Source organism: Nostoc sp. LPT (genome assembly GCF_017115165.1).
GTDB lineage: Bacteria > Cyanobacteriota > Cyanobacteriia > Cyanobacteriales > Nostocaceae > Nostoc.
Map to the genome: position 1 here is coordinate 1 of NZ_JABXKF010000071.1, position 57,671 is coordinate 57,671.

Here is a 57,671-nt window from a genome sequence, read left to right on the forward strand (position 1 = left end):
AAACTTTAAACTCTTGAGAGGTTGTTCAAATCCCTCAATAGTTTAGAGTGAAAGAGAGTTAAGCAGTGAGGAGTGGGGAGCAGGGGGAGCAGGGGGAGATGAGAGGGAATTCTTAAATAAATCTCTCCCTTATCTCCCCCCTCTTCCTTGTTTACCTTGTCTCTTCTCAATGCCCAATGCCCCATGCCCATTATCTTGATTTTTCTTTCAGTTCCTCAAGCAATTGAATTACATTATGCTCAAATGCTTTGTTTCGCTCTTGAACTGATTCAATTAACGGTTTCTCAAAAAGATTAACGACATACTTAGCTAGCTGAATACCTAGAGGTCTTAAATGTCCACCTGCTACAGTTTTACAAAAATCTTGAGGTGGCTTTTGCAGAATATTAGTAAACCATTCACAGGTTGATTTAGCAATATTGTCTGATTTGAAACAGACTAAACCCATGATATTAAATAGCCCACTATCCTTGATTAAATGCTGGGTTTCTTCAACAGTTGGTTTCACACCCCAACCAAGATTATCAATGATATCCGCTAAAAATTGAGGACGAATTGCGCTCCCTGTGTCAGCAATAGCAGGTGCTAAGAGGATAGAAACCTGTCCTTTAATGAAGACATTGTTAATTTTGATATTCTTATGCACATAAGTATAAATTAATTTTTTAACTTCATCCCTTTTTCGCATTAGTTCATCAAAGAGAATGTTAATGTCTGCAATAACACTTTCTATTTGGGACTCATCCGAAGTTTTAGATAGTAAATTCCGAAGAAACTGCTCTCTATCTTGAGGCTCTGGAGGTAGAGCAGTAAATCCTTCTAACAGCGAGATATATTTACAGCCAAGGCTATGTCCAATCCAAGAAAAATTATTATCATCTAGATAGGCTTCATAATCATATCCTGCAACACTTGCCATTTTCACAAGCTCTGGCAGAATTTCATACTGTTCTCTCATGAGAAAACCAGCTTCTACATAATGGTTAAAAGTAAAATTAAACGGCAAAAGAATAATTGTATATCCCTGCTCAAATAGAGATTGAAGCAGATAACGATAAAAAAGCATCGGGCCAAATGTACCAAAGAAAGCCCCGGCAATAAATTGAATTACTCCTTTAGGCTTTGGATGTAGAGCAACCCAACTGTGAGAAACTGGTTTAAATCTCAGTTTTAGATTCATATTTACCATGACTTATTTGTAGGTATATGCTGAATCTCCAAACTGAAGTTGCTATTTTTCGGATTATTCAAAAGATATTTTTGCCAAACTGTGATGCTTCGGTGAACAAGCTGCGATCGCCTCGTTAGCAAATAGCCGGAACTCTCTTAATGCCGTTAATTCCACTAGTTAGGGATGGTTAAAACTATTTCACCTTAGTGCGGAAGCGGACAAAACCATAAGAATTAGCTGGTGTGCCAGATCCAGTGGCTGCGGGTAGATTGGGAAAACTTGGGACTGTAATATTGACCACTACTGCTCCATTGGTGTTAGTACCGCAGTATGATGGTGTGGCTAAGTCGTTAGCTGTATAAAAACGCCCGCGATCGCTATCTCCTACATTAGTGAGATAAAGCGTAGGTGTAGTAGAACCAATAGCTAGGGCAATTCCTCGATCTGCTCCTGGTAAGCCACCATCATTAGGAGTCATACCATTAAAAGCAGTAGGAATAAAATTAACATTAGTCGGAACTAAGTCGCAGAATTTCACATTAGTTGCATTACCAAGACCATTGGAAAGAAAATATATCGTGTATTCCAATTCATCTCCTGGTTTGACAGTGCCAGCATTAATTAATCCTCGCAAGTAGCCAACAGGCCATTTAGGATCGCTATCATCAGTAGCATAAGGTTCTGGTACATAGTTGCTGGCATTAGTAGCAACGTCACTGCGACCATCCACAATATCAGTTAAATCTTGGTTATTAAGGCGGGTAATGCGTTTAATTAACAGTAATTTAGGGTTAGAACTAATAATATTTACTACTGTAAATAAAGTGGGGTCATCATCTGCTGTACTGGCAGGATTATTACCGATATTTACACCATTATCAGTAATTTGCAAGAACGAATTACCAAGAGTAGGTGGGTTATTGGTAGCACCAGCAGAGTCTGCATCTGTGAACACTGTACCAACAGTTACTGTAGGATTATCGGGTGTGTTAAAAGTAGCATTTGCTTGGTTACTAATTGGATTACCGCCATTGGCATTATTAATTGTGGCAGTAATTTTAATGGTAATCGTATCACCTACACGGAGAATTCCAGAATTTGTCACAGCAACAACACCAGCACCGTTGTAACTGGGATTGATTGTGATATTATTCCCTGAAGTTGCAGCAGTAATTGCTGCACTCACAAAGTTTAACTGTGAGGGTAATGAGTCGTTAATGACAAAGTTAATTGCATTGCTATTACCTGGATTTAGGTTGGAGTAAGTGATAGTATATTCGATGCGATCGCCTACAGTCACTGTTCCACTATTATCATTGTCTGCGAGGAAGCGAACAGATTTGGTTCCTGTGACATTTGCTTGAGTATTAGTAGTAATTACCAAGGGAGTATTGATTGCTTGACTTGGGAAATATGTCCAAGTATCTATACCCTTATAGTCACCATAATTACTACTAAATTCATGTTCTCCTGACACACTATTAATCCCTCTAGCAGCATTACGTGGGCTAGTAGCTCCCGTACCATTTAAGTTAATCGCCGTGCCGTTAGCGGTAGTATAATTGTTGTCGTTGTAATAAACGGTCGTCGAGCCAATCTGCTGTCCATTTTGATCTACAAGGTTAGGAAAAGCAGCAGGAGGGTTTTCCATTGTGATTTTAAACCCCTGTGGATTATTTTCGGCATCCAACATGGGAAAGTGATATTCACCCGATCGTGTTGTGATTATGGCATTGTATGGTAAGTTTCCTGGTCGAGGTAGGAGATTTGTCCCACTTGCATCCTTTCCATTCCAAAGCACCACATTTGAACCGAGAGATAGCACATTTTGTAGTACTCTATCGCTACTAGGATCATAAATGCCATCAGTATTGGTATCAATAATTATTTGATAGCTACCACTTGAACTGGCATTGAAGCTAAAATTGCCTCCCACACCCACAGAAGTTTGGTTCCCACTACCTCCATTACCCCCGGTAAATTTGAACGAAGTCGGTACTATCGGAATATTAGCTGCAATAGGAATACTCAAAGCATTGAGGGTTGCAGTGTCGGGTCGATTAAAGAAAACTAGGTGGGTAATGTCTGTTATGGTATCAGTGACATTCGGACTTTGAACTTTTACATTGCCATAAAAGTTGAGTGTGCTGTTTGGGTCTGCTGGAGAATTGATAGAGTGATAAAGTGTAGAACCGTTACTGTCAATATATCCCCGGCTATTAGCAAAAAAGATGAAGCCAAAAGGATCGACTCCATTCATGTCAGTTTCATACCGATACCCATCTTTGGTTTGAATATAAAGCTTAGAGTTGAGTCCTAAACCAGCAGGAGCGCCATTTTGCCCAGCATTTCCTCCCATATTCATAGCAATATAGTTAGTAAATACTCGTCCTTTTTTGGTAGCGCCGTTACTATCTCGAACTGTGATATCCCAAGCCGCCACCCCTGAAAGTTGAGTACCATTTGTAGGAAATACCGCTGTTGTGGTTCTTGGGGGCGGATTGCCTGTAGTACCACTTTTATCAGAAGAATGAAATTCAACTTCGTAAATACCTGTTTCTGTAGCGACGAAACTACAAGGGGTATAGCCACCGGGATTAGGTAAAGGGCCGGCTGTCTCTTTGGCAACAGTGTCAATAAAACCAAAACCAGGATTAGAATTCAGAACATCACAAGAGCCATTTTGACTACCAAAGGGACTGCGGTAAACGATATCTTGTGGGTTTGAGAAACTAGTATTCACACTAGAGCCAAGATTAACAGTTTCTCCCGCCTCTACATAAACTTTGAGTGTGGTTTTCCGAATAATACCTGCTGCTGTTAAATCTGACCATTCCAGGTAAGGTCTATATCCGCCATCAGAAATTAACTCTTTGCTGCCTTCAGCCAAGCTAGGTTGGATACTAGTTCCGAAAATACATAAAAAAAAGCCCAAGCTACTCAGCCATAGTTTTTGGCGGCTAATTGTTAATGGCTTTTCCACAGTTTTTTTGACTGGGTTGCCCGCAATCACAAAAAATTTATCATTTTTATCAATATTTACTGTGGCGATCACTCTTAATTTCTTAAATAAAGATTTCATCATTTAGTTCCAATAAAAATACATAATATGTAAGTAATAATATTGAGTTCATAAATATACACATACCGGAATTAAAATTGAAAAGTTTTTGCACTAGATTTAAAGCGGATAAAAAATCGTTACGACAATAGTATTCCCACGGGGAAAGGTTAAATTCGTACATAGAGGTTGCAATGAACGTCTCTACATCAAATAACCGTTTTATATTTCACGCCTTTGCATCCCCCTCATTGCAGCCTTGAGTTTACCCACCAAAGTTTTCATCGCCGATTCCTGTGGCTGACGCGCTACAGGCTTTTGCTGTCCAAAGCCGTCAAACAATTCGTTGAGCTTAACTGTAAAGCCTAAATACGCGCCTCCCGCAGAACGTGTTCCTGAGAAATCCCGGTCATCAACTTTACCAAAGACATAACCAGCCGAAACGCGCAGATTAGGCGTGAGGTAGTAGCCTGTTTCCACAACAAAGCCTGTCTCACTGTAGCTAGACTGACTAATTACACGAGCCTCACCCACCAAATCCCAGCTATATCCCAAACGATAGGTAGCGCGTAATTGGGCCAGATTGACTGTGCTAGTACCAGCTAAATCACTAGCTATGTAAGAGGTACTGTTACGCAACGCATACTTCCCGTAGAATTCCCATTGCCAGTTAGGAGCGTAAATTGCTTCTAAAGCAAAGGTATGGTCTTGGGAACCCGTACCACTTCCTAACAGGATGGTGTCAGGGATGGTTGATGGATTTTGGCGATATTCATAACGCAACAAAGCATTAAATTTATCGTTATTGGGATCGCGGTAGGCTAAACCCAGCTTTAGGTTAGCAGTATCTCCCAATCCTGAAAGCTTTTGATTGGAAGAACCGGCTTGTTGATAACGTACCAAAGCGGTGAGAGCCGGAGAAATTTTACCCGCAGCACCTGCGGTAATTACTGTATTAGCACCACCAGAAGAGGAACGATGTTCGTAACGGATGCTAGCTTGAAACTGCGGATTATCACTGTATTCCAGACCCACACTGTAGCTATCGCCACCATCAAATCCGATCGCAGATGCAGCTTGACCAAAGGCGTAGGGTTGGGCATATTGTTGACCCGCCAAAGTGCGTCCGAAGAAGTTGCCAAATACGTGTTCATAAGCAACGTTCAGCCGCAATCCAGAAGCAATAGTCCAGCGATTATTTAGACCAATTGCTCCTTGGGTAGTCATTTCGTTAGCACCACCCAAAATTGAGTAACGACCAGTTAAGGTAGTATCCGATCCGAGTTTGTGTTCGCCGTTGACACTCAAGCTAGTAATGGAATTACCCGAATATTGACTGCTACTGTAATACTGTTGGGCTAAACTGACGTTGACACCAGGAATTACTGCCCAATTCAACCCAAAAATGGTACGGTCTGGGTAAATAGCATTTTTTTGGGAAGATAAGCTGAGTTCATTTTGGGCTTGGAATGTCAGGTTTTTAGCTAGAGGAACTGAAAAACGCGATCGCAGTTGATCGGAATTACTACTCAAGCTACTGTCAGGGATGCGGTCTTCCAATTGACGATGAATCAAATCCAGATCGATAGTGGCGCTACCCAGGCGTTGTTGAATTCCAGCAGAAATCGTCGTCAGCGAATTATCAACCTTGCTACCAGGTATCGCCTCATAACGTGGTGCAAACAGTTCTTCAAAGGTGTCTAGGGGTTGGGGAGCAATCCCAAAATTGTCTTCGTGGTCGTATTGCGCTCTGACGTTGGTAGTTGAAGTGAGTTTAGCTGTAACCTGCGCTCCATAACGGGTTTGTCCTGGGACAAAGCTGATAGTGGCATTATTGGCAAAACCCGTATCAGCAAAGCGATAATAGGCACGACCTTGAATCCTATTAGTAATCTTTCCTTCAGCTTCTAAACGGTAAGCATCACCTCTGACCTTTCCCACAACATCAGAATCATTCGTGGAATGGGCATATTCTGCGATTAACTTACCGTAGTCACCGAAAGCAATCAGCGCATCTGCACCATAGAGTTGAAAGTCGCGCACCCCATGATTTTCTTGAACGTAAGTTGCTCCTATCCAACTTTCGGAGTTAAGTTTGCGGGAAAGATTATATTGCAAACGACCAGCATAAATACTCCCGTCAGAGTCTTCGCTGTCATATTGATAGCTAACAACAATCCGACGTACCAATACTTGTCCTGTTTGATCGATATCGGTGCGTAGAATAGGTTCGCGGAATAGTAAAGTACCGCGATCGTAGTCGATTTCGTAGTCTGGGCCTCGGTTAAGTTGTTTTCGTTTTAATACAGTCCCAGGACGATTGAGTTCTTCTAACTCGATAAAGACATTTTCACTACCTGCTTGTAATAGTCTGCGAGAGAGGAAGTAATAACCACTAGTGCCATCAGGAGCAATGGTATCTCGTTGAAACCCTTCTAAGTGGTCGCCATAGAAACCTGTAATTTGTAGGTTTCCTAAGTTGTAGTTAGCTTTAAAACCGTGGAGTTGACGGGTGATAGAAGTAAATTGCTGCGATCGCCGCGCAAATTCTTCTGTGTTATAGTCACCCCACATAGCATAATCAGGATCGGAGCCAGGGGTACGAGCTGAACGCTCAAAACGCAAAAATACACTATCAATGGAAGGAGCGACTACATCAACTTTCGAGCTATCGCCGTAGACAGGATAGTCTTGCTCGCTGAATTGGTAAGTTCTAAACAGGCGATTATCGCAGTTGCAATCTTCATTGAGGCTACGAGAACTGTTATATGCGCCTGTAAACAACCATTCTCCGATCACACCAGTGGCAAATATCGCTGAATGGAAATCTAATTGGGTTCCGTTGTTTTTGTCAGGAGGGAGGAAATCACGGAAACTACCGTAATAATTTGTACCTCTAGCGCCCAAACGTAAATCTATTACTCCAGTAACTAAACTTGGACGCAGTGCGGTTTCAAATTGTAGTTGGGTGAAGGCTTCTAAATCATTCGCGATCGCCCGAATTGTCACAGTTTCGGCCTTCAGTTGCGATCGCAACGTCGCTGTAAATTGTCCCCCTTTCGCCTCCACTTGAAATCCGGCTTCATCAGGTTTGAAGTCTTTCCCAACCAACTCCCCAGCAGTGGGTATAAGGGTGACAACAGCATCACGATTCGAGCGATTACCGTTTGCATCGATGAGTTGACCCCAGATTGTAGCCGTAGAACGTCCATCCGCCGGGATACGAGACTCAACTGTTTCTAAAGTTAATTGCTGCGGCGCTCCCCGGACTGCGACTTGTACTGTTACAGGGGGTTCTGTTCCTCCAACAACTTGTGCAGAGATGGTGTTTGCACCTTCTTTTAACGAGACACCATACCATGTCTGCGTTACCAAATTGGTGGTAGTATCAGTTTCCGTCCGTCCTACTAAAGAAGGGTCTACCAACGCCCCATTTACCCGCAATTCCACTTGACTACCAGCGGGAAACTGCACAATCACCGTACTAGCTTGTACATCTACAACACTGTCAGCCGTCGGAGTCAGGATTTTGATTGCTGTAGATATAGGGAGAGTAGGGGACACAGGAAGATTTTCATTCACCTCTTGTCCCTTTGTCTTTGCCTCCTCTACTCCTGCAATCTTGCCTAATCCTCTAGGCAAGCCTACAGAAGTTGTTGGTTGAAATGGTTGTATTTCCGTTGGAGAAGCATGAAACAGTGTCTCAGTATCTTTACCTCCGTCGTTCTTGATTCCTACTATTTTGCGTGAGCCACTGAGCAAATCAACAGAAGTTGCTGGTTGAAATGGGTCTATTTCCGTTTCACTTGGCTGGATATCTGGAATTTCAGGAGCCGATGCTTTATAAGTTGAGGCAAATTCAAGAGGTAGAAAATGCTGCTCGGAACTTCTCAAGAGATGAGAAGAATTTGAATCCATACTTTTTTCAGCAACTTTATTCCGATCGGCTTGATCTTCGACCTGACTTTTCACGTCATGTGCAAAAACCAAAGCGAAACCTAACCCCTTTCTGCTTAGAAGGGAACGGGAAGTATTCAAAGCCTTTCCCCTTTTAGGGGAGAGGTTTGGAGAGAGGTTTTCCAAATCCCGTGATAAGTCAGAATCTTTAACACCCTTATCTGCTTGCAAATGGGAATCAGGGAAAAGGAGTTTTTCACTAGTGATTTCTGCTTTGACAATTGTAGGGTACAAAACAAGGCAGAGAGCTACTGGCATCGCCCCGATCAATTTCAGGTTAAATGTAGTTATACAGTGCAGTCTGGGTTTCATTTCTTGACTGGCTCCTGAAATGTGGGGGTGACAGCGAAGTTCATGCGTACTAAGCCACCAGGCTCTAAATGCACCAAGCGAGATTGGCTGTTTCGTTCGCGGAATTTTTCATTATGAGCTAGGGTGTAACCGGCTACACTGCTAAGGTCTAGTACACCTGTGTGGTATCCAGGTAAGGCATTAACTAAGGAGAACAAACCATTAGGATCTGTTGTGATGCGGTTTCCGTCCTCCAGAAAAATCACTACATTGGGTACTCCAGGCTCACCACGCTGTTGTTCACCGTCAAAGTTTTTATCAACAAACACCCGACCGATAATCGTGCCACAGTCAGAAACGATTCCTGGACGAATTTTCAATTGGTGGGTTGCTGGGCCATCCTTAGTACTAAAACGGTTATCAGCTCGTTGGGCATTAACGAACGCAGTGTTGCGACCAGTACCACGCAGTGCATCGGCTGTTAATTGAGTAGCGTAGGCAATATTCAAGACTTTCTCTGGGGGAATTGTGACGTCTGTGCGGAATGTCACTGTGTTACCATTGCGTTCTGAGGCGATCGTGACTAGTTGACCATCTAGCTCTCCCCGCACAGATTTCGGCAAAAACTGAAATCCTAAAGGTAGGTTGTCGGTGACAAATATATTGCTCAAACCAGCATCAGCGAGATTTTTTACCGACAGGCGGTAGATTACCGTATCTCCAGGTTCAGCAGTAGCGCGATCGCCTGTTTTGATAATCTGTAACTGATTGGCTTGACACAAATTTGTGGTGAATTCAAAGGCTAATAAATCCAGTCCTACCGTTTCTGCGTTGGGAACTAAAACAACTGTTTGCTCTAACCTGGTTTCACCTGTAAGACTAATTGGTTGACCATCCAGAGAACTAGCAACATATCGCACGACACCATTACCTTGTGTGCCACTGCTAGCAAGGATTTCAATCTTGATCCGCCGCTGTTTATAGATAGAATTTGGTGGTGGATTAACTACAAATATGTAGGTTCTACCTGGATCGGTTTGACCCTTATTCGGATCGAGTAAGAAATTGTAAACACCCGCAGGGTTATTCGTAACGAAGTAGGGGTTACTATTTTCGGTATTTGGAGATTTACCACCAGGGACATTGTTATTAGAAATATCTGGCAACTCTGTTCTAGTCAGAGAAACTAAGCTGCCCAATTCTGTCCCCGTTGGGTCGCTAGAGTTCGGTTCGTATACCCCAACTGAAAAACCTGTATAGTCAGGTAGAATTGTCCCAGCGCAACCTAATATCCGTCCTAATGGATCGAGTAATGGGCTAGGACTAACATTGATTTGACTAGAATTTCCTTGATATTGATAATTGCTAGCAGAATCCGTATAAGTATAAGTAGCTTGATTTATTAATGGCACAGACGCAACCAGATTGTTAGTCTGTTGCGCGATCGCTGGCATATATATAGTAGTATGCAAAAAACTTCCCAGAAGAACAGTAGCTGTTAACCGTCGCCACCAGCTACCGCTAGAAGTAATTTGCTTTTGGTTTTGAGGACGGCTCACCGAACACATCTCCTCTGAAATGTCAAGCTTGTTGTTAATAAAAGCATCTATTTATTTAGGGAATCCAGTTAAACTAAAACCCTTTAAAAATCTCGTTTTCAGGTTTTATCTGGAAATCTTGTTGATTGCGGCTCTTTTTCGAGTCAGGAAGGCGGTGTTTCCTTGCATCCCAATCAGCGCACTTGGGTTTGATAAGTCGCCTTGATTGTTGTCTTCGCTGCAAGTGATGGAATCTGCAAACGAATATGAGTGTAAGCAATGGCTGGTGCTAGTTTTGTTTCAACTTTGCCGCTAGGAAGAGTAACTTTAATAGTGGGATTTTCGACAAAGCTACGCCCGCCATCAATGCTGTAAATAACTTTGGCATTGTTTGCGACATTGGTAGAATTCAGCACGTAGACCATTCCTTTGGGAATAGGTTGATTAAAAATCAAATTCTTCACTGGGCGATCGCTCTTATTTTCACCACTCAAGGTATATCGCAATACATCTCCTGGTCGCACCACAACTTGACCTTTCAAGGGTTCCCATTTCTGGCTTTGCTTACCCTGCCGATCCTGTGCTACCACCTGCTTTTCTGCTTCTAAACGCAATTGAATTTGCCCTTGAGTTTTGATATTCTGAGCAACAGCACTTTCTGAATACCATACATTTGCAATTCCCGGAATTTGACCGACAAATGGAACTGTAGCAATGAGAGCGAATGCTCCTAAACCTGCAAGAGAAACACGCTTCATATAAATAACCTCAAAAAACTTTCAGAATGTGAATTGTTGACTTATCTTTCCCAGCTTTTCCTCAGAAAAAGTCACTCCCCTATTTGCTTGATGTTTAGAGGTTGGGGATAAGGTCAAATGGTTTGCAGACTCTTCTGTACCAGATGCAAACTTTAAAGTCCCCAATCCCAAAGAATTAGTTCACCTTGCGTTGGAAGGTAAACGTTTTTTGAATACCCGGTGCGATCGTGCCAGTGACAGTATCCACATACTTAGCAACATCAGTATTTACCGTAGTTCCAGTCTGGTCAATGCCAGAGTTAGTAGCTGGATTACCACTGAAGAATTGAATGGTTGCACTCCCGGAATCCTTAGCTGAACCAACAATGTTGCTAGTATCAATTTGACCACTGGCATCGTTGTCTCGTGCCCAGTTATTGGGGCTTAGTGTACCATCTTCAACAATCACAACTTTGTTAGCGTTCAAAATTACGTTCCCGCTTCCAGATTGAGGATCGGAAATATTGCTGTACTGAATTTGGTACTCAATAATGTTTCCTGGTGCAGGCTTCTTCGGATCGGTACTGAATGTGCCATCATTCCCCTGGACTACAGACCCAGTTCCTTGTAAGACTCGCGACACTTTCAGCAGTTTCAGGAAGCCAGTATACACGCGATCAATGGAGATGTTGTTGATTTCAGCAGCATCAACTACACCATTATTATTAGTGTCAATAAAGGCAGTAATGGGTACTGGGAAGCCTTTATTGATATCAGTCGATAGTTGCGTACCAGTTGGTAGGTCAACTTCTACACCATAATTTACACTGCTTCCAGCAGCAACACCAGAGATTTTAACTGGTGTATTATTGGCTGCTAGGGTGAAAGTGCCAACGTTATTGGTGATGCTGTAAGTATAGACAGCAGATTGACTGTTATAGCTAACAGTCACCTTTGTACCATTGGGCAAATCTGTAGCTGTAGCTGGTACTGTTGGTACTATTGTAATGTCATTAGCGTTAGTCCCACTGTTCTTAATTGTGTTAGTGAAACCAACTGATTGTGGGTCAAGCGTACTACCAGGTGATGTGTTAGGAGGAACAAAAGAGGATTTGTTTGTGAAGTCGTCGTTATTATCTGTTGGACCAACAGCATCAGGTGCATTATTCGGCCCGTTTAAAACTGAGTTTGCTTGGGCGACTGAAACGGTGTAGACATTGACATTTCCTGTAACAGAATTACTACCTTGGTTGTTATTACCTGTGTCAGTTTGATTGGCGGGAACTGTACCGGGATAATAGCCAGAGTCTACTGTAGTAGGAAAGGCTCCATTAGTAGGGTTGATGTTATCTGGATTTTGATCACCTGAATCGTCAAAGAGTAGAAGGCTATTTGGATCTCCAGCAGTTTTACCGAACACTTGAGCGATGTTGTTAACATTTGTCGCTGTCGTTCCTGTGATTCCAGTGGTCTTTACTTGTACTGTAAAACCTGTAACGGTTGTCCCAGTGGCAACTGAAGAGATAGAGTTAGGATCGTTAATAAAACCAACCCGTTTAACTACACCACCTGTTACATTAGCACTGTTAGTTTTCCACAGAGCCTGATTGGCAGTTGTAGTTGTAGGATCTTCGCCAGCGTAAACCACTATCCACCCTGAAGGAGCGGTTGGGGTTCCATTAAGAGTTGTTAATGCTGGAAGCGCATCAGAAACTAAGATGCGAGTAACTGGATTACCGTCTACATTGATGGTTGTACCAGCTAAAGCTGCGGGTGTTAGCCCACGATTAGTTACGTCGTTACTCTCAACTCGCAAGCTTAAACCATAAGTCAGCACATCATCATTGAGTACGGAAGTGTTACCAGCGTTATAGGCTGTCCGAGTTTTTAGTATTGTGGCTAGAGCAACAGTTTTAGCTGTGTTGCCTACTTGAATTTGCTGGGTAATACTAGATTCTCGTGTACCGTTAACTGGTGTGCCAAGAACTTCCCCGCCACCTGCGTTATCAGCATTATCTACAGTATAAACGTCACCACCATCAGGACTCCGCAGTTGGTTTTGGGCATCACCAGGAGTGTTACCAAGGGTAACTTTAATTACGTCGCCCGATTGAGCGCCAGTCTGTACAGTCACTGGCACACGCACCAACACAGTACCATTAACCGGAATTGAGGGTGTATCTACACCACCGGCTGTTACGTTTGTCCAAGTTGCACCACCATCAGTACTATATTGCAATGTGCCACTAGCTGGTGTTACCCCATTTTTATCAGCAGGAAGTACACCAGAAACTGTACCAGGCCCAGTTGTTGTTGCTTGGTTCGGAATATGGAATTTGGTGGGGTCGTTACCTACGTTTGTTAGGGTGTAGGTGTAGGTTAGTAAATCGTTAACTCCAACAGTGCCACCGTTGTTATCTGTAACACCCGACGCTGTGACAGTAATACCCGCAACCTCTGCTACAGTCACGGTGACAGTGTTAGAGGTGGAATTTATAGTTGTCCCTGGATTGCTGGGATCTTCGTAGGTTGCTGTCGCTGTGTTACTGATAGATGTACCCGCAGTGGTTCCGTCAGCTAATACAGGTGCGAGAAATTGGAAAAGGCTACCAGTTAATAATGCTGTTGCTACTAGAAATTGGTAAAGTTGACGCTGCTTATTTACAGATTGATTTCGATTTACCATAGAAATAGTTTGTTTGCTGAACTTGTATCTCGGATTTTGAGACAGGATAAAGTTCGGCAATTCCCTTTTAGGAATTACCGATTATAGCTGCCCAAAATTTCAACGTTTTGGGAATGCATATTTAAGAAGTTAAATTATTGACACTCCTTAAAAACTGTATTGAGACAATAACCAGAAATAACTTGTCTACTTGTTTTACGCTTATCTTTAATAATCAAAGCTGGCAATCGCAAATATGTGTAATTTTTTACTGTATTTCTGGGGATTAGAGATGTAAATAGCAATGTAGCTTTTAAAGCAAAAAAAGTCTACCGTAGAAATAAGTAACTTCTCTAGCCGTGAATGAGTGCATCAAAGCTGAAAAATTAACTTTATTTTGGCAACACACATAGCATTTTTAGTGGTTTAATCAGATACTGAAAACACTACAACTTATATATATAAATGCTTTTGAGTCTTTGCTGTCGGAAATGTATACTGCTCTGTAGAGTTATTTAGATAAAAAAGTTGAAAGTTAACTAAGCAATCTAGATCGCTTAAGTAGGATATTAATTTCACTGAATGCAGTTTTATCATAAAATTAATGCAATCAAATCATATAAATTTACGTGTTAATGCTGAGTAAGTGAAGCTATTTTATTTTTTATTAACATTAAATATATCTGTGTAAATACTAAAAATAGAGATTACTAGTATTAAAGTTTTACAATAACTATTCCTCGCACTACCAAGCATACCCGATATTTTTAGTCGGGTATGTTTGACTGGTATTTTTGCTCGTGTTAGTATCAGGCGACAAGTGACAGACAAACTTATTAAAGCTAGTTTATGACTCAGGCAATCAAAACCCAAACCCAAACCCAAACCAGCACTGCCTACTTTCAAGCCTTGAAGTGTAAGGAATGTGGTGCAGAATATGAACTCAAAGCCAGTAATGTTTGTGAGTCATGTTTTGGGCCGTTAGAAGTTAAATATGATTACAACGCCCTACGTCTGACTGTCACTCGTGAAACAATTCAAGCTGGGCCCAATTCAATTTGGCGCTATCGTCCCTTTTTGCCTGTCGCAGCTGACAATGTAATAGATGTGGGAACTGGTATGACTCCCTTAGTTCGTTCCCACCGTCTTGCCCGTCGCCTGGGTCTAAATAAACTTTATATAAAAAATGATGCCGTGAATATGCCCACCCTGAGCTTTAAGGATCGGGTGGTGTCAGTCGCTCTATCTAGAGCGCGGGAGTTAGGTTTCACTACTGTTTCTTGCGCTAGCACTGGTAACTTGGCAAATTCTACAGCTGCGATCGCAGCTCATGCCGGTTTAGACTGCTGTGTGTTCATCCCCGCAGATTTAGAAGCCGGTAAGATTCTCGGTAGCTTGATCTACAGTCCCACCCTGATGGCCGTCAAAGGCAACTACGATCAAGTCAATCGTCTCTGTTCGGAAGTTGCCAATACACATGGCTGGGGTTTTGTCAACATTAATCTGCGTCCTTATTACTCTGAAGGTTCCAAGACGCTAGGTTTTGAAGTTGCAGAACAACTAGGCTGGGAACTTCCCGATCATGTGGTTGCTCCTTTGGCATCTGGTTCGCTCTTTACAAAAATTTATAAAGGGTTCCAAGAATTTGTCGAAGTTGGTTTAGTAGAAAACAAAAGCGTCCGTTTCAGTGGCGCTCAAGCTGAAGGTTGTTCGCCAATCGCCCAAGCCTTCAAAGAAGGACGCGACTTTATTAAGCCAGTAAAACCGAATACAATTGCGAAATCGCTAGCGATCGGCAATCCAGCAGACGGTATTTATGCTGTGGAGCTAGCTCAGAAGACAGGTGGTAACATTGAATCAGTCAATGATGCAGAAATTATTGATGGCATCAAGTTGCTGGCAGAAACCGAAGGTATCTTCACAGAAACGGCTGGTGGTACAACTGTGGCTGTGCTGAAAAAACTGGTAGAAGCTGGCAAAATTGATCCAGATGAAACTACCGTGATTTACATCACTGGTAATGGTTTGAAAACCCAAGAAGCAATCCAAGGCTACGTTGGTGAACCCTTGACTATTGATGCTAAACTGGATAGTTTTGAACGTGCGCTAGAGCGATCGCGTACTCTGGATCGTTTGGAATGGCAACAAGTCCTCGTTTAGTTAGGAGTTATGAGTTACGAGTTTTTTATTCATAACTCCTAACTCTTAAATTGTTTTTCTCACTTTTAACTCTTCACTTTGTACTTCTATGGCTGTAACAGTTTTAGTTCCTACAACTCTTCAGAATTTGACTAATAATCAAGCTAGTCTAGAATCCAACGGTAGCACCATTGCTGAACTGTTAGACTCCTTAGAACAAAGCTTTCCTGGTATTAAATCTCGGTTGTGCGATGAAGAAGGCAAGCTACGTCGATTTGTAAATTTTTACGTCGATAGTGAAGATATCCGCTATTTAGATGGTATCAACACAGCCTTGAAAGATGGCGATGAAGTCAGTATTGTTCCTGCTGTTGCTGGTGGTTAATCCTGAAAACATCTACCTAGATTTAGCAAATGAATACATTTAGGCTTGCCGCTAATGGCAGGCTTATTTTTATTGGTTTCAAATTCAGTATATCGAAAACTTTTGTAAATGACTTTAACAGCAACTATAAAAGAATTCCTGGGAATTTTTAGCTTTTGACTGACCTACTCTAGAACTCAAAATAAGAGGAGCCTGTACAGAGATCGTTTAAATTCATATTAGATTCTCAACAATCCTCCACCAGAGATCACCAAAGCATAATCTTGTTGCTCCTGTTGAACCTCAGCAATAACCTCAATTTTCCACTTACCAATCTCAGGAGTTTCAACAATAATCCCTTCTACGTTACAATACCTTTGCCAAAAAAAGAGTATGAAGAGATAGGGCTGCCGTAGTAGAGTTATTGTCTCTCACAACGACAACTCAAACACTACAAGCAGCCCATGCCCGATATCTTATCACTGTTACAATGCCTGCTACCGCAGATCAACGCGACAACTATGCGGCAATTTAACCAAATAATCCTGTCCATGTTAGCAATGAGCGGGCGAGTCACGATGTTGGGAATCTCTCGTTGGGCAGGCGTTGGTGGTAGTTATCGGACGATGTTGAGATTCTTTCATACAGTAATCCCTTGGGCGACGTTGTTTTGGCTATTTTTCCGCAAGCATTTGTTCCGTGCGAATGAGGTATATTTGCTTGCAGGAGATGAAGTTGTAGTGAGTAAATCAGGTAAAAAGACTTATGGATTGGATAGATTCTTTTCCAGCCTAGTAAGTAAACCAATATTAGGGCTATCTTTCTTTACATTATCATTAGTAAGTGTTGAACAAAGGCACTCGTTTCCGATTCAGATAGAACAGGTGATAAAGAGTGATGTAGAAGAAAGTAGCCCATTACCACCCCCAGAGGTAAAATCTCAAGAAAAACGTCAACGTGGACGACCAAAAGGAAGTAAAAACAAGAATAAAACGGAGGTGATTTTAACATCTGAATTACTACGTATTCAGAAAATGATTAATTCGCTTTTCAAGTTATTAGGTGATTTTATTCCTCTTACCTACTTAGTATTAGATGGTCATTTTGGAAACAATAATGCCTTACAGATGGCTCGGCAAGTTAACTTGCACATAATTTCCAAACTCCGCTACGATTCGGCATTATATATACCTTATCAAAAGCCTGACTCCAATAGTCGCTCTCGTCGTAAATACGGTGACAAAATCGATTATTGTAACATACTTAATGACTACTTATGTAAAAGTACCATTGAGGATGAGATCCAAACTGACATTTACCAAGCTACTTTACTCCACAAGGAATTTGCCCAGGCTCTCAATGTAGTTATTTTAGTCAAAACCAATCTTAAAACTAATGCTCGCAGCCATGTAATTCTATTTTCTAGCGACCCGGATTTGTCCTATGAAAAGATAATCGACTACTACAAACTGCGATTTCAAATCGAGTTTAACTTTCGTGATGCGAAGCAGTTCTGGGGATTGGAAGATTTTATGAATTTAAGTCAAACTGCTGTCACTAATGCTGTTAATCTAGCATTCTTTATGGTCAATTTATCCCATCATCTTCTCGCTGATTTTCGTCTCCTTAATCCCGACTCCGGCATACTTGACCTTAAAGCTCACTATCGTGGTTTTCGGTATGTCCGTGAAATTTTAAAAATGCTTCCCGAAATGCCTGAGCCTATTTTATTAACCCAGATTTTTGCCAAGCTTACTTGTTTAGGACGTATTCATCCCGTTTCTACAGGCATTGAACCCTCGTAAATTGGCTAAGGTATTGTTTATGACTGGTGGTTTATGTATTGACATGGCTTAAAATAGCTGAAGTTGCTGTGAATTATCCTGTACCGCAGGCTTCTCATAGACCATACCTTCGACTTCATAACAGCGAGTCATAAGTTTATTTCGATTTAGCCGAAAGCTGGCTTTTTTTCTTTGATTTGGCAGAGGTACAAATAGATACTGTGGATGTTGTATACTACCCTCATCTCCCAAATATCGAGAAAGTGTACCGTTGATTTGGTAAACTTTTGAAGAGCTTAACAGGGTTGAGTCGTAAACTTTAATCAAATTTAATTCCATTTTAGTAGCAGTGAAGTGTGTCATAATTTGTTGTGGAATCGATTTTTCTCTACAGTCAGATTTAATCAGTCTGACTGTAGAGTTTTTCACGCATAATTCGTTACCTTTGCGTTAATTATTGATTGAGATTGATAGAAGATGACAGATAGAAATACTCGAAAATCAGATTTAATTTTTTCTTTGATTCATCTGATAAGGCGTTAAAATCAAACTCTTCAGAGTCCCAAACTTCATCAAGACTTGTTGACTCATCGATAATGTTTGCAATCAAACTCGATTCATCATCATGCTTCCAGCCATTTGCTAAAAGCCACGGCAGAACTCCCTTAGATTGTAATAGTTTCTCAATGTCGAACGAGTCAGAAAACTGCTGTAAGTTTTCGATACTGGGGTGAACGATTATAATAGTCATGGGGTATTTAAATGATTGGCATACAGCCCAATCAAAAGATGGGGAAAGAGGAAAAGAGAAAGGAATTCATGAATTAAATTATCCTTAGAAAAGCAAGGTTTTTACCTTTTCCCCTGTCCCTTCTTTATTAGCTGTAGATAAGACTTGAGAACTGATCAAATATGCTTCCCTCATGGAAGGCAAGTAGGGAAGCATAAAGGTGAACACAATTGCTGTAATCACTGCAATAAGTATTTAGTTATTAAGAAGGCACATCCTCCGAGAAACCAACTTCATCATCATAATTTGCTTGCATAGACTGCAATTTGTTGACGAAGTTAGCAAATTCTTCGTTAGTTAGTGACTGCCTTCCTTTTTTACCATAGTTCTCTATGAGAAACTGTTTGCCCTTTTCCTCGCCCCAACCTAAAGCTTCAATCAATCGTTGTGACTCCATCATCAATTGATTGCGATCTAGTGCATGAGACGTATGCTTTGGTAAGTTATTGTTAGGCAATCCTTTTTTCCACCAATCGCAGATGGAATTATGCACAAGGGCAATTTCTTGAGCTATTGGTTTCTTGCCAATACAATAACTCTCCCAGTCGGGCGCAGTTGGCTTTTCGTATCCGCTACATACACAGGCATTGGAAGTTTGCCCCCCTTTCTCACGTTTCTCTGTTTTCAATATGGGACAAAATACCCACATCGAATGCCAAAGTAAATTCTTTGGTTGGTGATGTTTGCCTTGAAAACTTGCATAAGCTTGTTCGCAGGTTTCACGGAATGCCATTAGTTGTTGATCAAACGACACTTGAAACACTCCCCAAGCAGTTATTTGTACTGGTGCGATATGAAGAGGTTGATTTTGGACATCGACGAAAATCACCATATACCGCCTACCGAATTTGTAGGCGTTCTTGTCCAAACCATCACTGCTACGCCAAACTCCAATCACCTTTCTATCGTTTCCGTATAGCAGAGGCGATCGCCCAATCACAAGTATTCGTGGTTGTCTATAGAGAGCGCCAGGAATGCCTATCTTTTCATCGTTTTCGTCCAACTTGTTAGTAAGAACTTTATACTCTTTCCCACCAACTAGTTCTTTATTTTCGTACCATCCTGCTAATTGTTGATTTTCGTAAGCAATCCAAATGCCTGCGGGTGAAGGAATGCTTTTAGCTGCTGGAGTCTTTTCGTATGACTGATGTTCAGCAGAATCAAAGTCAAAAGCTGTCATAGTAGCTGCTGCCTTTCTTTAATGTTAGTTTTCGCAAAAAATAAGCGAAGCTTTAATTCTGAGTGGCGAATGGCACTGATTTTAAAACAGTGGTGGAAGAGAATTCTCTTCCACCATTTCACTTACGCCGCTACCAACTCCCGACGAACTTGCGGCAGTTCAATCGGAGCAGTTACCCTGGACAGTGCTTCTACAGCCTCCCTGACGCTCCAGTACCGTACTCCATCGCCGCACCGCCAATAGTAAGTTTTAGGGTCATTTTCCCAGACTTCATCACCGTTTCTGACCTTGAAGAGTATGCCTAAAAACTCACCGTTCAGATATACATTGTGAGCCGTCTGGAGGTCAGTCTTGCCGACATAAGTTAGTCGATAGCCGTCTACTGGCGTACACAAGTCTTCTGCACGAGTCCCGCGATATCCACAGTTACCGCACCCATGACCTTCGCAGTCTGGACAGATGGCAGCAGGCATATTCCACTTCGGCAGTGTAAAATCCCATTCAGCCAGTGGGGTTAATATTCGAGCCTTGTGGGAAATATAACAACCAGCATGACCAATTACTTTATCAGGATAGTATTGGATGCTCAACGATAGCCAATCACAATCACCCAACAAGCCAATTTTCTCAGAAGCTTGTTTTAATTCCTCATCTTCCTGGTGATTGCACTTTACTGGAGCAGAAAGACTCGCTTTTACCTCTGCAACAGCGCATTTGAAAGATTGTTTGTGGTAACGAGCATAGCCGTGGATCATTTTTACCCACACGATATCATCACTGTTGATCCAGATAGTTACTACATCTTCGGGCTTGCACTCTTTTGAATAGTCCGACTGATTGACGATGGTTGCGATGATTTGGCGATCCTGCGTGGTCAACGGATCTTTTGTTGGCGCAGGGGCTAAACTTTGTGTCATCATTAGAAATTGCCTCTTCTTTAAAAGGTTGGGGGCATAGGGGCGATCGCGTAGTTTTCCAGACAGAGCGATCGTCCTATTTATTGGTCATCTTGTTGTGCTGAAGGCACAACACTCTCAATCTAGATTTGGCGAAGCCTTATAAAAGTATTCCAGGGTAAAGCATATTAACTGATGATCAAAACACCAGACAGCACAAAGCTGTAGAGAAGATATTGGGATGTTACCGTGTCCTCTGTACAGCCATGTGGAAACTACTTGAAAAGGCGATTACATACTGAGGAGTAATAATCGCCTTAATTCTGCAAAGATTGAAGTTTTTAGAACCAGTTTTTAGACTTGGTGGGTCATCGGAATCATCTCACGGTGGCTTGGCCATTACAAGTTTAAGGCTTCCGGCTGCTAGTCCCGGCGGCTATTGGTTTCTAATAGTTTTGTTGCTAATTCAATTTGTTTGGTTTGAGTTTTGAGGGCTTCTTTCTTTCTCTGAGAGGCATCGCGCTCAATTCCTCTCTTGTATATACAATTTACAACATTATGTTGTACTATGTCAATAGAGTTTTGCATATTTCTTGTAAACTTTCAGGATTGATTACTAACGCTGGAAATAACTTCCAAATAGGTACATCAAGCGCATTACAGATAGCAAATGCATCTTCTTTGGAAATTGATTCTGGTCTATTTCCAGGGTTTGCCCATTCAAGGTTTTGGATAAAAGTATTGCTGCGACCAGCTTTACTCGCTAATTTATCTCGGCTAGTTTTACCCCGTAGTTTTCTCAATCGCTGTGCTGTTTCTTCATCCCAAGTAAAACGAGATACATAGGACAGTTTCACCAAGCAGACCTCCTCTGTCATTTAGCTCTCCTCTAATTTACAACACCAACTTGTGTTTTTAGAGTTTTTTGATTACACTGAGGTAGTGATAATGCAAAAGCGATCGCCAGCCAGGAAGCAACGCGATCGCTTTGCCAAACTCATTTACAAAAAGTAAGCCAATTATAATGCTGACACACTTTTGGTGTGATTCAGAAATCAACCAAATGCCCCAGTCTAGGCAGATAGGCAAATACGCGATACTCAAGGGCTATGTTAATGCCACCCAGATGGCTAAAGACTAACCATAAACTTTTGTCAGACTACATAAGACGATAGCTTTATTCTTCCCTTAACAAAGTTTTAGGTATTTCAGCTTACAATTTGTCTGACTTCTCTTTCCAAAGGCTGTCCAAAATCTTCTTAAAATCACATTTACCGTTCACATCCAATTCCATCCCCATCTCGGTCAAACCCATGAGGATCGGGTAGCAGCACTTTAAACCTTCGTTGGCTAATATCTCGGCAATTTAAGTCTGGTGAATTCTTTGGAATGCAAAAACCTGGGTAAGCAGGGTCGCAGTTATTCTGTTGTTGTCCTTGAGTTGGTACTGAAGTTGCCCGTTGAGCAGCTTTGTGGCGAAAGTCCCAAGGCATCACAGGATTAGACTGGCTCCAAAAAGCTAAACGCTGTTGTTTAGCGGTGTTTTCACCCTGCAACAAACTATCTTTAGATTCTGGACAGCTTTTTAGATACTGACGATAGATCACAGCCTGTCCCTCTTGCACCATCTTGAGATTGACACTGCGATTCTCGACAAATACCTCTGCAACCAGGCGCTTATATTTGTCAGTTTCAATAGCACGTAGGGTAATTCCTTGTCCCACTGGCAGCAATTGTTTAAGTCTTGCAGATGATTGTTGACCCCAAGGGTTTTGCTTCATCTCTGGTGCATCAATGCAAGCGAGGCGGACAGTCACAGTTTTGTTACCCGTTCTCACCCGTATGGTGTCACCATCACCTACGCTTACAACTGTAGCGGTAAGATTGTTGGCAAATACGGGTAACGACATTTGAGCTACAAGCAAAGCGCCAACACCAATCAAGCGAAATTTAAAAACCATTTGTACTAAAAATCACTCTTAACTTCTTTTAGAATTCCCAATTTCAGCCAAGCGATCGCTAGTTAAACCACAAATTAGTTTTATGTTTTAAAGTAGAAAATATTATCCAGTCTACTTTTTTTTTATTCTAGGTTTTTACTCTTTATCTTCAGTAGTCACAGAACGAATTAATTCCCGGATTACATCGGTTGCTGGTCTGCCAGTCATTGAGCAGTATTTTTCCAGCTTCTCTGCTTCACTTGAGGTGAGATTGATTGTAAGTCGTTTAGCAGCCCATTTTTTATTCATAATATTAGAAAAGTTTGATTTAGCAACTACTTCTCTAATATCAATCACTTAATATGTTCTTTAACATGGGGCTACCACTGGCTTTTAATTTAAGAGATGATAAAGCAAACTAATATGTTTTTGGAAATAATAGTGAGGACGTAAAGTCTATTTCAGAAGATAAAGTTTCAGTCTATTAAAAACAACAATTATTAAGGCAGTGCCAAGAAAGTATAAAATAACTTAAGACAAAATAAGTACTCTGGTCAAGTAAGTTTTTACCGTTTCTCAAAAAAGCATCGCATCGGCAGCATTGTGATATACATCAGCAACCCATTACCACAGCACTCCTGTGGGAGATATTAAAGCGATTGAGGAAGCGATCGCTTGTGATAAAGCAGTACACTGGTACTATGGCGAAACTTCCAGAGTGCGATAACTGTCTCCTCTATTCACATAACCCCCACCTCGTCTGTGTCGTTCACCCTGATGGGGTAGAGGGTGAGAGCTGCTTGGACTTTCGACTTGACCCCAACGCCAAAGCAGAGGAGTTATGGCAACCGGAGGGGGCAAGCTACTATAACGGTGAATTAATACTGCAACCACAACAGCGGTGGACACAACAGCAAAAGCTGGAGTTACTTGATTGGCATCCAATGTTTACTGGTAAGTGTCCCCAGTGCGGTGCATTTTTTGACCGAGACTACACCTCAAGAGTGCATTGGGATTGTGAGTGTGGTTGGATGGATGATTCAATTTAGACCGTTCGCTCTTTCTTACTTCCTTGTGCTTAATGCCTGCTTGCTCAATTGCATCACAAGATTTTGGGGTAATGGGTCTACGACAGCATCGGTCGGCAGAGATTTAATAAAAGCTGTCACCTCTTCCCCAGTTTTATATTTCCCTTCACTCCAAGCATCAGCAATCTGTTTCGCTACCCGGTCAGCATCATCAGGGTTAGCATGGGCGGTAATACATTGAATATCATTACCTGTAAATGATATCCATGTCTGCCAACGTTTCGTAACTGGGTGCTGCACAATGCCTGTAGTCAGTTCATTGTCCTCAAGCACTGATTTTTTCTTTGACCCACCGAATCCTTTAAACATAGCTGTATTTAGTAAACGCTATTTTAAAATGCCCAAAATCAACACAGCGATCGCTTTAGTAAGCTGCTAACAGTTTTGACTCCATCCAGTTGTGGGGGATAATCTACGTGCGATTCGTTGATTAGTGAATCACGGTGTAAGCCCGTACATAACTAATCCAACCTGATAGCAGATTACTGTCATCAAAGGTTGAACTCTCGGTTTGATGTAGGTGCAAGTCCTGCCATTCAGACTCAGAATTGACTCCTTATCTGCCCACACCGAACAAGCTCGGTTCTTGTAGAGTGAAGCTGGGAACAGGGCGCAATCAGACAGCCGTTACGGGTTGACACTGGCGCTAACAGGGAGTTCCTACGGTGAAACCGGGTCTAGGAAAGCAACTTAATCCCAAGCAGGGCGTAACACAAAATCCCTGACTTCACTGGAGAATTAATTCCCGCCGCATATAGTTGATGTTAACGGCTAGAGTCAAGGGAATCCAGTAGTTGAAATGACCACGCCTAACGGAACTATCAATCTCTCCGAGGGAACGAATAAAAACGATTTGTGAGTCTTGGGGCAGTCGAACCCCCGGTAGGCTAGACGAGAAGCGGAATTCTCACAAGTCGGGTAGGACAGACCGTAATTGGTCTGAGGTGTTCAGAAAATACAAACTCCAGAAGAGAAAATGATTAGACACAGTGTAAAAACTAGTGAATCTTGGAAAGCTTTACCGTGGAAGAAATTCCGCCGAAATCTTTTCCGCCTTCACTCATCGCGTATTTAAAGCGGTTCAAGTTGGAGACGAGCGGAAAGCTAGGTCACTCCAAAAGCTTATTCTAAAATCAACCTCGGCTCGATTTCTTGCAATTAGACTTGTATCTCAGCTAAATGCTGGTAAAAAGACGGCTGGTATTGATGGTAAGAAATCCCTGTCATTTGAGGAACGCTTCAACCTTGAAGAATTACTGAAAATGAATAGTGGAAATTGGAAGCATCAAGGACTAAGGGAAATCCCCATCCCCAAAAAGGACGGGACTACCAGAATGCTTAAAATACCCGTAATGAACGACCGAGCCTTGCAAGCGCTAATCAAAATGGCATTAGAGCCGGAATGGGAAGCGCGATTTGAACCTAACTCATACGGGTTCCGACCTGGGCGCTCATGTCATGATGCGATTAAAGCCATATTTTTATCAATCGCTAAGAAAAGCAAATACGTGCTTGATGCTGATATCGCAAAGTGTTTCGACCGCATCGACCATGAGGCACTGCTAATAAAATTAAATACATTCCCCACCATCCGCCGACAAGTTCGAGCATGGTTGAAAGCAGGAGTGATGGATGGAAAGCAGTTGTTTCCAACATCTGAGGGTACGCCACAAGGCGGGGTAATTTCCCCACTACTGGCAAATATTGCCCTTCACGGGATGGAAGAACGAATAGATAAGACATTTCCTGAAATGTCGTATACCAGCAGGGAAACTTGGTATCACAAAAAAGGTACAAAGTTTAGAAGCCCCCGACTTATTCGATACGCCGATGACTTCGTGATTCTTCATGAAGACATAACCGTTGTCCAAAGATGCACAGAGATAATCTCTGAATGGTTAAAAGACATGGGTTTGGAATTGAAACCTTCAAAAACACGACTAACTCATACGCTAAATGAGTATGAGACAGAAAAACCAGGATTTAACTTTCTCGGTTTTAACGTAAAGCAGTGGAAAGTGGGTAAATACCACTCAAAACAAGGTTTCAAGACAATCATCACCCCAAGCTCATATAAGCAGAAGATACATTACGACCGAGTAGCAAGTATCATCGACGACCATAAGGCAGCGCCACAATCGGCGTTAATCAGTAACCTTAATCCGGTAATCACAGGATGGTCAAAATTCTACTCAACCGTAGTAAGTTCAGTGGTTTATTCCACTCAGGATCATCTCATGTATCTAAAGCTTAGAGCTTGGGCAAAACGCCGCCACAACAAAAAAAATGGTAAATGGTTGGCAAAAAAATATTGGCAAACCATAGGCGGTAATAATTGGGTATTCGCAAACAAGCAAAAGGGTAAAAACCCGATTCAATTACGTTCACACGCAGAAACATCAATAGTTCTATATGTGAAAGTTAATGGCGAAGCCAGTCCTTATGATGGCAACCTAATTTACTGGAGTTCAAGAATGGGGAAACACCCAGAAGTAACTAAGAGAGTGGCGACACTCTTAAAGAAACAAAAAGGGAAATGTACCCACTGCCAAATGTACTTCCGAGAGTCAGATGTACTGGAGATTGACCACATAACCCCTAAGAATTTGGGAGGCAAAGACGAATACAAAAATCTTCAGATATTACATAGACACTGCCATGATGAAAAAACAACTGAAGATGGTTCAGTTGTGAAGTACACATGACAAATGTGCCAAATCATTGAGGAGCCGTGTAATGGGAAACTATTAAGCACGGTTTTGAAGACCAACGGGGTTGGTGACAACCTCGTTGAGTCTAATGCTTCCCAGCAAAAGCCATCAATTACGCAATTGTGGCAAGAGTGCTGGACGGCTGACCCTTATGGTTCCCGATGGATACCTTTGACTTCTGCTTTGGGGTACAGTACTTTTATCTGTGCAAAGAAAATTCTCTCCGAAAGCGGGTTGTTCATTTTTAAGCCGGACAAGTCGATTCAGGATGGGCGGGAGACGATGAGGTGGACTGTCAAAAATCTACATGGAAGCAGAATTAAGGATTTTTGGGAAAAAGAGGATTCTGCGAAACGAGAACTAGATGCTGAAAAACGAGAACCAAATGCTGAAAATACAGAGATGAATGCTGCCTCTGAAAAAATGGGTGCTTTGTATGAAGCATCTATTTTAGGTCAAAGTCAGCCAGAGCAAGGATTCCAGGAAAACTCACGAACTGCTCAGGAACACCTCACAAACTCTACAAAAGAGATTGCGAGGTGTATCTCTGACACGCTTACAGGAAATTCACGTGAGGAAAAAACGGCTCATGCGCCCTTGAGGGGCGCGTCGCCTTCACGTATTGAAAGCGCGTCAGAACTTGAAGAATTGCCTACGGCAATGAACTGCACGACGCTGGCGCTAGTGGATGCTGTACCGAGTCAGTCTACTTCGTTGTTGGCTGAAAATCAGGATTGTGGTGTTGAGCAGAAAGGCTGTCATGAAGGTGCTTGTTCCGCCACGCCTGTCGCTCAGAATGAATTTTCTTCCAAGGAAGCGATCACTAATCAAACACAGGGGCAAGTAGAACAAAGTAATCTCACTTCGTTGTTAGTTGAAAACTCGGTTTCGGGTGTAGAAATCAAAGCAGTTCATGAGGGTAAAAGTTCCGCCGCACCTGTCGAAAATTCTGAAAAGTGGTCGCATGAGGCGATTGTTGCAAGGGCGAATGTACGACCTGTAAGAAGAGAAAAACTGAATCGAGCGGCGAATTCGGGGGAGAATCCGGGCTTTGGCTTCTTGCAAGAGTGTTGGAATGATGATCCGGCGCTGGTGATAGTGATCAAAAAGCTTTTAGCGAAGTTTCCACAGTGGGGGATTGCGATTGTGGATGGGGTGTTAGTGGATTGGGAGGGGTAGCGATCGCCTATCATAGAAAGAGATCGCGCTTGAAAGCGAGTTATACCTTATGTCTCTGACAATCAAAGACTTAGAACAATTACAGTCACAGAATCCCGATTGGCAGATGGAGCTAGTAGAGGGAAACATCATTGTTATGGGGCCATGCGATTATGAATCAGACGAAATTGGTTCTCGCCTGTTAACGTTTCTTAATATTTGGGTCATGCCTCGCAAGCTAGGCAGAGTTACTGGTTCCAGCGCTGGCTTTATCTTGCCAAGCATCGAAATCGGTGAAACTACGGGCGACCCGGAAAAAAGAAACTTACGCGCTCCAGATGTTTCATTTGTTCGGGCAGAACGACTCAAGAAAACTCAGCGTGATTTTGTGCAGTTAGTCCCCGATCTGACGGTTGAGGTCAAATCTAAAAGTGACCGTATCAAACCACTGGAAGAGAAAATTAAACTATTCCTAGAACTTGGTTCTACAGTAGGTATTCTCATTGACCCTGACAAACTTTTAGTTACAGTTTATCGCCCTAACCAGGAACCAGTTATTTTAAGAGATAACGACAAATTAGTAATACCAGAGTTACTTCCAGGTTGGGAATTAGCTCTAGCAGAATTATGGCCACCTGAATTTGAATAACTCAATTAGGGATTGAAACAGAGAATAAACGAGGAAAATAAAATTGTTCCGCCGCGTCTGTTGCTGAAGATGAAGAATGTTTAAATTCTGCGATCGTTAATCAAACACAGGGGCAAGTAGAACAAAGTAATTCCGCTTCGTTGTTGGTTGAAAATCAGGATTGTGGTGTTGAAGCGAGGGACTGTCATGGAGGTACTTGTTCCGCCGCGCCCGTGTCATTGAGTCAAAGTGAGATATTTGAATGGTTGGATAGAGCAAACTGTGATTTGAACGATAATTTGACCAAAGGGACGGGACATACTTCACTCTGCACTAGGACAACATGAAGGTAAGAGCTATAAATAGAGTTCAAAAAACTCAAAACTTAATTACAGCAAGGAACATGGTCTTATAGTTCATTTGTACCGTACCGCGATGAGAGAGAAATAAAAATTCAGATTTCAGGCGATCGCTTTATCACTCAATTTTTGGCTAAACATATTTTTGAACCATATTGTGGGTATTTTTACCCTGATTTGACCGAAAGTTTAAAATTTAAGGGTTAAATTAGTGTGTCTTGATCTGCATTTTTCACCAAGTCCAAAAATAAAACTTTTGGTTGCATTATGGTTCATATTTAAAACACGCGGACATAATTTGATTCATTTTGTTATGTTGAAGATTTGCTCAAAACCTTGAAATTACGTTAACTTTTGGTTACAGTATGGTTCACAATTTGGTCATGCAATGGGTAAACTCACATCTTGCACCTGGAAGTATAAATGTCAAAACCACAACTACGTGCAAGGGGAGCTAGCCGTTTAATTTCAAGTAAAAGAAGAGACACGACTATTTGGGGAAAGATAGACTCTAAAGCAGTTTGTGCCGCTTGACCCCAATCAGGTAGTGATGCTACCTGAGTATGCAGATAGCTCCAATGGGCTATGAGATAAGCAGTTAGAGAAAGGATGAGCCAGCGATATAGGGGTCATGACGAAATACGTGTAAAATCAGACACGTTGTAAAGAAGAATTACAAAAAGCACTTTCTAGATTTACTAACTTGCCCAAAAATGATAAAGGAGCTTTTTACATTCATGACCGTAGAATTGACTTTTCACCCTTGCTACTTCATCAAACTTGCCCATAAATGATTGTTTTAGGGAATGTTTCGCTCTGAAGACAATACTGAAGTTAGATGTTGAAACATCGAATAATCAAGGGTTTTGAGACTCTACGTTACAAAAGTTTACAACGTGGGTCATTTTGCACGTATTTCGTCATACCCCCTATATAAGCCACCTGTCGTTAGAAGACCCATCAAGTTACAAAATAATGGCTCAAACAAGATAGTTTACAGAGTTGTTAAAAACATCCAACACCTGAAAGATAGCCATGAGCTAGGAACTGCAACTATTAAACGACGATGCTGCATGGTTCGTAAGCAGGGTGTTTACTGGGTGATTGTATAGTCCTTTTTTGACTTTTGTTAACAGGTGTAGCGGATCAACTCCAACATAATGAATCAGCTACGCTGAATTTTGCTGAAAATTAATAGGTATTGAATCATGGTACAGGCAATTGCTCACACCGAAACAGAAACTTTTCTCCAAAATGCCACAGTTGAACATCTGAACTTCTCGAAACTAAATAAAACCCGTATCAGATTCCGCATTCAGTTAAAAAAGAGTACAAAATCTGCGGCTCCCAAATGGGCGGATGTCTTAAAAGCTGAAATTAGCGAAGTAGAATCAGACCTTGTAAAAGTTACTAATTCCGAAGTCGGATTGAGGGGAATTAAAGTTTTTAAAAAGCTGGATGAAGCATCTGCTCAACTGCGTCAAGAAATCGCTTCAGTCCAAGAGTGGATGTCTGCTGATACTGGAGATTGGATTTGTCCTATAGACTTAGCTCCAATTGTGTGGAATCAGTTAATCAATATTAGGGATAATATAGCTCCCAGTTTACGAAATCAGCTAAAAGTTGATTACGAGTCAGGACTTATCGATTATCAAGAACGAATTGACAAATTCCTCTCGCTAAATGCTTGGCAGCTCCCTGACGACAAGCAACAAGAAGTCAAAGCTAATTTGTTAACAGCATTCCCCACTCTCAATGACCTTGAAGACTATTTGCAAGTTGTTATTGGTCGTCCGGTGATTATCCCTGCCCTCTCTGAACAACTTGACCAGAAACAAGCCGAATGCTTAGACCAAATCACACAATTTATCCAACAGTATGACCAAAATCTGGAGCAAAGGCTACGGGAATCTGCGATCGCTGGTGGTGAACAACTGGCAGCGCAACTCCTTGAAGAATTGAGCGATTGGGAGCCAGGACGCAAGCCGGTGCAGTTCAAAAAAAAGATGGAAAAACACCTGATGAAAGTGCGGGTGTTACTGGCAAATGCATCCCCGGAAGCTGGCAGTAGTTTACAGCAGATGATGGAGCATTTGGATTCGATTGTTACCGATCCGGCGATTGAGTCAAAAAATCTTGCCAGTGATGGGCGCAGTCAGTTACAGCAAAAAATGGACGAAATCAGGGTCAAACTCCTAGACGAACAACGCAATCTACAATCACTTTCGACTAACGACGTGGGCTTGGCGAAAGCTACAGTTAGCGCGTTTAAGTTCAGGTAAAAAACAGTCTTGGGCGGGTGCATTCGCTCAAGACTCGACCAACGTATTCGTATGTAGTTTTCAGAATAACCCAAAAAGGATATCGCACTCGTACTATTTCTCAAACCAATTTGAAAGCCTTGGAGCTAAAAATGTCGCATTTCTCAACCGTTACAACTAAGCTTGCTAACCGCGAATGTCTGGTACAAGCTTTACAAGATTTGAAACTGAATCCGCAAGTTCATGAAACAGCACAGTCACTAAAAGGATACTACGGTGGCTCTCAAGGACAAAGCGCTGAAATTATTGTGTCTGGTCGCACCATAAAAGCCCGTGCAGACATCGGATTCAAGTGGAATCAGTCAAGCGGCGTGTACGACGTAATACACGACAGTTATGAAACAGTTCCGAAGTTGGGACAAGATTTCTTTAGTAACAAGTTGATGTTGGCTTACGGTAAACGTTTGGTGAGAGCTAAAGCTGCCGAGTTACAAGAGCGGTTTGGGGAATGTGCGATCGCCGAAGAAACCAACGGCACTGTGCAAACTCTACGGCTGACTTTTGCTGGACATCAAGAAGTTAAACAATTTGCACGGAGATAAATATGGAACGTTCAATACTGATTCATTTCGACAATGCTACAGGTGAAGTTTGCGTAGAGGCTGAGGGATTTGAGGGGCTAAGTTGTCTTGGAGCTACGCAACCATTTGAAGAAGCACTTGGAGTTGTGGAGGGCGATCGCACTTACAAGGATGAAGCCCAAACCCAACAACTTCGGACTACGAACAGTAATCAAACACGCCTGCGTCAGTAATCAGTCATCAGTTACCAGTTTTAACTCGGCTGGTAACTGCTGATCATAAAGGCTTCGCCATTTCATAAGTGAAATATTTGAATAATTGACATGAAACTCTCAAATCTTCTCTCCACGCTTGATTCACAAATTCCCATTGCTGCGGTTGATGTCCTGTCTCCTGATGAAGCAACGATTATTCAGTGGCTGACTACAGAGGCATCTAACAAGCTCTCAAGTCCAGTGTTCTTCTGGAATCTGGGAGTATCAACCTTAGAACAATGTTTAATCGCAGCAGATGGGGGATTGGTGTTTAAGCCAGTGCCAGAGTATAAGAAACCACCACATGCTGATCCATTGTTATATGTGTTTGATTACATTGCGAATTTTAACGCTGATGGAGTCTTCATCTTAGGTGCAACAATGCCAGAGCCGGGATTATCTTGACGAAACTGAGCCAGAAGATAATGGGATAAGTTAACCATAAAAAAACAGAGATTAGCAGCATTAGTCACGGCAGTTTGACCCAGGTTCATAAAGTCTTCCAATCCCCAGAATTGCTTGGCATCCCGAAAATTGAACTCAATTTGGAAGCGCAGTTTGTAGTAGTCGATTATTTTTTCGTGCGAGAAATTTAGGTCACTAGAAAATAGAATTACGTGACTGTGAGCATTGGTTTTCAGATTGGTTTTAACCAAAATAACTACATTCAGAGACTGGGCAAATTCTTTGTGCAGTAAAGTAGCTTGATAAGTACAGGTAAGAATATCGTCGTCAATACTACTTTGGCGCAAATATGCCTGGGGAATATTACGCCAATCAAACCTATCACCGTATTTACGACGGGAACGATGATTGGGGTCAGAATTTTGGTAAGGTATATATAATGCTGAATCGTGGCGTAACTTGGAAATTATATGCAAGTTAACCTGCCGAGCCATTTGCAAGGCATTATTGTTGTCCTTTGTGACCATCTAAGACTAAGTAGGTGAGGGGGATAAAATTAGCTATTAACTTGAATAGCTGATTAATCATCTTTTGAATTCGGAGTAATTCAGATGTGAAAATTACCTCCGTTTTGTTTTTGTTTTTACTTCCTTTTGGTCTTCCACGTCCACGTTTCTCTTTGGGTTTTATTTTTGGACTTGGCGATACAAGACTTTTTTCTACATCGCTCTTTATTACCTGTTCTATCTGAATTGGAAATGAGTGCCTTTGTTCAACACTTACTAATGATAATGTGAAAAAAGATAGTCCCGATATAAGTTTGCTCAATAGACTTGAAAAGAACTTATCTAACCCATATGTTTCTTTGCCAGCTTTGGTTATTACTACCTTATCTCCTGCCAACAGATAGACATCATTTGGGCAAAACAAATGCCGACGAAAAAATACCCAGAATACTGTTGCCCAGGGTATGACTGTATGAAAGAATCTCATCACCGTCCGATAACTACCGCCAATGCCTGCAAGGGCGGGAGATTCCCAACATGGTGACTCGGCCGCTCATTGCTAACATGGCGATGATTATGTGGTTCAATTGCCGCATTGTTGTCACGTTGATCTGCGGTAGCAGGCATTGTAACAGTGATAGGATATCAGGCATGGGTTGAAGAGTAGTTTTTGAGTTGTCGTTGTGAGAGACAATAACTCTACTACATCAGCCCCATCTCTTCATACTCTTTTTTTGGCGAAGGTATTGGTATTATGAAGCACTTATCCTACTGAACTATTTTTTGGCGATCGCCTTTGGGAAAAACTTTTTGGTTTACTGAATGTTACAATCACCCGGGCAAAGATGGTGGAATGCCGCAGTTTCTCAGTGGGGCTACGATATACGTAATAGGTTAGTGGCTGATGTGTTTTACGATAATGGGCAAGAATTCATCCAATTCACCAACGGCAAGGAAATATTGGTAGAGACGGCGTGGCGCTCTTAATGGGAACGAGTGCTGGAATACGCTAGTAGTTGAGAGTGATCGCTGTACGAACCTGATTACGAACTTATAAATTGTCTGGTATTATGGGCTAATGCTTATATATTCACCTGGGCTTTTGCGCTGTTGCTATTCCAGTGAAGTTGGCTTTGTTTGTTGAAATTGGCATAGGGGATACAAGTCCGCTTGTCAAGAGGTTTTGAGACGCGCTAACCCTGCCTTACTAATTTTTCTGTAATTGTGGGTTTTATCATGACCGCAGAGTAAGCAGGGCATAGCTTTTGAGAACAAGCCTGATTTTCTTCTTCCGTATGATAGTCAATCCCAAGCTTCCCTGACGCACCACCCAATTAACATATTCAATTTATCAAGCTCATCAAGTTGATAGCTCTTCTGAATGATTTCCAAGTACTGCTGATCTCGGTAACGAACAGATGCTTGACGTAATAACACTGTAATATTTTTGTCTTTACCTATATTCTTACTTATATCTTTCTTGTAGGGCCACTTTGATGGATTGAGAACAAAAGGTACAAGATAGTCCAGTGCTTTGCGAATGCTACGATCGTCCGCTGTACGATAGTTCCAAAGATCGATCCCAACTCGTTCTGCTAGCGCTGCTACATGGAATAAACCGTTTAGATTGAAAGTACTGTAGTACCAAGGCTGTGTACGTCGCTCGGTTTCTAACGGTTGTTGACCATCTGGTTTAATCTGATCGGCAATTAGAGCCTGAATTCTTTGCAAGCATCGGGTTACAATTTCTTTTTTATCTAAAAAAAGAGCGATCGCAGCAGCTTGGGCAGCATACCATGTTGCATGGTTATTAGATGCTTCTGCTTCGTCTTTGCCGTTATCGCTGGTTAAAAGCCATTCTAGATATTGGCTAAACCACTGTTGTATTTCGTATTGATCTTTGAGATTCCAGTCTTTTGATTCAGCTAATAGCCCAATGCTATCAACAACATAAATAAAGCCGTGTGCTTCTATAATTCCATGCCGTTTTCCGTATCCATCATTCATACCCATAATTACCTGTGCATATGCCATATTAGGATTCATGCGCGTGTTCTCAGCAAGAAACCAAATTCGCAGTAAATCGGCTGCGTGTTTTGCATATACCTCTTTGCCAGTGAAATAGTAAGCAAGCGTTAATCTTGCAACAGAATTGACCATGCCGTTAAGATTTTTTGCATCAGGAATCTTATCGGTATCTGGGTTGCGTTCTCCATCCTTACGGATATAAGGTAGTCCATCTGGAGTGTTAGGATTAGGCCACCAATACGGTGCCAAGCTGAAATAGTCATGCTTATCTCCTTCAGGAGATAAAAGTGCATCCGGTTGTGGACGTTCCCCAACTCTAAAAGGTCCATCTTTAAGGGCTTTATCAGCTATCTGAGATAATTGGTTAATTGCAGAATCAAATAGCCGATCGCCCGATGTACGACTTTCTTTAATTTGCAGAAGCTTGTCTGCATTCAGTAAGAAAATGCGAGGTGATTGACGTGATATAACTGTCATGCTAATTTGATATTTATGATTTAATTTCACTTGCTAAATTGGAGCGTTTTATACCACTATTCAATCATCTTCTTTTCTTAGCAAAAAATATTCCTCAATCCATTGATGCATATATGTCTTATCGGAATTCCACTTCCAACAACCATTTTCGTCAATAGCTATATCATTTTCCGGGTCAAAATTAGAGATATGGAGTGGAACATTTCTCTCATTATATAATCTGTTTTTAATATCTCCATGCCATAAATGAAGAATAGAACCGGATACACAACCGACTTGACCAAGAACATCTTCATGAAATTTCTCTGCCCATTTGATAAAGTGATTAAAATGATATTTAGTTTTTCCTAACTTTTCAGCAACACAGAATGAATACCAGGCTCCACACATAGCATGTACCATTAATTCGTCTCCTCTTCCAACTATATCTGCGTCATAGAAGTTATGCTTTAACAACAGCTCCTTCCTGGCTGCCCAAGCAAAACCAGTATGTCCATGCTGCTGATATCCTTGGTATATATACTTAGGGTTATCTTGATAAATAGAAGCAAAACTTTTCCATATGTTTCTTTGTCCTCTAGGCATTTCTTGACCTTTTCTATAGATTTTTTGGTCTTTTGGAAGCCTAAGGCTGATATCAAAAAGCTGTACGACGGGAAATCTATCCAGAAGCTTTGATGCTTCCAAAGCCCATTCCGAATTATTAAATAAAATATCACAATCGAGCCAAGCAACTTTTTTACACGATTTAGGAAGTTGAGATAGTGCTATATTTAATAGTCTTTCTTTTTGCCACATCACATCTGTTGCTTTAACTTTGATGATGATAGTATTTTTGCTGGAATTGCTTAATGTGAATCTTTGCTCGTTAAAGGCGCATTCAACAATTATTAAGTTTAGTCCGGCTTCCTCTATTCTTTCTCTAAAGGCAGTCATATTATTTAGCATTGTCTGGTAATTACATGGATTAAAATATGTTGTGATAATCCACAAATCTTCAACATAACTATAAGAGCTTGATGGTGATACTTCAATCATAAACTCAACTTATTTAGTGCAATAAAAAGGGTATAGCTTATTTCACATTAGACGTTTTACCTTCAATTTTTATGACTCCGGGGTAAGGTATGGTTTCACCGACTCCAGCAATTATTTCGCTATTGAGCGCTGGATAGAGAACGTGGATAATTTCCAATATTCAATCACCATCTTCTTTTCTTTGTAAAAAGTATTCCTTTATCCATTCATGCATATATTTTTTATCGGAATTCCACTTCCAACAACCATTTTCGTCAATAGATATATCATTTTCCGGATCGAAATTAGAGATATGAAGTTGAATATTTCTTTCAAAATGTTGTCTGTCTTTACTATTTCCGTGCCATAAATGAAGAACAGAACCGGATACACAACCGACTTGACCAGAAACATCTTCATAAAATTTTTCTGCCCAATTTATGAAGTAATTAAAATGATATTTACTTTTTCCTAAATTTTTGGCAACGCATACTGAATACCAAGCTCCACACATAGCATGTACCATATATTCGTCTCCTCCTCCAACTATAGCTGCGTCATAGAATTGATGCTTTAACAATAGCTCCTTCCTAGCCGCCCAGGCAAAACCACTATGTCCATGCTGCATATATCCTTTATATATGTGGTTAGGTTTATCTTGATAAATAGAAGCAAAACTTTTCGATCTTTCTCCTTCTCCTCTATAGATTTTCTGGTCTTTTGGAAGCCTAATGCCCATCTCAAAAAGCTGTACAACAGGAAATACATCTAGAAGGTTCGATGCTTCCACAGCCCATTCTGAGTTATTAAATAAAAGATCGCAGTCTATCCAAGCAACTTTTTTACACGCTGTCGGCAGTTGAGATAGTGCTATATTTAATAGTCTTTCTTTTTGCCACATCACATCTGTTGCTTTAACTTTGACGATCCAAGTATTTTTGCTGGAATTGCTTAATGTGAATCCTTGCTCGTTAAAGGCGCATTCAACAATTATTAAGTTTAGTCCGGCTGCCTCTATTCTTTCTCTAAAGGCAGTCATATTCTTTAGCTTTGTCTGGTAGTTACACGAATTAAAATATGTTGTGATAATCCACAAATCTTCAACATAGCTATAAGAGCTTGATGGTGATACTTCAATCATAAATTCAACTTCTTTAGTGTAACAAAAGGAGTATAGCTTATTTCACATTAGCACGTTGTCAAATCTCGGAAATTTCTATACAAGAAGATATCAAGTGAGTGTTGGCTAACTATTTATTAATCACTACTCTTGAGATAAAACAGCTTATTCAAATTTACAAATTGTTGGGCTTTACGCTAAATGCTCTTGTGTTGAAGGCGACGAAATATCCTTCTCTACACAAGTTCATATCTCCAGTTATCATGGTTTAGAATGCTTAATCTTACGTTCTCTGAAACAGAAGCCGATGCACCAGAAGACATCGCACAAGTTTTTGGTCTACTGTTCTTGTGAGCATCAGCTTGACAACCAGCTTTCAATTAAGTTGCAGGCTGCAATTAAACCCTGTTCAGCATTAATTTTCTCACCAACTTCAACAGCCCGTTTTTTATAGTCAGGTGTCAATACTTTTTTGTCTAAAACATTAGCAACTCTATCTGCTGTCAGCTTCTCTGAATCCATAGCAGTTCCGACTTTTAATTTTTGCACCTGTAAGGCGTTAAAAAATTGATCGAAAGCAAAAGGTTCCACCAACACAGGACAGCCATTACGCAACGACCGTGCGATCGTTCCAATTCCGCCATGAACGATCGCGGCGGCGGCACGGGAAAACAACCAATCGTGCGCTATAAAACCATTGGCAAACATGACGTTATCCTGGCCGATGTCTGATGGTAACTGACTTTGATTAAAGTCTGCCCAGCCTTGGTGAATTAAAATTCGCCGACCTAATTTAGCCGCAGCGCGGACGTGAATTTCCACAATTTCTTGAGGATTTTCCAGAGGCTGACTACTATATGAAAGTACTAAAGGTTTAGGTTCCTGCTCGACAAATTCCCTAATCTCTTCGCTGGGTTCGCCGCCGCTCCAATCTGAATCTTCATAAAACCAGAAACCTGTTTGATGTACATGAGAATATTCTGGAGATAATTGGCAAAAATGGGGACTGGCAGCCAAAATAAAGCGCTTTGAATTTTCGGTAGTTAGCCAACTTTTGTAATAAGGATAATATTTAGTTTTTGTGTCAGAAAATCCCTGAGGAAATGGAGTCACACGAGATCGAACCCAGCCAATATCATAAACATCTACTATTACAGCGGCAAATATATCCTGCTCAGAATCAGAAATTAACATATCTGCACCGTGACATACCTTTAACAGAGGTGTTGCACCCTCTATTATGTCATCGTTGTTTTTCACAGATTTTGTTTTGTCTTTTGACTTAGCCCTCAATAAAGGCAATTGATTCCATAGTTGTGCATTACCTCGCACCTCTTCAGGACCAATCCTTGAGTGAACGCTAGTAAAAGCTTCCAGTCCAGCTTTTAAAACATAGGAATGTACCGCCTCATTTACCACCATGCGTATTTCATGCCCTCTAGTTTTCAGGGCTTTTCCAAGTGCAATATAAGGCAAGTTGTCTCCTAATGTACCGTGAGTTGTGATGACTATAGTACTCATGTATAGGTAGTAGTGAAAGGGATTGGGTTTAAATGAATCATGCGGACATGCAGTTGACGAGAAATTCTGCTAGGGGCAACAAAAATAACCTATTAATGTAGTGTTTTGAAATGCTTGGTATTTCCAAAGGCTGGGCGAGAGACAGCCCTCCCCCTGAACTTCTAGCACTGGACAGCTGAGTTTAGCTTGGCTGGGGGTTGGGATGCACTGGGCGCAAAGCGCATACACTAGTATTCGCAATCCCCTAGTTGATTCTTTCACACTTTTCAAACAATAATTCTAAAATTTCCTCTGAAAGTAGGACTTTCAAGCTTCTCATGATCGCCTTACATAATTAGCGATCGCTAAAAAGCGCCAATAAAAATAAAGGTTTAGTAGTTATATGGAAAAAAGTACCGCCTATGGCACTTTCTTTAAGGTTGCGATCTATTCTCGGATCTTTCTTAAGATTTGTGAGAGGGAGCGCTCACTAACTACCAAACCCTAATACTTTATTATAGATTCTCAATGAAGCATTTACAAGTAATCAAATGCCAGCTATTTTAATAAGATTAAGACTCACGCAACTGGCAGATATCTTCGTGTCAAGAGCCAAAAGTCAGATCGTGTCCGTTTGAACATTTGTCCTCAGGTTTGGTGGGAAGCTTTCCCTTAAGGTACAGAGCGCTCTTGGTAGTGAAGTAATCCTAAAACCTTTGCCCTCGCCACCCTTGAGTTCGTTGCGCTCGCAATGACATATTCTATTCGCCCCGAAGGGTGAAAGCGACGGCTGGCATTTCATTTTCTAGAAATCCCTAAAATTGCTCTTTTCCAGATAACCATGAGTGGTTAATTCTCAAGACTTACTAAGACTCAAGGTTAATAAACTTTGTATAACAAGCCTTGCAAGATTGTAAAAAAAAATCTGGACAATGCATAGGAAGGTTAGAAGGGGTCAAAATACAATGTGCAGCTTCATAGAGAATTAGTATTAAATGAATTTAATACTTAGCCAGCCTTGAACCCTCCCCTGAACGGTCCAACCGATGCTGATACACCCAACACCGTTGCTCCGGCTGCTATTGCGATCAATTCTTCCTCTGATAGTTCACTATCTAGTAATTCTTCTGAATCTAGTAATTCTTCTGATAGCTCACCATCTAGTAATTCTTCGTTGGTGGGTTTTTGTGAAGAGTTCATGTTTATTTTCCCTTATTGTCTATTCCATGTATTAATTTAACAGCTTGTTAACATAATAATCAATACCTTATGTAAAACATCCGACTTTTCCCACTTTTCCCACTTTTCTACTTAACCGAATCAGGACTTATACAAGAAAGGAAAAATACATTGGGCAAAAAGCCTCTAAACTTGAAGCGGGAGCAACGCGATTTTCTGAAGTCGGATATTCATCGAGCGATGGCTGCACCAACGTCTTCTCTACCCTTCGGGTTCTGCTTCGCAGTACGAGACGCTGCGCGTAGCTTGCTTCTCCGTTCGCGTTAGCGTCTGCGTTAGGAGAAGGAGTACGACGAACGCCAAAATATATAACGAAACATAAAGTTATATTTTTAACGTAAGACTGGGTAAAAATTATGATAAATAATCTTAATGAGATAACTCAAAAAGATGGCAACACAACCGTTGCTCTTGCTGTATCGCTAAATACTTCAGTTCTAGTTACGCCACTCTTGTAAAAAGGAGAAGCCAATTGTGCTTATTGGTTATCAGTTCAATTCATATGCAGAGAAAAGAAACATTATCGGCATAGTGCCTGACGCTAAATACAAAAAAGTTCACGATACTTTCAGCTTAAAAGAGGAGATTGCGAATAACCAAAATCGGCTTGCCAACCGCAAAGTTTTGTCCAGATTTAACACTAGAAATCCTAGATTTGATTATTACTATCAATTTGATGATTCCGATCTCAATCAAGTTAGTCTACTTCATTTTTTCAATACTATCAGTTATGGCTCTACTCCCTGGATTACGACATTTGAAACGTACCTCCCAAGATTTGCTTGCCTGATTTCATATCCGCACACTAGCAAGCTAGAATCGGATTTTTCTGCTCTGAAAGATGAAGCTAAAATACATAAGGCTTTGAAAGCACTATCTGGCGATGCTTGCCACCGCATTATTGCTATGTCTGATTGCAATGCTAATATGCAAAAAATGCTTTTAAAAGAGTTTCCAGAATATCAAGAAAGCATACAAAGCAAACTGATAGTTATGCATCCACCGCAGAGATTGTTGATCCACAAATATGAAGAAAAATATCTTAGTCTAGATGAAAAGATAAGGTTTTTATTTGTAGGTTCTGGTTTCTTCCGCAAAGGAGGGGAAGAAATAATTGAGATATTTAAATATTTGAAAGATGAATATAAATACAATTTTGAATTAACAATTGTTAGTACTCTTACTATTGATCATTATGCTACTAAAAATCAAAAAACACCTGCTGATGTTGAAATAATAAAGTATTTAATTCAGCAAAACTCTGAATGGATTAACTATTTTCCAGGTCTGCCCAATCAGGAGGTTCTTGAGTTAATGAAAAAGTCTCATATTGGTTTATTACCAACCTATGCTGATACTTATGGCTATTCTGTTTTAGAATTTCAAGCAGCAGGATGCCCTGTGATTACAACTAATATTAGGGCTTTACCAGAAATAAACGATAATAATGTAGGATGGATAATAGAAATTCCTAAAAGTAGTTTAGGAGAAGCAATTTACACAGGAGAATTAATTTACATGACAAAAGAAGCTAGGTTTGTCATTAGTAAATCGATCCGTGAGGGAATTGAACAAGCAGTACATGAGATATTTGCCGATCGCCAAGTAATTCTATATAAATCAAACAGATCGATCTCTAGAATTATCGAGCATCATTCCATTGAAGACTATGCTTCTAGACTCAAAAACATTTACCTTGAAGCAATCCGGGCGGACAAAACCTGATTTAATTTCTCACTGCGATAACCTTTTAAATCGAGCGTGATATCATGTCCGCTTAAACACTTGTCATTGCGTACTCCTTCGGGTTCCCCGAAGGGTACGAAGTGAAGCAATCGCAGAGGTCTTACGATTGCTACCCTGCGGGAAGCCACTTCGTGCCTACGTTCCACTTCGTTGCACTCACAGCGGACATATCATAAGTAATTTGCCGGACATGATATTACATAGACAAAACCATAACTTTGAAATGCTGTAGTGAGCGCTGTCGAATTTTTCGGTAATTGACCGCGATCGGAGTAATAGAAAAGGCATAAGTCTTATTATAAGATTGTACTTCAACTGTTGTCGTTCCTGTTGTAGTTGACTATACTCAACAAGCAAATGCGGCTTTTGAAAGGTTTGACAATGCAGGAATATAGTAAAATCAACCAAACTTTGGCGATCGCCAATAAATCTAACTGAAAAATTTATAAACGCTCGAGCGCTGTTAGTCTTGCTATATCGCTAGATACTTTGTTCTAGTTACGCCACTTTTGTAAAAAGGAGAAGCCAATTGTGCTTGTTGGTTATCAGTTCAATTCATATGCAGAGGAAAGAAACATTATCGGCATAGTGCCTGACGTTAAATACAAAAAAGTTCACGATACTTTCAGCTTAAAAGAGGAGATTGCGAATAAATTAAGTCGCCTTGCCAATGAAGAAGTTTTGTCCAGCTTTAACACTAAAAATCCTAGATTTGATTATTACTATCAATTTGATGATTTCGATCTAAATCAAGTTAGTCTACTTCATTTTTTCAACACTATCAGTTATGGCTCTACTCCCTGGATTACGACATTTGAAACGTACCTCCCAAGATTTGCTTGCCTGATTTCATATCCGCACACTAGCAAGCTAGAATCAGATTTTTCTGCTCTGAAAGCTGAAGTTAAAATACATAAGGCTTTTAAAGCACTATCTGGCAATGCTTGCCACCGCATTATTGCTATGTCTGATTGCAATGCTAATAGGCAAACAATGCTTCTAAAAAAATTTCCAGAATATCAAGAAAGCATACAAAGCAAACTGATAGTTATGCATCCGCCGCAAAGATTGCTTAACTATAAATATGAAGACAAACAGCTTAGTCTAGATGAAAAGATAAGATTTTTATTTGTAGGTTCTAGTTTCTTCCGCAAAGGAGGACAAGAAATTATTGAGACATTCAAATATTTGAAAGATGAATATAAATACAATTTTGAATTAACAATTGTTAGTTCTTTTGTGATTGATTATTATGCTATTAAAAATAAAAAAACACCCGCTGATGTTGAAAGGACAAAGCATCTAATTCAGCAAAACTCTGACTGGATTAACTATTTTCCACGTCTGCCTAATCAGGAGGTTCTTGAGTTAATGAAAAAGTCTCATATTGGTTTATTACCAACCTATGCTGATACTTATGGCTATTCTGTTTTAGAATTTCAAGCAGCAGGATGCCCTGTGATTACAACTAATATTAGGGCTTTACCAGAAATAAACGATAATAATGTAGGATGGATAATAGAAATTCCTAAAGATAGTTTAGGAGAAGCAATTTACACGACAAAAGAAGGTGGATTCGTCATTAGTAAATTGATCCGTAAGGGAATTGAGCAAGCAGTACATGAGATATTTGCCGATCGCAAAGTAATTCTAGATAAATCAAACAGATCGATCTCTAGAATTATCGAGCATCATTCCATTGAAGACTATGCTTCTAGACTAAAAAACATTTACCTTGAAGCAATCCGAGCAGACAAAACCTGATTTAATTTCCCAGCATTGTCAAGTTAATCAGGAGGACGGTAGATAGTAAAATCTGGATACTGCCTCTGCTCTGTTCGTTGCCCATAATGTACCCTTGTCATCGCTTTGCTAATGAAATCATCAGCTTGCAGTTTGGTTGTATTTTGCCTTCTTTTTAGATTACTGTTCAATTAAGTTGACAATGCCCTGCCGAGCTATTAACTGAGCAAACAATCCTTCAGTAGTTGCTAATTCTTGAAAAGTTCCTTGTTGCACAACTCGGCCTGCTTTAAGTACATAAATGCGGTGAGCATTGCGGATGGTACTAAGCCGATGAGCAATAATGATTCTAGTGACTTGCAATTTATCCAAGCTTTGACTAACTATCGCTTGGGTTGTGTTATCGAGCGCACTAGTTGCTTCATCAAACAGTAAAATTTTCGGTTTGAGTGCTAAAGCTCGTGCAATCAATAGTCGTTGCCGTTGCCCACCGGAAAGATTACTACCGCCTTCACTGACGACTGTGTGCATTCCCATCGGCATGGCAGCAATATCATCTGCTAAACCTGCCATTCGAGCTGCTTCCCAAGCTTGATCCATCGTCAGGGTTGCACCACTAGTAATATTATTAAAAATAGAAGCTGACATTAGCCGACTATTCTGCAATACAACACCTAATTGACGGCGTACAGCATGAATATCTACAGAGGCTAAATCTTGTCCGTCGTAATAAACCTTGCCTGATTTAGGGGATTCAAACCCTAAAAGTAGTCTTAATAAAGTTGATTTTCCACTACCAGAAGAACCAACAATCGCAACGAATTCCCCAGCTTGAGCCTGAATACTAACGTTATCTAATACTAAAGGATAATCATTACTGTAGCGAAAACTGACACGCTTTAGGACTAATCTACCTGAAAGTTTTCCAGGATCTGCTTGGTTGAAGGTAATTTCTGGTTCTGCAAGAAGAATTGGTTTAGCTCGTTGCCACAAAGGCAAGATTTGCAAAACTTCTACGGCTGTATTGCTGAGGCTAGTTACTCCATGAATAAAAGTACTAAAAGCAACATTAAATGCTAAGAAAGTACCAGTGGATAAGCTAGGTTGTCTCGATAAATGGGACTGTTCAATTAAAATAGCAGCAAACCAAAATAAAGCCGCAGTCGTTAAGGTAGGTAATACTTGATTAATTACAGCAAGATTATCTTCAATACCTTGCTTACTAAGCATTCGTTTTAGTTGTTGGGTATACTGTTGACCCCAGTAAGCAAAAGCACGAGTTTCAGCTTTAGCGACTCTGAGTTTAGCTACTCCATTAATCAACTGTACAACTACCCCAAAGATTTTACCTTCATAGTTTAATCCCGAACGAGCTATACGGAGGATCGCAATACCGAAGATGATAGTCACAGCAGTATTTATCAGTGCTACTGCACAAGCTAATAGAGCTAAGGAAATATTGTAGTATAACAATAATCCGAGATTGAGCAACGAAAACAAGCTAGAAAGGGTTGATTTTAAGATTGTATTACCCAATCTTTGGTGAATTTGACTAACAGCAGTGACTCTAGAATTTAAATCACCAAATGAAAAAGAGCGGAAAAAAGAAAGCTTGAGATTAAGTAATCGATCCCAAACTGCTGCTTGAATAGAGGAGGTGGCAAAAGTTTCTAGCCTAATCGTAGTCAGCCCTTGAATTAATTGAAACAACGTTGTGCCTACATTAGCAGCCACTAATCCAAAAGCAACTTGACCCAGTAGAGCGCGATTTGCATCAGGGATAGCTTTGTCAATTAAAATAGCTGTAGCAAAAGGCGTGAGCATTCCAAGTAAAGTAGCTGCAATTCCCGCCCCTGAAATTACAATCAACTCTCTATAATGTCGTTGGAAAGCAAACTGAAGTAAATCAATAGCTCTGGGATGTTTCTGGCTGAACGGTCGATAAAATATGTAAGCATTTGGAATTAGTGTTGCTGCCGTGCGAGCATCTACAGGGACGGAGGTTTGTTCGCTAGGCGAATAGAGTTGATAACGGGTATCAGACGTTGGTAACAATGCCACTGGCAACTTGGTCTTTTCGGTATATGCCAATATCGGACCGAGATCCTGTCGCCACCAGTTGTCCGGCAACTTAATTTGCCGCACTCGAATACACGAAGCGCGAGCTAGAGCCTCTACAGAGTCTTTGATTTCCTGGGAATCTGCGGAAATTACTGGGGGGCGAATTTCAATTCCTAAAGCTTTGCCTACAGCACCAGCCGCGACTAATAAAGCTTGCTGGCTGTCACCTAAATAAAGATTTTTATTCAAAGCTGAGCGATTACTTACTTTATCTGACCTTGGTTGCAGCACAGATGCCAATTCTGCTAATGTTTGTGTCATTAACTCGCGTTCAAGGCGTTCCTTTGACTCTAATCTGAGTAATTCTATATCTATCTTTTGTATAGGATTTTTGATAGCATCTATTTTAGTTAAAGAAGTGGGAGAAATAGAGGAATCATCAGCAACATTAGTTTCTGCTATTGGGACAATATTAGATTCAAGCTTAAAGTTTTGTTCGCTACGAATCAATTGCAAGTATGTCCCTTCAATTTGCTGTAATTGCTCATGAGTTCCTTGTTGAACTATCTTTCCGCGTTCGATAACAATAATTTCATCGCAATCTTGTATAGTCGAAAGTCGATGTGCCACAATGATGCAAGTGCAACCACGCGCTTTTAGATTCTGACTGACTTGGTTTTCAATCTTGGCATCTAAGGCACTGGTAGCTTCATCTAAAATCAGGATGCTGGGATGATTAACCAAGGCACGCGCAATTTCTAAGCGTTGTCGCTGACCACCGCTAAGATTAGCAGCACCCTCTAACAGTTCTGCATTGTATCCTCTTGGTAGAGAAGCGATCGCATCATGAATCTGAGCATCTTGACAAGCCTGAACTAAATATTCATTGGGTATAGTACTGTCCCAAAGTGTTAAGTTATCTTTGACACTGCCAGCAAAGAAAAAGATTTCTTGGTCTACAGCAGAGATAGAATTGACCAATACCTGGCGGTCAATTTGTTCTCTGAGTTCGCCATCGAAGTAAATTTCTCCTTGCCAGAGTTCGTAAAGTCCACACAAAAGTTTAGCAATAGTAGACTTCCCACAACCACTAGCACCTACTAGAGCAACTCTTTGTCCTTTTTTGACACAGAGATTAAAATTCTCTATTATCGGTGGAGCTATTTTGCTATAGCCAAAGGTAACATTGCGTAATTCAACATCCCCTTGTAATTTCAGCTTGCGGACAGAAGTCTGGGGCAGAGGAGAGGACTTCCCCTGTGCTCCCTTGCCTCCTTTCGGTTCTAACTGTGGGTCAATGGGGTTCTGTAAAACATCATCAAGGCGATTAAGATTGCCTTCCATGTCTTGCAGGTCACTTCCCAGACTCACTAAATTATTTATAGGTTCAAGAAACTTATGCATTATGCTTTGGAAAGCAACTAACATGCCGATGCTCATTGCTCCATCCATGACTCGCAAACCGCCGATCGCTAACATGAGCAGAGATGCACTAGCTGATAGAAATGTTGGTAAAATTCCTAGTGTTTGGTTTGTTAGATCCAATTGTTGACGTATATTGATCGCTTTGGTGTAATGACCTGCCCATTTCGAGAAAAAATCTGATTCTAATCCAGATGCTTTGAGCGTTTCTATACTTTGAAGACCAGAAATCGTTATGCCCTCGACTTTCCCATACTCTTGCATCATTTTAGTATTAGTATCTGTGCGATGCCTTCTTACCCATTGCAAAGTAACTAAGTTTGCCGCGACAAAGGCGATCGCAATTGAAGTTAGTAATACGTCGTATTGCAGCATGACTATTACATATAGAAATATAGAAGCTGCGGCGATCGCACTAGTAGCTAACTTCCCGGAAAGCAAGTTTGCTATACTATCGTTAAGTTGTATGCGACTACTGATTTCTCCTGCAAATCGCTGATCGTAAAAACTGATGCTTAGGCGTAAAATATGCCATAGGAATTTACTTTTCATGCTCGCAGACAGCTTGACTTTTAACTGACGCAGAAATTGCAACTGTAACAGTGTTAAAAATCCATTGAGCGCGGCTGTGAAAATCATCCCTAAAATTAGCGGACGCAACCACTCACTTTTACTCCCAATTAACACATTATCTATAAAAACTTGAGAAAATGCAGGTATGGCTAATCCCGGAATTACTTGCAAAAAACCTGCTAGTACACAGTAAATCATCGCACCAACAGATTCTTGCAGACGTGACCATAAACTCAAAATCGTGCTGGGTTTGCGTCCCCCTGTTTGGAAACCTGAACCAGGTTCTAAAACAAGCACAACACCTGTGTAGGAGCCACTAAATTCTTGACAAGAGACACTACGCCGTCCAGTAGCCGGATCGTTTAGATAAACTCGTTCCTTGCTTAAACCTTCTACGACTAAGAAGTGGTTAAAGTTCCAAAATACAATGCAAGGAAGTTTAAGATGCCACAGTGCAGTTAAGTCTTTTTTGTAGCCCTTAGTGCTGAGTCCATAGGTTTTGGCTGCCTTGACAAGGTTAAAAGCATTAACACCATCCCGTGATACTCCACAAGCTTGCCTAAGTTCCGTTAGCGGGACAATGCGACCATAGTACGCCAAAATAATTCCCAAGGCAGCCGCACCACATTCTACTACCTCCATTTGGAGTATAGTCGGAGTATGACACCGCTTGCTTTTACGCCCTATTATCCTTTGGAGATTTTGCCACCACATCATATTTAGTTAATGCCAGTCCAGGATTTTAAAAGCGGTAGGACAAAAGTAATTGGGGCGCGTTCTTCTACGGTGACTTGTACAGTAGTAGTAGTTCCAGGAGTTACTTTCAACTCCGGCCCTTGAGAAGAAGACCATTTGTAGTGGCTGAAGGTGTTAGCGTCTGATTGTAGTCGGGCAGTAACTTGAATTTGTGGCCCCTCTGACATAAACCCTTGGACGATTTCGGAATTGCCTACAATGCTTAATGCACTCTCTTTAGTCACTGGGTAAGCTGAGACATCGCTAACATAACCAATAATACCTCCAAAACGTTCTCGTTGCACTGTGCTAGGCGTGATTTGTATCTTCATTACTGGTTGAATTTTCTTACCATCACCAACGGGAAAAAATGCTATGCTTACGGGTTGATCTGATGCTTGTTGGGCAGCGATCGCTCCAATTGCTGTACCTTGTAGTACAACCTGCCCTGGTGTTGCAGATATTTCTAAAATCCTTCCAGTGTAACTGCTTTTAATCTGGCTGTTCTCTACTAATTGCACTGTCAATTGAGAAATATTTCGTTGGACTTCCTGAATTTCTTGTTTGCGGTTAGTGTCAGCTTCTAAGTCCTGTTGTTCTGATGTCACCTGTTTGCTATCTAGTTGCTTTAACTGCGCTTGCAAATCTTTAATTGAGTTCAAGTTTTCTAGATATTGTCTTTCGGCATCTGCTTCTTTAACATCCAGTTGCTTGAGTTGCGAGCGCGCTTCATTAATTTGTTTGACTGCGTTTAAGTAGTCTTGCTGCGCCTGAAGCACTGTATCACCAGAAATTGCTCCCTGTTGCAATAGTTGCTGGCGTTTATCTAATCTTTGTTTGAAAGTCGGTAGCAGTTGCTCCGTAGCTTGCAAGCTTTGTATTTGACTAATCCGATCTTGTCGAATTGAGTCTAGTCCTTTCTCCTTTAAAATTGATGTTAGCTTCTTTGTTGAGAGCAAGTTTTGCTGCAAGCTTTGGCGTTGCTGTTCAATTGCCTGCTTGTCTACATCTTGCCGCCGTTGTTGTAAGGAATTAACATCACGTCCCTGTTGTTGCAGTTGCGTCAGTTTGTCTCGTACTAGTTGTAGCTGTTTAAGCAATTCGCTTTGGTCTAACGTTGCCAGTACATCTCCTCTGTGAACAAAGTCGCCAACTTTGACATTTACTGTTCGCAACCTACCTGCGATTGGCGATTGGAAGGACGCAACCTTGCTGGGGTAAACTATTATTCCAGTACCCGTGACTGTAATTGGGATTCGTCCTAAAATACTCCAAAAAAGCCCTGCTGTCACTAACAAGCCAACAGTAAATAAAGGTAGCCACTTTTGAGGACTGACTACCTGCATGATTTGGTCTAATTCTTCTGGAGAAGAAGCGCGTTCTAAAGCTTCTTTGCGGAACAAATTATTTTTAGGATTATTCACCAAATACTATTCAGTATATAAATTACTCTTTTGCCGTTATTAATACCAATCCATTATAGTTAAATAAATAATTAGCTTCAGGTGAATGCTGACTTTAAAAGAGCTTAAGTTATCTATCGTTTATCAACTTACAGCTTATCAACAGCATAATCAAGGCTTAGTACAAAAGATCCTACTAAACCCACTTTTCCTACTTAACTAAATAAATACTATTGTAGCTAAATATACAATTATTGATTTGTTGCTACCTCTCCCAATCCACCAACACCCCATCCACAATCGCAATCCCCCACTGCGGACACTTCGCCAGCAACTTTTTAATCACAATTTGCAAAGCCGGATCATCATTCCAACACGAGAGCAAAAAGTCAAACCCCGGATTCTGCCCCGAATTCGCCGCAACTTTCAGTTTCTGCATACGCTCAGGTCGCACATTTGACCTCGCTACAATCGCCTCATGCGACCATTTTTCAGCACTGGGGACAGGCGCGGCGGAACTTTCACCGTCATCAACTGCTTTGACTTCTACACCCGAAACTGAATTTTCAACTAACAACGAAGTGGAATTACCTTGTTCTACCTGCCCCTGTGTTTGATTAGCGATCGCTTCCTTGGAAGAAAATTCATTTTGTGCAACAGGCGCGGCGGAATCAGTGCCTTCATGACAGTCTTTCGGCTCAACACCACAATCTTGATTTTCAGCCAATAACGAAGTGGAAAGGCTATGTTGGGTTTGTTCTTCCAAGTCAGTTAAATTCTGTGCGACGGGCGCGGCGGCACAAGCACCTCCATGACAGTCCTTCGGCTCAACACCACAATTCTGGTTTTCAGCTAACGAAGAAGCAGATTCACCCTGTACAGCATCCACAAGCGCTAGCGTCGTGCAGTCCATTGCCACAGGCAAGTCTTTCTCTTTCTCTGACACGCCTTGAACAGACTGAGGCGAAGCGCCCCCCAAGGGCGCACTCGCCGTCTCCTCCTCACGCGAATTTCCTGTAAGCGTGTCAGAGATACAGCTAACGAACTCTTTTGAAGAGTTCGTTAGCTGTTCCTGAGCAGTTCGTGAGGTTTCCTGAAAGCCTTGCTCTAACTGACTTTGACCTAAGATAGATGCTTTATACGAAGCACGTATTTCTTCACAGCCAGCATCTATCTCTGAATCCCCAGCATTTGGTTCTCGTTTTAGAGAATCTGGTTGTTGATTTTCAACATTAGCTTTCTCCCAAAACTCCTTCATCCGACTACCATGCAAATTCTTCACCATCCAGCTAGCTGTTTCTCGGCCATCTTGAATAGACTTGTCGGGTTTGAAGATGAACAACCCGCTTTCGGAGAGAATTTTCTTCGCAGAGATAAAAGTACTGTAGCCCAAAGCACTTGTTAGCGGCATCCACCGAGAACCATAGGGGTCAGCCGTCCAGCACTCCTGCCACAATTGCGTAACTGAAGGCTTTTGTTGCGAAGCCCATAACATATCTTCTATGGGAATAATCACATGAAGCCTTTTATACGGTGACTGTGGTTTAGTGGCAGCCTTTTTGGGCTTGGGTCTTGTAATAGTTGCGGTCATTCTACAATCTCAATTTTATGTTGACGCACGGAAATTTCCCCCACTGTGATGCGGGGCTATTAAACCAGTTATCAGTTATCAGTTATCAGTTATCAGTTATCAGTTATCAGTTATCAGTCAAGAGCGGCGTATCGGCGTAGGTTTTAGACCAGTTATCAGTTATCGGTGATAACTGGTAACTGTTCACTGTTCACTGATAAAAGCCTATTGAGGTTGCCAGAATCGCAACTCATTCCGAAAATACCTAATTTTTCTACCTTCATTTTTCCAATGATCCCAAGCAACAAGCACCTCCTCTTCACCCAATTCCTCCACGACTTCACCCCTAGCGTTATATAAGGTGTAGTAGGGATCAGCGTAGGCAACGATAGAGCCGACTTGAATCACGGGAGGATGAGACGCAATTTCCAGGGCAGCGATTAATTCTGTTTCCTCCGTGGTAAGTTCCGCCCAGTAGTCTGCTTTTATTACCTCGTACTCTTGGGCTACTGCCAAATAGTCCTGCCAAGTACACCCAGGTTTAGCTAGCACTGCCCTAATGTCACTAACCGCTTGGGGTAGCATTTCCAATTGCTCGGCTCGATATGCGATAGCCTGTGGTGTAGGTTCACTCCCCAGAATTATCGCCGCAGCTTCTAATGCCTGGGTATTGTTCATGGCACTGGCTATCTGCTTCAACGCCATGCCCATCAAACGCAGACATTCTTGGGCGTTCTCTTTGGGTGGTTCCTGAGCTAGCGATCGCAAATCAATGGTTTTCTCCAAGGCTTGCTTCACCTGCTTGTTCAACGCTTTAGTCGCTTGCTGGGTCATGGTATTCCCCCACTGTTGGGAAGGGCGCTGTTCTACGGCGTGTTCTAAATCTTGAATACGCTGCTTGAGTTGTTGATTCTCAGCCTCCAATTTCCTTAACCCTTCCATTTCATCCAATCGCTGCTGTAACTGAACGTTTTGCTCCCTTTGTTGCTTGTACAAGTTTTGCAGAGATTGGATTTGTTCTTGTACTTGGGCTTCGGCATTAGCAGTGGCTTCTGAAAGCAAGCCAATCCTCAATTCTTGCTCTAGGCGCTTTAGTTCCTGCTGGTATTGCTCTTTGATTTGGGCGATCGCTTCCGTATATTCTGGTGGATAGTTCCGCTCTCTGGAAAATGGAACACTAGCCGCATCTAAATCAGCATTGTTGATCAACAACCTTTCACCATCGCTGAAGGTGACAATCTGTTGCCAGTGATTCGGTGCGTCTGCTTCAATCACTCCCGAATCCCCATACCTTGGATGTGACTGTTGTGAAACAGTGACAGAATTACACAATTGCGTTTTAGGATTTTCGCTTTTTGTGGAGCGTTTAACTGTTGGTGCAACCTCTTGCACCGCTTTGGCGAAGTCTGCGGCGCTGGGGAAGGGTTTTTCTTTGGCTGCGATCGCAACAGCTTGCTCTAACTTATCGGGAGTTTTGACCAGTCTGAGCAAGGGGCGAGTCTGAGAAGGTTTGGTGATCTTGTCCCTCAAATCTTCTGGCAAGGTATCAACCACTCGCTTGGCCGCAAATAAATCCTTGACCCGTCGATATCCCCCGTGTTTGGTCAACTCGCTTTCGCAATAGGCTTCAAAGCTAGTGTATGCGCCATCTTGGTAATATTTGTTATCTTGCATCAACCGCAGTTCATCCGATGCCTGCCACTCAAATCGGTCTATAGCGGCAAAGGTTTCCTGAATGCTGCTGTTGAGAAGACCATAATTGAGCGCTAATGTTGTTTCGGAAAGGTTTAATGTTAGCATATTCCTCTCCTATTCCAATAAATAGAAGAGGTGCCAAAAACTACCTTTAGTAAATGAAAAATTTTTTGTACCCCTGGTTTTACACCGCCAGAGCTAGTATTATTCTTTTTATTACAACCACAGGGTAACAGAGATAGACAGCTGTTAATAATACAACTAAACTCTGTACATAGGACAGGGAAATTTGGTACTGTTAAATAAATCATAGCCTTAAACGTTGGTTATGTTCTGCCCCCACTGGTAGCCTGCAAAACTTCCCTGTGGGGTTTTTAATTTATGACTGCTGCGGACGCTTGAGAGTCTGATCTTCCAATCCTTTATCTGTGCTTACTCCTATGGGTGTCTGCACACTTTCCAATGAATCCATATATTTTGCAATGCCTCTATATCTTCTGAATGCAGTTGCATATAAACCGATAGTTTTTGGTGTGTCATATTGTCAAAATAAAGTTAAATCATATATTTATAGTATAGGCAGTGCATAGAATAGTCAATGCACTGCCTAAAATTGTATATACAGCCTATTTATGCAAAATCCCCTGACTCATCGTCAGGGGATATAGAATTAGTTTTTAAAGATTTACGAACACGCTCACGCCAAAGCCTGAAAAACTGAAGCTCGTTTCTCAGGCTGCTAATTCCCCCAATACTTGCTCAACCCTTACTAATCTTTTTTCTAGCTCCTCTATTTTCTGAGATTCATTTTTTTGGGGAGAAGCTAAATACTGCTTCATATATTCAATTAGTAATTCTGTAGCTGAAGTATTATCTTCTTTAGCTTTCCTTATGAAAGCTTCTTTTAACTCATCATCTATTCGGATGTTTAGCTGACCCATACGCTTCCTGCATTTATCTGTCTATACATAAGACTAGCCTCATTTACTTGTCTATGCAATGCCTATGCTAGTTTTTTCATGACTTATAAGGCTTTTCCAGTTTTGCATATACAAAATCTAGAAAATATATTGACATTTGCATAGCAATTGTATATACTGAAGCTATGCGAACGAAAGGCGATCGCGAGGTCTGGACAACTTGAGCGATCACCCTTTGTGAAAAACCTAACCCCATGTAGAGGCAGGAGATCCTCATTATGACGCATTCAACCTATACACAGCAAGCACCCTCAAGCTTCAAGCTAAATCAAACACTAGTTGCTGATGCCTCTCACAGAGATGAGCAAGCCACAGCCCAAGCTGAACTATACACCCACCTGAAATCCCAAGCCGAAGCTGTAGCCCCAACCCAAGATCCCCTGACATCTCGTGACCGTCGCATCATTGGCGAAATTATCCAGGTCGAACCCGAATCAGTTCGCACCATCTGGATCGAAGGCGGGATTACAGTATGGGTGCAGTTAGTCGGTGGCGGACGGCTACCCTTTGACCGCAACTGGTTCGCTACAAGAGTGGCAGAAGTCAAAGCGACTCTACCAGAAACAGCACTGGAACGCAACGAACGATTGAGCGATGAATTGGAAAAAGCTTGTACTGTTTTTGGTCTGTATCACGGCGAAGTTGATTGGTTATCTTTCAGCACCAAACTCTTCCAAGACGGGCGTTTTGTTGGCTTTGTCGGGTGCAATCAACAAGGCTGGTACGCAAGACCAAGACAGTATGGAGTCAATCGCGTGGCTCCGAGTGCAGAACAAGTGATTGCATCGTTGGGAGTCCGAGCAGCAGTAGCGGCTTAGTTGCTGAAGTTAGAAAGGGCGATTGCTCCCCCAAGAGAAATGCGATCGCCTCTACAACGAAATTTATGACAATTTAAATCATCATGGCACACAGAATATGATTACCACATTTTCTCTTCAACAGACTCAGTTGGAAGAGTCTCTTGACAAGATACTGTTGCCTCCAACAGACCCCAATGCAGAGGTCATGGAAATCCCTGGATACAAACTCGTGTATGTCAATGGAGCTTGCCCCAGAAATTATCGAGTCTACAAAGCTGATTCAATGATTGGGGTGGTTTTTCAACACATTACCCACTGGTCTAACGGAGTAGATTCTCTTCGATACGCCGAGCCGGTTGGTGCAGCAGTTAGGTTGGATGAATTTATGAATGTGGCAGGCAGATTAACAGTGACTACGGAACAACCACCCACAGAAGAGGAATTACTCGATAAAGAATTTGATGCGCTGACGAGTGACGAATGGGAGCGGTTAAAGAGATACGTTCCACAAGCGAAAGATTTAGTTGCAGCGTAAAAAAATGGGTGGGCAGTAAGACCCACCTTTACGACCAGAGCAAAACTAAATTATCAGTTTATCTAAATAGAACAACACAACTCATCGGATAAACCAATGGAACCGATAGAAATACTGAAGCAGTTCAATTCGTGCTACGTAAATATTCAGGCAATAGCCCAAGATGAAAATTGGCTTTTGTTGATTGCTGAAAAGAAGATTGACCCAGAAGCAGCGACTCACTTAGCTGATGTCATGCATTACTTGGGTGAGGCAATGGGGTGCGTAGAAGAAGTCGTTGAAATCAAGTTTAATCAGGAATCAAAATCATGAAACTCTACGCAACCAGTATTCCTCAAGCAAAGCCCAAGTTGGGCGACTGTTATATCAAATAATGTAGGTTTAATTGAGTTAGAAATCAATGATAAAGACCCTGGCTTTCATTCAATGATTGAGGAATTATCTACTGAAATTGAGCCGGGAATTGTTGGTGTAAAAGCTAGCGATTTATGTCAAATACTCAGTATTGAAATGGTTGATACTAACGAAGAAAATTGACAACCAATATTTACAAAACCTGACATCTTATGAAATTCACAACTGTATCTGTTAGCTACTCTAGAAAATTTAATTTAGGCGACTATGAATCGCTGGAACTGAGTTGTTCTTTATGGGCGCAAGTGGAAGATGGGGAAGACGCTGATGGAATAACCCAATTTCTCTATCACCAAGCCAAAGCTTCAGTAAAACAAGCGGCAATGCCTGTGCTGAAAGCCTCGGAGTTCCAAATTAATAAGGCTAAATCTAGCAAAAAAGTGTCTGGTGATGTAAACGAAAGTGATTGGTAATAATTTGGAGCCAATTAATGCAAGAACTAATCAAAGCTTTAATCAAAGCAAAGGCAGAGTTTAATCCCATTCAAAAAGACGGGACTAATCCTCACTACAAGCGCAAATATGCAACCTTAGATGCTGTACTAGCTGCTGTCACTTCCGCATTGGGTAAATACGGATTAGTCATCATTCAAACTACTGAACTGTGTGAAAGTAAAACCGTACTGCGGACTCATCTTTATCATGAATCAGGTGAGAGCATTACCAGTACTTATCCTTTACCTGAAATTAGTGATTCTCAGAAGTTTGGCGCAGCATTAACTTATGCACGACGATATGCGGTTTGTGCAATTTTATCGGTGACTGCTGATGAAGATAATGATGCTGAAGGCGCAACTACTCCTCAAAAGCCTGAACAACCACAGAATAACATTAGACCCCGCAAAGATAATCAACATTCTTTAGTTCAGCCGACAAAACAAGCTGTAACTCCACCATCAATCAACCCAAAAGATTTGCGAATTAAAGAAGTTCGCACACTTTTAAATTACCCACTCGATTTAGTTAAAGTTTGGCTGCATTCTCGAAATGTAACTAGTCCGAGTGAGCTTGATTCTCAAGAGATTAATGAATTAGTGAAGACCATGTGTTTGGCTTGGGCAGGAAATAAGTTTGTCCATCCGAATCATGCTGCTAACTCTTATCAAAAGCATGTCGTTGACGCTATAGGGCGAGGAGTAGATGAAACAACAGCAATCAGCGACTGGATGGACGGAGCGCTTGCACAATTGCCGGAACTGAATTGAAAAGAGAAATCATACTTCCAACTAGGGGGTAAATAAAAAGATGAATCTTTGGTCAAGAATGAATTTAATTGCATTAACAAATGAACGCTTTCTAGGAGAGTTTTACGATTTTATTTCTGATGACGATGGCGGATGGATGATTAAGTTCTTCTATCTGATTAAAGTAAATGTTGCTCTCTGGTTTGGATGGGAGTCACAGCCGGAATATGACGGTTGGCATTGGGGACTGGGGTATTTTGAAGAGGAATACCGACAAGACTGGAATGCGCCAATGGGAGCTTGTGATTGGCAAGAAATCTGTACTCCCGTCAGTTTTCTCAAATGGCAATATGGTATCGGCGAAAACTCGAATTATTAATCAATAATAGACTGTTCATTAAAGGATTAAGAATGGCTAGTCTTCCACCAATTAATTCAGTTGTCAAAGTCATTAAAACAGTTGCAGAAAAAGACCCAAGGCTAGGGCAAACAGGCACAGTAATTCAGTATTCAGGACACGGCATGGTTTGTGCTCATTTCCCAGATATGCCACCTGACCAAGGAATTTTTTCAATTCTCATCATTTAAAAATCGTAGAGTCATAGTCAAGATTATGCCCAAAAAATCCATTTTCCCCACCTCTACTGACCAGCCCTCACTGTGTCTACAATACCTCCGTCGTTGTGGGGGGAGCGCACGGTTGTGCAGTATTAAATTTAGCCTGGGAGTGATTCAAGGCTTGGTCAATCAAAGAAAGGTAAAGATTACGAATACAGGTGCAGGTTTTTATGTTCAATTGGAGGATGTCAAATGACTAACCACAAACAAGTTGTTTACCAATCTCAATTAGACCACAAGAGTAAATTGGTTCTTCGCCGCCGTACTAGGAGAAGATTCAAACCCAGGATTTTCATCGACCGCACCATAGAAACAACTGCAATCGTCTCTCTACTCTTGACTAGCTTT

46 protein-coding genes and 2 pseudogenes (1 of these 48 running past the window's edge) are annotated in these 57,671 nt (G+C 41.3%); 23 read left to right on the top strand and 25 right to left on the bottom strand.

Annotation, left to right across the window (positions count from 1 at the left end; translation table 11 throughout):
* Positions 1 to 190 precede the first annotated feature (190 nt).
* The 6 genes from HWQ58_RS15930 to HWQ58_RS15955 form a co-directional block, all read right to left on the bottom strand.
* A complete protein-coding gene (locus tag HWQ58_RS15930) occupies positions 191 to 1,189 on the bottom strand; it encodes a DUF1350 family protein (RefSeq protein WP_366838044.1) in 999 nt (332 codons plus the stop codon).
* Positions 1,190 to 1,364: 175 nt separating this feature from the next.
* The gene (locus HWQ58_RS15935; protein ID WP_292864184.1) at positions 1,365 to 4,256 is read right to left on the bottom strand and encodes a hypothetical protein; all 2,892 of its coding nucleotides are present in this window, start codon (positions 4,254 to 4,256) and stop codon (positions 1,365 to 1,367) included.
* Positions 4,257 to 4,454: 198 nt separating this feature from the next.
* On the bottom strand, positions 4,455 to 8,501 hold the full coding sequence (locus tag HWQ58_RS15940; RefSeq protein WP_292864187.1) for a TonB-dependent receptor: 4,047 nt from the start codon (positions 8,499 to 8,501) through the stop codon (positions 4,455 to 4,457).
* The gene (locus HWQ58_RS15945; protein ID WP_292864190.1) at positions 8,498 to 10,048 is read right to left on the bottom strand and encodes a hypothetical protein; all 1,551 of its coding nucleotides are present in this window, start codon (positions 10,046 to 10,048) and stop codon (positions 8,498 to 8,500) included. Before HWQ58_RS15945 ends, HWQ58_RS15940 begins: the two co-directional genes overlap by 4 nt.
* A gap of 164 nt (positions 10,049 to 10,212) precedes the next feature.
* Entirely contained in the window at positions 10,213 to 10,776 is a 564-nt protein-coding gene (locus HWQ58_RS15950) for a hypothetical protein (RefSeq protein ID WP_292864193.1), read from the bottom strand.
* 175 nt (positions 10,777 to 10,951) lie between these two features.
* Positions 10,952 to 13,441 (bottom strand): hypothetical protein, encoded by a 2,490-nt coding sequence (locus HWQ58_RS15955; RefSeq protein ID WP_292864196.1) that lies wholly within the window; start codon positions 13,439 to 13,441, stop codon positions 10,952 to 10,954.
* Positions 13,442 to 14,269: 828 nt separating this feature from the next.
* On the opposite strand from HWQ58_RS15955, the gene thrC reads away from it, so the two are divergent.
* From thrC to HWQ58_RS15970, 3 genes are all read left to right on the top strand, one after another.
* Positions 14,270 to 15,580, top strand: a complete 1,311-nt coding sequence (gene thrC / locus HWQ58_RS15960; protein WP_292864199.1) for a threonine synthase — start codon at positions 14,270 to 14,272, stop codon at positions 15,578 to 15,580.
* Positions 15,581 to 15,668: 88 nt separating this feature from the next.
* Complete coding sequence (locus HWQ58_RS15965; protein WP_094342283.1) at positions 15,669 to 15,944, top strand: ubiquitin-like small modifier protein 1; 276 nt, start codon at positions 15,669 to 15,671, stop codon at positions 15,942 to 15,944.
* A 443-nt stretch (positions 15,945 to 16,387) separates the two neighbouring features.
* Entirely contained in the window at positions 16,388 to 17,728 is a 1,341-nt protein-coding gene (locus HWQ58_RS15970; protein WP_292864203.1) for a transposase, read from the top strand.
* Between the two features lie 48 nt (positions 17,729 to 17,776).
* Here the strand turns inward: HWQ58_RS15970 and HWQ58_RS15975 are convergent, their stop codons facing one another.
* The 7 genes from HWQ58_RS15975 to HWQ58_RS16005 form a co-directional block, all read right to left on the bottom strand.
* Positions 17,777 to 18,046: a hypothetical protein gene (locus HWQ58_RS15975; protein WP_292864395.1), complete on the bottom strand. Its 270-nt coding sequence runs from the start codon at positions 18,044 to 18,046 to the stop codon at positions 17,777 to 17,779.
* A gap of 115 nt (positions 18,047 to 18,161) precedes the next feature.
* Positions 18,162 to 18,458 (bottom strand): hypothetical protein, encoded by a 297-nt coding sequence (locus tag HWQ58_RS15980; protein WP_292864206.1) that lies wholly within the window; start codon positions 18,456 to 18,458, stop codon positions 18,162 to 18,164.
* A gap of 241 nt (positions 18,459 to 18,699) precedes the next feature.
* Entirely contained in the window at positions 18,700 to 19,677 is a 978-nt protein-coding gene (locus HWQ58_RS15985) for a DUF5895 domain-containing protein (RefSeq protein ID WP_292864209.1), read from the bottom strand.
* 122 nt (positions 19,678 to 19,799) lie between these two features.
* Positions 19,800 to 20,597, bottom strand: a complete 798-nt coding sequence (locus tag HWQ58_RS15990) for a hypothetical protein (RefSeq protein ID WP_292864212.1) — start codon at positions 20,595 to 20,597, stop codon at positions 19,800 to 19,802.
* A 542-nt stretch (positions 20,598 to 21,139) separates the two neighbouring features.
* Positions 21,140 to 21,451 (bottom strand): XRE family transcriptional regulator, encoded by a 312-nt coding sequence (locus HWQ58_RS15995; protein WP_292864215.1) that lies wholly within the window; start codon positions 21,449 to 21,451, stop codon positions 21,140 to 21,142.
* 393 nt (positions 21,452 to 21,844) lie between these two features.
* Positions 21,845 to 22,534 carry a thermonuclease family protein gene (locus HWQ58_RS16000; protein ID WP_292864269.1) on the bottom strand — a complete coding sequence of 230 codons (690 nt, stop codon included), beginning with the start codon at positions 22,532 to 22,534 and terminating at the stop codon, positions 21,845 to 21,847.
* A gap of 135 nt (positions 22,535 to 22,669) precedes the next feature.
* Positions 22,670 to 22,822, bottom strand: a complete 153-nt coding sequence (locus HWQ58_RS16005) for a ribbon-helix-helix protein, CopG family (protein WP_292864272.1) — start codon at positions 22,820 to 22,822, stop codon at positions 22,670 to 22,672.
* A gap of 392 nt (positions 22,823 to 23,214) precedes the next feature.
* On the opposite strand from HWQ58_RS16005, the gene HWQ58_RS16010 reads away from it, so the two are divergent.
* Positions 23,215 to 23,562, top strand: coding sequence for a hypothetical protein (locus HWQ58_RS16010; RefSeq protein ID WP_292864275.1), 348 nt, complete (start codon positions 23,215 to 23,217; stop codon positions 23,560 to 23,562).
* Between the two features lie 15 nt (positions 23,563 to 23,577).
* Here HWQ58_RS16010 and HWQ58_RS16015 read toward each other — a convergent pair whose 3' ends face one another.
* A complete protein-coding gene (locus HWQ58_RS16015; RefSeq protein ID WP_100903434.1) occupies positions 23,578 to 23,910 on the bottom strand; it encodes a hypothetical protein in 333 nt (110 codons plus the stop codon).
* 692 nt (positions 23,911 to 24,602) lie between these two features.
* On the opposite strand from HWQ58_RS16015, the gene ltrA reads away from it, so the two are divergent.
* The 7 genes and pseudogenes from ltrA to HWQ58_RS16050 all read left to right on the top strand — a co-directional run.
* A complete protein-coding gene (gene ltrA / locus HWQ58_RS16020; protein ID WP_292864279.1) occupies positions 24,603 to 26,306 on the top strand; it encodes a group II intron reverse transcriptase/maturase in 1,704 nt (567 codons plus the stop codon).
* Between the two features lie 3 nt (positions 26,307 to 26,309).
* Positions 26,310 to 27,491 carry a hypothetical protein gene (locus HWQ58_RS16025; RefSeq protein WP_292864282.1) on the top strand — a complete coding sequence of 394 codons (1,182 nt, stop codon included), beginning with the start codon at positions 26,310 to 26,312 and terminating at the stop codon, positions 27,489 to 27,491.
* Between the two features lie 49 nt (positions 27,492 to 27,540).
* Complete coding sequence (locus HWQ58_RS16030) at positions 27,541 to 28,119, top strand: Uma2 family endonuclease (protein ID WP_190884732.1); 579 nt, start codon at positions 27,541 to 27,543, stop codon at positions 28,117 to 28,119.
* A gap of 1,546 nt (positions 28,120 to 29,665) precedes the next feature.
* Positions 29,666 to 30,739: a hypothetical protein gene (locus HWQ58_RS16035; protein ID WP_292864287.1), complete on the top strand. Its 1,074-nt coding sequence runs from the start codon at positions 29,666 to 29,668 to the stop codon at positions 30,737 to 30,739.
* Positions 30,740 to 30,870: 131 nt separating this feature from the next.
* Positions 30,871 to 31,320 (top strand): DUF1257 domain-containing protein, encoded by a 450-nt coding sequence (locus HWQ58_RS16040; protein WP_292864290.1) that lies wholly within the window; start codon positions 30,871 to 30,873, stop codon positions 31,318 to 31,320.
* Positions 31,321 to 31,322: 2 nt separating this feature from the next.
* Positions 31,323 to 31,532 (top strand): DUF2997 domain-containing protein, encoded by a 210-nt coding sequence (locus HWQ58_RS16045; protein ID WP_292864293.1) that lies wholly within the window; start codon positions 31,323 to 31,325, stop codon positions 31,530 to 31,532.
* Positions 31,533 to 31,622: 90 nt separating this feature from the next.
* Positions 31,623 to 31,928: pseudogene (locus HWQ58_RS16050) on the top strand (ATPase); the annotation flags it as partial.
* Here the strand turns inward: HWQ58_RS16050 and HWQ58_RS16055 are convergent.
* Positions 31,886 to 33,117: pseudogene (locus tag HWQ58_RS16055) on the bottom strand (transposase). The pseudogenes HWQ58_RS16050 and HWQ58_RS16055 sit on opposite strands and share 43 nt — an antisense overlap.
* 169 nt (positions 33,118 to 33,286) lie before the next feature.
* Here HWQ58_RS16055 and HWQ58_RS16060 point away from each other — a divergent pair.
* Positions 33,287 to 33,451, top strand: coding sequence for a hypothetical protein (locus HWQ58_RS16060; RefSeq protein ID WP_292864404.1), 165 nt, complete (start codon positions 33,287 to 33,289; stop codon positions 33,449 to 33,451).
* Between the two features lie 315 nt (positions 33,452 to 33,766).
* On the opposite strand, the gene HWQ58_RS16065 is transcribed toward HWQ58_RS16060, so the two are convergent.
* From HWQ58_RS16065 to HWQ58_RS16085, 5 genes are all read right to left on the bottom strand, one after another.
* The gene (locus tag HWQ58_RS16065) at positions 33,767 to 34,969 is read right to left on the bottom strand and encodes an alginate lyase family protein (RefSeq protein WP_292864296.1); all 1,203 of its coding nucleotides are present in this window, start codon (positions 34,967 to 34,969) and stop codon (positions 33,767 to 33,769) included.
* 60 nt (positions 34,970 to 35,029) lie between these two features.
* Entirely contained in the window at positions 35,030 to 36,007 is a 978-nt protein-coding gene (locus HWQ58_RS16070) for a hypothetical protein (protein ID WP_292864299.1), read from the bottom strand.
* Positions 36,008 to 36,167: 160 nt separating this feature from the next.
* A complete protein-coding gene (locus HWQ58_RS16075; RefSeq protein ID WP_292864302.1) occupies positions 36,168 to 37,127 on the bottom strand; it encodes a hypothetical protein in 960 nt (319 codons plus the stop codon).
* Positions 37,128 to 37,463: 336 nt separating this feature from the next.
* Positions 37,464 to 38,627, bottom strand: a complete 1,164-nt coding sequence (locus HWQ58_RS16080) for a glycosyltransferase (RefSeq protein ID WP_292864305.1) — start codon at positions 38,625 to 38,627, stop codon at positions 37,464 to 37,466.
* A gap of 987 nt (positions 38,628 to 39,614) precedes the next feature.
* Positions 39,615 to 39,806: a hypothetical protein gene (locus HWQ58_RS16085; RefSeq protein WP_292864308.1), complete on the bottom strand. Its 192-nt coding sequence runs from the start codon at positions 39,804 to 39,806 to the stop codon at positions 39,615 to 39,617.
* 150 nt (positions 39,807 to 39,956) lie between these two features.
* On the opposite strand from HWQ58_RS16085, the gene HWQ58_RS16090 reads away from it, so the two are divergent.
* The 3 genes from HWQ58_RS16090 to HWQ58_RS16100 all read left to right on the top strand — a co-directional run bounded on the left by HWQ58_RS16090 (position 39,957) and on the right by HWQ58_RS16100 (position 43,355).
* Positions 39,957 to 40,112, top strand: a complete 156-nt coding sequence (locus tag HWQ58_RS16090; protein WP_292864311.1) for a hypothetical protein — start codon at positions 39,957 to 39,959, stop codon at positions 40,110 to 40,112.
* Between the two features lie 207 nt (positions 40,113 to 40,319).
* Positions 40,320 to 41,570, top strand: a complete 1,251-nt coding sequence (locus tag HWQ58_RS16095; protein ID WP_292864314.1) for a glycosyltransferase family 4 protein — start codon at positions 40,320 to 40,322, stop codon at positions 41,568 to 41,570.
* A 552-nt stretch (positions 41,571 to 42,122) separates the two neighbouring features.
* Positions 42,123 to 43,355, top strand: a complete 1,233-nt coding sequence (locus HWQ58_RS16100; RefSeq protein ID WP_292864317.1) for a glycosyltransferase family 4 protein — start codon at positions 42,123 to 42,125, stop codon at positions 43,353 to 43,355.
* Between the two features lie 159 nt (positions 43,356 to 43,514).
* On the opposite strand, the gene HWQ58_RS16105 is transcribed toward HWQ58_RS16100, so the two are convergent.
* The 5 genes from HWQ58_RS16105 to HWQ58_RS16125 all read right to left on the bottom strand — a co-directional run bounded on the left by HWQ58_RS16105 (position 43,515) and on the right by HWQ58_RS16125 (position 53,734).
* Entirely contained in the window at positions 43,515 to 48,104 is a 4,590-nt protein-coding gene (locus HWQ58_RS16105) for an NHLP family bacteriocin export ABC transporter peptidase/permease/ATPase subunit (protein WP_292864398.1), read from the bottom strand.
* 5 nt (positions 48,105 to 48,109) lie between these two features.
* Complete coding sequence (locus tag HWQ58_RS16110; RefSeq protein ID WP_292864320.1) at positions 48,110 to 49,549, bottom strand: NHLP bacteriocin system secretion protein; 1,440 nt, start codon at positions 49,547 to 49,549, stop codon at positions 48,110 to 48,112.
* Between the two features lie 244 nt (positions 49,550 to 49,793).
* A complete protein-coding gene (locus tag HWQ58_RS16115; protein ID WP_292864323.1) occupies positions 49,794 to 51,119 on the bottom strand; it encodes a hypothetical protein in 1,326 nt (441 codons plus the stop codon).
* Between the two features lie 204 nt (positions 51,120 to 51,323).
* The gene (locus HWQ58_RS16120) at positions 51,324 to 52,898 is read right to left on the bottom strand and encodes a hypothetical protein (RefSeq protein WP_292864326.1); all 1,575 of its coding nucleotides are present in this window, start codon (positions 52,896 to 52,898) and stop codon (positions 51,324 to 51,326) included.
* Between the two features lie 626 nt (positions 52,899 to 53,524).
* Positions 53,525 to 53,734: a hypothetical protein gene (locus tag HWQ58_RS16125; RefSeq protein WP_094346102.1), complete on the bottom strand. Its 210-nt coding sequence runs from the start codon at positions 53,732 to 53,734 to the stop codon at positions 53,525 to 53,527.
* 257 nt (positions 53,735 to 53,991) lie between these two features.
* Between HWQ58_RS16125 and HWQ58_RS16130 the strand changes: the two genes are divergently transcribed.
* From HWQ58_RS16130 to HWQ58_RS16165, 8 genes are all read left to right on the top strand, one after another.
* Entirely contained in the window at positions 53,992 to 54,591 is a 600-nt protein-coding gene (locus HWQ58_RS16130) for a hypothetical protein (protein ID WP_292864329.1), read from the top strand.
* A 22-nt stretch (positions 54,592 to 54,613) separates the two neighbouring features.
* Positions 54,614 to 55,108 carry a hypothetical protein gene (locus HWQ58_RS16135; protein ID WP_292864332.1) on the top strand — a complete coding sequence of 165 codons (495 nt, stop codon included), beginning with the start codon at positions 54,614 to 54,616 and terminating at the stop codon, positions 55,106 to 55,108.
* Positions 55,109 to 55,204: 96 nt separating this feature from the next.
* Positions 55,205 to 55,420, top strand: coding sequence for a hypothetical protein (locus HWQ58_RS16140; RefSeq protein ID WP_292864335.1), 216 nt, complete (start codon positions 55,205 to 55,207; stop codon positions 55,418 to 55,420).
* A gap of 254 nt (positions 55,421 to 55,674) precedes the next feature.
* Positions 55,675 to 55,935 (top strand): hypothetical protein, encoded by a 261-nt coding sequence (locus tag HWQ58_RS16145; RefSeq protein WP_292864338.1) that lies wholly within the window; start codon positions 55,675 to 55,677, stop codon positions 55,933 to 55,935.
* Between the two features lie 17 nt (positions 55,936 to 55,952).
* The gene (locus HWQ58_RS16150; protein WP_292864341.1) at positions 55,953 to 56,726 is read left to right on the top strand and encodes an ERF family protein; all 774 of its coding nucleotides are present in this window, start codon (positions 55,953 to 55,955) and stop codon (positions 56,724 to 56,726) included.
* A gap of 58 nt (positions 56,727 to 56,784) precedes the next feature.
* Complete coding sequence (locus tag HWQ58_RS16155) at positions 56,785 to 57,084, top strand: hypothetical protein (RefSeq protein WP_292864344.1); 300 nt, start codon at positions 56,785 to 56,787, stop codon at positions 57,082 to 57,084.
* Between the two features lie 32 nt (positions 57,085 to 57,116).
* Complete coding sequence (locus tag HWQ58_RS16160; protein ID WP_292864347.1) at positions 57,117 to 57,293, top strand: hypothetical protein; 177 nt, start codon at positions 57,117 to 57,119, stop codon at positions 57,291 to 57,293.
* 222 nt (positions 57,294 to 57,515) lie between these two features.
* Positions 57,516 to 57,671 carry the beginning of a hypothetical protein gene (locus HWQ58_RS16165; protein WP_292864350.1) on the top strand. 189 nt of this gene lie beyond the right edge of the window, so 156 of the gene's 345 nt are visible here — the first part of the coding sequence; the start codon lies at positions 57,516 to 57,518; the stop codon falls past the right edge of the window.

Coding starts and splice junctions, on each gene's coding strand:
- HWQ58_RS15930 (WP_366838044.1), bottom strand. CDS start 1,189: ATGGTAAATATGAATCTAAAACTGAGATTTAAACCAGTTTCTCACAGT.
- HWQ58_RS15935 (WP_292864184.1), bottom strand. CDS start 4,256: ATGATGAAATCTTTATTTAAGAAATTAAGAGTGATCGCCACAGTAAAT.
- HWQ58_RS15940 (WP_292864187.1), bottom strand. CDS start 8,501: ATGAAACCCAGACTGCACTGTATAACTACATTTAACCTGAAATTGATC.
- HWQ58_RS15945 (WP_292864190.1), bottom strand. CDS start 10,048: ATGTGTTCGGTGAGCCGTCCTCAAAACCAAAAGCAAATTACTTCTAGC.
- HWQ58_RS15950 (WP_292864193.1), bottom strand. CDS start 10,776: ATGAAGCGTGTTTCTCTTGCAGGTTTAGGAGCATTCGCTCTCATTGCT.
- HWQ58_RS15955 (WP_292864196.1), bottom strand. CDS start 13,441: ATGGTAAATCGAAATCAATCTGTAAATAAGCAGCGTCAACTTTACCAA.
- thrC (WP_292864199.1), top strand. CDS start 14,270: ATGACTCAGGCAATCAAAACCCAAACCCAAACCCAAACCAGCACTGCC.
- HWQ58_RS15965 (WP_094342283.1), top strand. CDS start 15,669: ATGGCTGTAACAGTTTTAGTTCCTACAACTCTTCAGAATTTGACTAAT.
- HWQ58_RS15970 (WP_292864203.1), top strand. CDS start 16,388: ATGCCCGATATCTTATCACTGTTACAATGCCTGCTACCGCAGATCAAC.
- HWQ58_RS15975 (WP_292864395.1), bottom strand. CDS start 18,046: ATGGAATTAAATTTGATTAAAGTTTACGACTCAACCCTGTTAAGCTCT.
- HWQ58_RS15980 (WP_292864206.1), bottom strand. CDS start 18,458: ATGACTATTATAATCGTTCACCCCAGTATCGAAAACTTACAGCAGTTT.
- HWQ58_RS15985 (WP_292864209.1), bottom strand. CDS start 19,677: ATGACAGCTTTTGACTTTGATTCTGCTGAACATCAGTCATACGAAAAG.
- HWQ58_RS15990 (WP_292864212.1), bottom strand. CDS start 20,597: ATGATGACACAAAGTTTAGCCCCTGCGCCAACAAAAGATCCGTTGACC.
- HWQ58_RS15995 (WP_292864215.1), bottom strand. CDS start 21,451: ATGACAGAGGAGGTCTGCTTGGTGAAACTGTCCTATGTATCTCGTTTT.
- HWQ58_RS16000 (WP_292864269.1), bottom strand. CDS start 22,534: ATGGTTTTTAAATTTCGCTTGATTGGTGTTGGCGCTTTGCTTGTAGCT.
- HWQ58_RS16005 (WP_292864272.1), bottom strand. CDS start 22,822: ATGAATAAAAAATGGGCTGCTAAACGACTTACAATCAATCTCACCTCA.
- HWQ58_RS16010 (WP_292864275.1), top strand. CDS start 23,215: ATGGCGAAACTTCCAGAGTGCGATAACTGTCTCCTCTATTCACATAAC.
- HWQ58_RS16015 (WP_100903434.1), bottom strand. CDS start 23,910: ATGTTTAAAGGATTCGGTGGGTCAAAGAAAAAATCAGTGCTTGAGGAC.
- HWQ58_RS16025 (WP_292864282.1), top strand. CDS start 26,310: ATGTGCCAAATCATTGAGGAGCCGTGTAATGGGAAACTATTAAGCACG.
- HWQ58_RS16030 (WP_190884732.1), top strand. CDS start 27,541: ATGTCTCTGACAATCAAAGACTTAGAACAATTACAGTCACAGAATCCC.
- HWQ58_RS16035 (WP_292864287.1), top strand. CDS start 29,666: ATGGTACAGGCAATTGCTCACACCGAAACAGAAACTTTTCTCCAAAAT.
- HWQ58_RS16040 (WP_292864290.1), top strand. CDS start 30,871: ATGTCGCATTTCTCAACCGTTACAACTAAGCTTGCTAACCGCGAATGT.
- HWQ58_RS16045 (WP_292864293.1), top strand. CDS start 31,323: ATGGAACGTTCAATACTGATTCATTTCGACAATGCTACAGGTGAAGTT.
- HWQ58_RS16060 (WP_292864404.1), top strand. CDS start 33,287: ATGTTACAATCACCCGGGCAAAGATGGTGGAATGCCGCAGTTTCTCAG.
- HWQ58_RS16065 (WP_292864296.1), bottom strand. CDS start 34,969: ATGACAGTTATATCACGTCAATCACCTCGCATTTTCTTACTGAATGCA.
- HWQ58_RS16070 (WP_292864299.1), bottom strand. CDS start 36,007: ATGATTGAAGTATCACCATCAAGCTCTTATAGTTATGTTGAAGATTTG.
- HWQ58_RS16075 (WP_292864302.1), bottom strand. CDS start 37,127: ATGATTGAAGTATCACCATCAAGCTCTTATAGCTATGTTGAAGATTTG.
- HWQ58_RS16080 (WP_292864305.1), bottom strand. CDS start 38,627: ATGAGTACTATAGTCATCACAACTCACGGTACATTAGGAGACAACTTG.
- HWQ58_RS16085 (WP_292864308.1), bottom strand. CDS start 39,806: ATGAACTCTTCACAAAAACCCACCAACGAAGAATTACTAGATGGTGAG.
- HWQ58_RS16105 (WP_292864398.1), bottom strand. CDS start 48,104: ATGTGGTGGCAAAATCTCCAAAGGATAATAGGGCGTAAAAGCAAGCGG.
- HWQ58_RS16115 (WP_292864323.1), bottom strand. CDS start 51,119: ATGACCGCAACTATTACAAGACCCAAGCCCAAAAAGGCTGCCACTAAA.
- HWQ58_RS16120 (WP_292864326.1), bottom strand. CDS start 52,898: ATGCTAACATTAAACCTTTCCGAAACAACATTAGCGCTCAATTATGGT.
- HWQ58_RS16125 (WP_094346102.1), bottom strand. CDS start 53,734: ATGGGTCAGCTAAACATCCGAATAGATGATGAGTTAAAAGAAGCTTTC.
- HWQ58_RS16130 (WP_292864329.1), top strand. CDS start 53,992: ATGACGCATTCAACCTATACACAGCAAGCACCCTCAAGCTTCAAGCTA.
- HWQ58_RS16140 (WP_292864335.1), top strand. CDS start 55,205: ATGGAACCGATAGAAATACTGAAGCAGTTCAATTCGTGCTACGTAAAT.
- HWQ58_RS16145 (WP_292864338.1), top strand. CDS start 55,675: ATGAAATTCACAACTGTATCTGTTAGCTACTCTAGAAAATTTAATTTA.
- HWQ58_RS16150 (WP_292864341.1), top strand. CDS start 55,953: ATGCAAGAACTAATCAAAGCTTTAATCAAAGCAAAGGCAGAGTTTAAT.
- HWQ58_RS16155 (WP_292864344.1), top strand. CDS start 56,785: ATGAATTTAATTGCATTAACAAATGAACGCTTTCTAGGAGAGTTTTAC.
- HWQ58_RS16160 (WP_292864347.1), top strand. CDS start 57,117: ATGGCTAGTCTTCCACCAATTAATTCAGTTGTCAAAGTCATTAAAACA.